Origin of the sequence: Simiaoa sp. (genome assembly GCF_051972595.1) — a bacterium.
Taxonomy (GTDB): Bacteria; Bacillota; Clostridia; order Lachnospirales; family Lachnospiraceae; genus Acetatifactor; species Acetatifactor hominis.
Map to the genome: position 1 here is coordinate 1 of NZ_JBOKRY010000010.1, position 57,671 is coordinate 57,671.

Annotated in this window: 52 protein-coding genes, 4 tRNA genes, 1 pseudogene, 1 riboswitch and 1 other annotated feature; of the genes and pseudogenes, 9 read left to right on the forward strand and 48 right to left on the reverse strand. The window is 46.2% G+C overall.

Features of this window, described 5'->3' with window-relative positions; genetic code table 11:
- Positions 1-173 precede the first annotated feature (173 nt).
- Positions 174-1,115 carry a hypothetical protein gene (locus ACTRDR_RS05580; RefSeq protein ID WP_440526455.1) on the reverse strand — a complete coding sequence of 314 codons (942 nt, stop codon included), beginning with the start codon at positions 1,113-1,115 and terminating at the stop codon, positions 174-176.
- Positions 1,116-1,142: 27 nt separating this feature from the next.
- Positions 1,143-1,754 carry an RNA polymerase sigma factor gene (locus ACTRDR_RS05585; RefSeq protein ID WP_440526456.1) on the reverse strand — a complete coding sequence of 204 codons (612 nt, stop codon included), beginning with the start codon at positions 1,752-1,754 and terminating at the stop codon, positions 1,143-1,145.
- Positions 1,755-2,016: 262 nt separating this feature from the next.
- Between ACTRDR_RS05585 and ACTRDR_RS05590 the strand changes: the two genes are divergently transcribed.
- A tRNA-Thr gene (locus tag ACTRDR_RS05590) sits at positions 2,017-2,089 on the forward strand.
- A 58-nt stretch (positions 2,090-2,147) separates the two neighbouring features.
- Here ACTRDR_RS05590 and ACTRDR_RS05595 read toward each other — a convergent pair.
- The 4 genes from ACTRDR_RS05595 to ACTRDR_RS05610 all read right to left on the reverse strand — a co-directional run bounded on the left by ACTRDR_RS05595 (position 2,148) and on the right by ACTRDR_RS05610 (position 5,993).
- On the reverse strand, positions 2,148-2,381 hold the full coding sequence (locus tag ACTRDR_RS05595; RefSeq protein WP_440287107.1) for a helix-turn-helix domain-containing protein: 234 nt from the start codon (positions 2,379-2,381) through the stop codon (positions 2,148-2,150).
- 160 nt (positions 2,382-2,541) lie between these two features.
- Positions 2,542-4,248, reverse strand: a complete 1,707-nt coding sequence (locus ACTRDR_RS05600) for a methyl-accepting chemotaxis protein (protein WP_440526457.1) — start codon at positions 4,246-4,248, stop codon at positions 2,542-2,544.
- 254 nt (positions 4,249-4,502) lie between these two features.
- Positions 4,503-5,312: an Rpn family recombination-promoting nuclease/putative transposase gene (locus ACTRDR_RS05605; RefSeq protein ID WP_440526458.1), complete on the reverse strand. Its 810-nt coding sequence runs from the start codon at positions 5,310-5,312 to the stop codon at positions 4,503-4,505.
- Between the two features lie 378 nt (positions 5,313-5,690).
- On the reverse strand, positions 5,691-5,993 hold the full coding sequence (locus tag ACTRDR_RS05610) for an SIS domain-containing protein (RefSeq protein ID WP_440526459.1): 303 nt from the start codon (positions 5,991-5,993) through the stop codon (positions 5,691-5,693).
- A gap of 115 nt (positions 5,994-6,108) precedes the next feature.
- On the opposite strand from ACTRDR_RS05610, the gene ACTRDR_RS05615 reads away from it, so the two are divergent.
- Positions 6,109-6,378, forward strand: a complete 270-nt coding sequence (locus ACTRDR_RS05615; protein WP_440526460.1) for a helix-turn-helix domain-containing protein — start codon at positions 6,109-6,111, stop codon at positions 6,376-6,378.
- An 8-nt stretch (positions 6,379-6,386) separates the two neighbouring features.
- Here the strand turns inward: ACTRDR_RS05615 and ACTRDR_RS05620 are convergent, their stop codons facing one another.
- From ACTRDR_RS05620 to ACTRDR_RS05640, 5 genes are all read right to left on the reverse strand, one after another.
- Complete coding sequence (locus ACTRDR_RS05620) at positions 6,387-7,415, reverse strand: glycosyltransferase family 2 protein (protein WP_440526461.1); 1,029 nt, start codon at positions 7,413-7,415, stop codon at positions 6,387-6,389.
- A 118-nt stretch (positions 7,416-7,533) separates the two neighbouring features.
- Positions 7,534-8,685 (reverse strand): A/G-specific adenine glycosylase, encoded by a 1,152-nt coding sequence (mutY, locus tag ACTRDR_RS05625; RefSeq protein WP_440526462.1) that lies wholly within the window; start codon positions 8,683-8,685, stop codon positions 7,534-7,536.
- Positions 8,667-9,311 (reverse strand): DUF1653 domain-containing protein, encoded by a 645-nt coding sequence (locus ACTRDR_RS05630; RefSeq protein ID WP_440526463.1) that lies wholly within the window; start codon positions 9,309-9,311, stop codon positions 8,667-8,669. Before ACTRDR_RS05630 ends, mutY begins: the two co-directional genes overlap by 19 nt.
- Before the next feature lie 81 nt (positions 9,312-9,392).
- Entirely contained in the window at positions 9,393-9,776 is a 384-nt protein-coding gene (locus ACTRDR_RS05635; RefSeq protein ID WP_176864247.1) for a hypothetical protein, read from the reverse strand.
- A gap of 104 nt (positions 9,777-9,880) precedes the next feature.
- Complete coding sequence (locus tag ACTRDR_RS05640) at positions 9,881-12,559, reverse strand: NYN domain-containing protein (RefSeq protein WP_440526464.1); 2,679 nt, start codon at positions 12,557-12,559, stop codon at positions 9,881-9,883.
- A 548-nt stretch (positions 12,560-13,107) separates the two neighbouring features.
- Between ACTRDR_RS05640 and ACTRDR_RS05645 the strand changes: the two genes are divergently transcribed.
- Both ACTRDR_RS05645 and ACTRDR_RS05650 read left to right on the forward strand, forming a co-directional pair.
- Entirely contained in the window at positions 13,108-13,902 is a 795-nt protein-coding gene (locus tag ACTRDR_RS05645) for a Cof-type HAD-IIB family hydrolase (RefSeq protein ID WP_440526465.1), read from the forward strand.
- A gap of 46 nt (positions 13,903-13,948) precedes the next feature.
- Positions 13,949-14,066, forward strand: a riboswitch (TPP riboswitch).
- 130 nt (positions 14,067-14,196) lie between these two features.
- Positions 14,197-14,907: an energy-coupled thiamine transporter ThiT gene (locus tag ACTRDR_RS05650; RefSeq protein ID WP_440526466.1), complete on the forward strand. Its 711-nt coding sequence runs from the start codon at positions 14,197-14,199 to the stop codon at positions 14,905-14,907.
- Positions 14,908-15,915: 1,008 nt separating this feature from the next.
- Here ACTRDR_RS05650 and pgsA read toward each other — a convergent pair.
- The 7 genes from pgsA to ACTRDR_RS05685 all read right to left on the reverse strand — a co-directional run bounded on the left by pgsA (position 15,916) and on the right by ACTRDR_RS05685 (position 21,185).
- Positions 15,916-16,470: a CDP-diacylglycerol--glycerol-3-phosphate 3-phosphatidyltransferase gene (gene pgsA, locus ACTRDR_RS05655; RefSeq protein ID WP_440526492.1), complete on the reverse strand. Its 555-nt coding sequence runs from the start codon at positions 16,468-16,470 to the stop codon at positions 15,916-15,918.
- A gap of 1 nt (position 16,471) precedes the next feature.
- Positions 16,472-17,800: a 30S ribosomal protein S12 methylthiotransferase RimO gene (gene rimO / locus ACTRDR_RS05660; RefSeq protein WP_440526467.1), complete on the reverse strand. Its 1,329-nt coding sequence runs from the start codon at positions 17,798-17,800 to the stop codon at positions 16,472-16,474.
- A 5-nt stretch (positions 17,801-17,805) separates the two neighbouring features.
- Complete coding sequence (rpoZ, locus tag ACTRDR_RS05665; protein ID WP_022153806.1) at positions 17,806-18,045, reverse strand: DNA-directed RNA polymerase subunit omega; 240 nt, start codon at positions 18,043-18,045, stop codon at positions 17,806-17,808.
- A gap of 1 nt (position 18,046) precedes the next feature.
- Entirely contained in the window at positions 18,047-18,682 is a 636-nt protein-coding gene (gene gmk / locus ACTRDR_RS05670) for a guanylate kinase (RefSeq protein ID WP_022153807.1), read from the reverse strand.
- Positions 18,672-18,953, reverse strand: coding sequence for a DUF370 domain-containing protein (locus tag ACTRDR_RS05675; RefSeq protein ID WP_118545608.1), 282 nt, complete (start codon positions 18,951-18,953; stop codon positions 18,672-18,674). The genes gmk and ACTRDR_RS05675 overlap by 11 nt, the downstream gene beginning before the upstream one ends.
- A gap of 77 nt (positions 18,954-19,030) precedes the next feature.
- On the reverse strand, positions 19,031-19,909 hold the full coding sequence (locus tag ACTRDR_RS05680) for a YicC/YloC family endoribonuclease (RefSeq protein WP_440526468.1): 879 nt from the start codon (positions 19,907-19,909) through the stop codon (positions 19,031-19,033).
- A 97-nt stretch (positions 19,910-20,006) separates the two neighbouring features.
- Entirely contained in the window at positions 20,007-21,185 is a 1,179-nt protein-coding gene (locus ACTRDR_RS05685) for an ATP-binding protein (protein ID WP_176863058.1), read from the reverse strand.
- A gap of 133 nt (positions 21,186-21,318) precedes the next feature.
- Here ACTRDR_RS05685 and ACTRDR_RS05690 point away from each other — a divergent pair, with 133 nt between their 5' ends.
- Positions 21,319-21,651 carry a cupin domain-containing protein gene (locus tag ACTRDR_RS05690; RefSeq protein WP_440526469.1) on the forward strand — a complete coding sequence of 111 codons (333 nt, stop codon included), beginning with the start codon at positions 21,319-21,321 and terminating at the stop codon, positions 21,649-21,651.
- Between the two features lie 3 nt (positions 21,652-21,654).
- Here the strand turns inward: ACTRDR_RS05690 and ACTRDR_RS05695 are convergent, their stop codons facing one another.
- The 24 genes from ACTRDR_RS05695 to ACTRDR_RS05810 all read right to left on the reverse strand — a co-directional run bounded on the left by ACTRDR_RS05695 (position 21,655) and on the right by ACTRDR_RS05810 (position 50,184).
- Complete coding sequence (locus tag ACTRDR_RS05695; protein WP_440526470.1) at positions 21,655-22,341, reverse strand: HAD family hydrolase; 687 nt, start codon at positions 22,339-22,341, stop codon at positions 21,655-21,657.
- 55 nt (positions 22,342-22,396) lie between these two features.
- Positions 22,397-25,486 (reverse strand): AAA family ATPase, encoded by a 3,090-nt coding sequence (locus tag ACTRDR_RS05700; protein ID WP_440526471.1) that lies wholly within the window; start codon positions 25,484-25,486, stop codon positions 22,397-22,399.
- Between the two features lie 84 nt (positions 25,487-25,570).
- Positions 25,571-26,440, reverse strand: coding sequence for a hypothetical protein (locus ACTRDR_RS05705; RefSeq protein ID WP_118550615.1), 870 nt, complete (start codon positions 26,438-26,440; stop codon positions 25,571-25,573).
- Positions 26,441-26,511: 71 nt separating this feature from the next.
- Positions 26,512-27,759, reverse strand: coding sequence for a hypothetical protein (locus ACTRDR_RS05710; protein ID WP_440526472.1), 1,248 nt, complete (start codon positions 27,757-27,759; stop codon positions 26,512-26,514).
- A 26-nt stretch (positions 27,760-27,785) separates the two neighbouring features.
- Complete coding sequence (locus ACTRDR_RS05715; protein WP_412223934.1) at positions 27,786-27,986, reverse strand: winged helix-turn-helix transcriptional regulator; 201 nt, start codon at positions 27,984-27,986, stop codon at positions 27,786-27,788.
- Positions 27,911-29,047 carry an ATP-binding protein gene (locus tag ACTRDR_RS05720; RefSeq protein WP_227062045.1) on the reverse strand — a complete coding sequence of 379 codons (1,137 nt, stop codon included), beginning with the start codon at positions 29,045-29,047 and terminating at the stop codon, positions 27,911-27,913. Before ACTRDR_RS05720 ends, ACTRDR_RS05715 begins: the two co-directional genes overlap by 76 nt.
- 329 nt (positions 29,048-29,376) lie before the next feature.
- On the reverse strand, positions 29,377-30,102 hold the full coding sequence (locus ACTRDR_RS05725) for a hypothetical protein (protein ID WP_227061992.1): 726 nt from the start codon (positions 30,100-30,102) through the stop codon (positions 29,377-29,379).
- 15 nt (positions 30,103-30,117) lie between these two features.
- On the reverse strand, positions 30,118-31,026 hold the full coding sequence (locus ACTRDR_RS05730; protein WP_440526473.1) for a hypothetical protein: 909 nt from the start codon (positions 31,024-31,026) through the stop codon (positions 30,118-30,120).
- Between the two features lie 57 nt (positions 31,027-31,083).
- On the reverse strand, positions 31,084-32,292 hold the full coding sequence (locus ACTRDR_RS05735; protein WP_227061988.1) for a hypothetical protein: 1,209 nt from the start codon (positions 32,290-32,292) through the stop codon (positions 31,084-31,086).
- A gap of 165 nt (positions 32,293-32,457) precedes the next feature.
- Positions 32,458-32,820 (reverse strand): hypothetical protein, encoded by a 363-nt coding sequence (locus ACTRDR_RS05740; protein ID WP_227061985.1) that lies wholly within the window; start codon positions 32,818-32,820, stop codon positions 32,458-32,460.
- A 240-nt stretch (positions 32,821-33,060) separates the two neighbouring features.
- Positions 33,061-33,133, reverse strand: a tRNA-Thr gene (locus ACTRDR_RS05745).
- A 104-nt stretch (positions 33,134-33,237) separates the two neighbouring features.
- Complete coding sequence (locus tag ACTRDR_RS05750) at positions 33,238-37,461, reverse strand: efflux RND transporter permease subunit (protein WP_440526474.1); 4,224 nt, start codon at positions 37,459-37,461, stop codon at positions 33,238-33,240.
- An 81-nt stretch (positions 37,462-37,542) separates the two neighbouring features.
- On the reverse strand, positions 37,543-38,184 hold the full coding sequence (sigH, locus tag ACTRDR_RS05755; protein WP_118550617.1) for an RNA polymerase sporulation sigma factor SigH: 642 nt from the start codon (positions 38,182-38,184) through the stop codon (positions 37,543-37,545).
- 41 nt (positions 38,185-38,225) lie between these two features.
- Positions 38,226-38,969: a 23S rRNA (guanosine(2251)-2'-O)-methyltransferase RlmB gene (gene rlmB / locus ACTRDR_RS05760; RefSeq protein ID WP_148446177.1), complete on the reverse strand. Its 744-nt coding sequence runs from the start codon at positions 38,967-38,969 to the stop codon at positions 38,226-38,228.
- Positions 38,970-39,094: 125 nt separating this feature from the next.
- A complete protein-coding gene (locus tag ACTRDR_RS05765; RefSeq protein ID WP_118545592.1) occupies positions 39,095-39,535 on the reverse strand; it encodes a Mini-ribonuclease 3 in 441 nt (146 codons plus the stop codon).
- On the reverse strand, positions 39,520-40,929 hold the full coding sequence (gene cysS, locus ACTRDR_RS05770) for a cysteine--tRNA ligase (RefSeq protein WP_440526493.1): 1,410 nt from the start codon (positions 40,927-40,929) through the stop codon (positions 39,520-39,522). The genes ACTRDR_RS05765 and cysS overlap by 16 nt, the downstream gene beginning before the upstream one ends.
- Before the next feature lie 56 nt (positions 40,930-40,985).
- A complete protein-coding gene (gene cysE, locus ACTRDR_RS05775) occupies positions 40,986-41,711 on the reverse strand; it encodes a serine O-acetyltransferase (protein ID WP_440526475.1) in 726 nt (241 codons plus the stop codon).
- Between the two features lie 39 nt (positions 41,712-41,750).
- Positions 41,751-41,982, reverse strand: a binding site (T-box leader).
- A 67-nt stretch (positions 41,983-42,049) separates the two neighbouring features.
- Entirely contained in the window at positions 42,050-42,382 is a 333-nt protein-coding gene (locus tag ACTRDR_RS05780) for a toxin-antitoxin system HicB family antitoxin (protein WP_176864147.1), read from the reverse strand.
- Positions 42,379-42,633 (reverse strand): type II toxin-antitoxin system HicA family toxin, encoded by a 255-nt coding sequence (locus ACTRDR_RS05785; RefSeq protein WP_176864149.1) that lies wholly within the window; start codon positions 42,631-42,633, stop codon positions 42,379-42,381. Before ACTRDR_RS05785 ends, ACTRDR_RS05780 begins: the two co-directional genes overlap by 4 nt.
- 213 nt (positions 42,634-42,846) lie before the next feature.
- Complete coding sequence (locus ACTRDR_RS05790) at positions 42,847-45,561, reverse strand: M56 family metallopeptidase (protein ID WP_440526476.1); 2,715 nt, start codon at positions 45,559-45,561, stop codon at positions 42,847-42,849.
- A gap of 13 nt (positions 45,562-45,574) precedes the next feature.
- Entirely contained in the window at positions 45,575-45,928 is a 354-nt protein-coding gene (locus ACTRDR_RS05795; RefSeq protein WP_022153965.1) for a BlaI/MecI/CopY family transcriptional regulator, read from the reverse strand.
- Positions 45,929-46,095: 167 nt separating this feature from the next.
- On the reverse strand, positions 46,096-46,632 hold the full coding sequence (ispF, locus tag ACTRDR_RS05800; RefSeq protein ID WP_440526477.1) for a 2-C-methyl-D-erythritol 2,4-cyclodiphosphate synthase: 537 nt from the start codon (positions 46,630-46,632) through the stop codon (positions 46,096-46,098).
- 110 nt (positions 46,633-46,742) lie between these two features.
- Positions 46,743-48,347 (reverse strand): hypothetical protein, encoded by a 1,605-nt coding sequence (locus tag ACTRDR_RS05805; protein ID WP_440526478.1) that lies wholly within the window; start codon positions 48,345-48,347, stop codon positions 46,743-46,745.
- 109 nt (positions 48,348-48,456) lie between these two features.
- Positions 48,457-50,184 carry a DEAD/DEAH box helicase gene (locus ACTRDR_RS05810; RefSeq protein ID WP_440526479.1) on the reverse strand — a complete coding sequence of 576 codons (1,728 nt, stop codon included), beginning with the start codon at positions 50,182-50,184 and terminating at the stop codon, positions 48,457-48,459.
- 282 nt (positions 50,185-50,466) lie between these two features.
- On the opposite strand from ACTRDR_RS05810, the gene ACTRDR_RS05815 reads away from it, so the two are divergent.
- The 3 genes from ACTRDR_RS05815 (at position 50,467) to ACTRDR_RS05825 (ending at position 51,876) form a co-directional block, all read left to right on the forward strand.
- Entirely contained in the window at positions 50,467-51,582 is a 1,116-nt protein-coding gene (locus ACTRDR_RS05815) for a DUF362 domain-containing protein (RefSeq protein ID WP_440526480.1), read from the forward strand.
- Between the two features lie 125 nt (positions 51,583-51,707).
- Positions 51,708-51,780, forward strand: a tRNA-Val gene (locus ACTRDR_RS05820).
- Positions 51,781-51,802: 22 nt separating this feature from the next.
- Positions 51,803-51,876: transfer RNA gene (locus ACTRDR_RS05825), tRNA-Met, on the forward strand.
- 411 nt (positions 51,877-52,287) lie between these two features.
- On the opposite strand, the gene ACTRDR_RS05830 is transcribed toward ACTRDR_RS05825, so the two are convergent.
- The 6 genes from ACTRDR_RS05830 to ACTRDR_RS05855 form a co-directional block, all read right to left on the reverse strand.
- A complete protein-coding gene (locus ACTRDR_RS05830; RefSeq protein ID WP_117466709.1) occupies positions 52,288-52,944 on the reverse strand; it encodes a hypothetical protein in 657 nt (218 codons plus the stop codon).
- Between the two features lie 30 nt (positions 52,945-52,974).
- Entirely contained in the window at positions 52,975-54,207 is a 1,233-nt protein-coding gene (locus ACTRDR_RS05835; RefSeq protein WP_440526481.1) for a carboxypeptidase regulatory-like domain-containing protein, read from the reverse strand.
- A gap of 331 nt (positions 54,208-54,538) precedes the next feature.
- Complete coding sequence (locus tag ACTRDR_RS05840; protein WP_117466705.1) at positions 54,539-55,519, reverse strand: CHAP domain-containing protein; 981 nt, start codon at positions 55,517-55,519, stop codon at positions 54,539-54,541.
- Positions 55,520-55,606: 87 nt separating this feature from the next.
- Positions 55,607-56,221, reverse strand: a complete 615-nt coding sequence (locus ACTRDR_RS05845; RefSeq protein WP_117466703.1) for a hypothetical protein — start codon at positions 56,219-56,221, stop codon at positions 55,607-55,609.
- A gap of 282 nt (positions 56,222-56,503) precedes the next feature.
- A complete protein-coding gene (locus ACTRDR_RS05850) occupies positions 56,504-57,112 on the reverse strand; it encodes an accessory gene regulator B family protein (protein WP_117466701.1) in 609 nt (202 codons plus the stop codon).
- Positions 57,113-57,265, reverse strand: a complete 153-nt coding sequence (locus tag ACTRDR_RS05855) for a cyclic lactone autoinducer peptide (RefSeq protein ID WP_117466699.1) — start codon at positions 57,263-57,265, stop codon at positions 57,113-57,115. It lies immediately after the preceding gene.
- Between the two features lie 133 nt (positions 57,266-57,398).
- On the opposite strand from ACTRDR_RS05855, the pseudogene ACTRDR_RS05860 reads away from it, so the two are divergent.
- Positions 57,399-57,575 (forward strand): annotated as a pseudogene (locus tag ACTRDR_RS05860) (IS1634 family transposase); the annotation flags it as partial.
- Between the last annotated feature and the right edge of the window lie 96 nt (positions 57,576-57,671).

Sequence of the window (57,671 nt, forward strand, 5' to 3'; positions counted from 1 at the left end):
CTTCATGGGTGTCGAACCATGAAGTTTAGGCCTTGTTGTATTATTGATGTGATTTTAGAATTTGATTTAACTTTCATTTTAGAGACTTCTAGGAAATATTATTTTGTGAAAAGAAATTGGCTTAAATACGCAAAAAGAAGCTGAGATTTTAGTCTCAACTTCTCTTTGTATACTTATTTAGAATAGTTATTAACTACGGCTTGCTGATATTCAACCGCTATCTCTTTTAATTTTTCCTTACTATCTACGCCAGCAACAGAATATTTTTCATTCCCATAATAGAAATATACCACATATCTTTGTTCTCCATTCTCTTCCTCTTTTTCGAAAACTTCTAAGGTTATACCATCATTTTCAAATTCTTCCCGAAACAGATACCCCGGATAAATTTCTCTCACTCTCAAAATTTCTTGCGGATATACCTTTACTTCAAAACATAATATCTCCTCGTCTTTCTTAAAATAATCATTTACTGTATCTGCTCTATTTGATTTTGTCACTTCAATATGGCTTAAACTATAATCATCTTTATCCAAACTGCTAATTTCAAATGGTATCATTGCATATTGAACATATGCATCTGGAACATCTTCTAAGCTATAATAATTCTCTTCAATACTTTTTCCTATTTCTTCTATAGGAAGTTCCGGTGCCGTTATTTTCGTAGTCCCTTCCTCATTCTTATCCATCCACCAGAAGAAGCCACCGTGTTTCTCTGCATTTACTGCCATCTGCCAGGAACCACCCAGCATTATAACAATCAGTGCCACTGCTGTCACCACAGCAATTCTGTGTTTATGAAAATACCAAAGAAATTGGTGCATCCGCCCTTCCTTTTTCTCAGGCTTCGTTTTGCGGTTCTCCTCACTTTCCTTTCCATCTGCCGCCAGAATTCTTTCCTCTTCCTGACGTTTCTCACAATACTTCCAGAAGCTGTCCAGTGCTTCCTCCACCGGCAATTCTTCCTCTTTCTCTTCACCTTTCAGGCTATCCAACAGCTTCAATAACGTCTGAACTTCATCCGCATCAAATTCCTCGTCGGAAGCCTCCATTGTATACCAGTCTAACCGCTTCGTAACTTCCCTGATCAGACTTTCTTTATCCTGTTTCTTCATTACTGTTCCGTTCCCTTCTCTATCGCATCATCCGGCGTTGCTGCCAAATGACTGTCCCTCTCTATATGTTTTTGTCTCTTTTTTGTCGTTTCTTACAGACTTTTTTTGTTTTTTGTCGAATATTTTTCCATCGTATAGGCATTGAGCTATTTTGCCGCGCAATCTGCTGAGCCGGACACACATGTTGTTCTCGGAAATATTCTCCAGTTTTGCAATTTCCGATATTTTATATCCTGCTACAAAATATCTCGAGAAACGCGTTTTCTCTTCTTCGTCCAGTTCCGTTTCCAGGACCATGTCTAATTCTGCTTTTCCGTATTCGTCTTTCGCAGCAACGTATTCATGGTCATCGTGATCATCCAGTGAGGTTTCACATTCCAGCTTCTTTATTTTCCTGTTGAACTCCTGTATCTTATACCTCGCGGTCTCCAACAGCCATCCCGTCTGATTCGGATGATCTTTCAGAATATCCCATTTCTTGTACGCCAGGTAGAATGTTTCTTGCAGGACATCCTGTGCCAGTGACTTATCAAGTATCCGATATCTGATAAAATTATACACTATGGCTTCATTTCTGCGAAACATTTCATTGAATTCTAGATGATCTACTGCTGTCTCTTCTGTCTTGTTTTTATGCATCTGTCATTCCCCCATATAAATGGTTTCATCCTTCTTAAAAATATTTATTTTATAATTTAACATTTATCCCTGTATTAAATATAGATGGTTTTACGATGTGAGAAAAATTTGTTTTTCATATCTTTATATTTTACTTTTCGTAGATTTTCTGTCAATTTCTTCCTATCGACAAATATCGAAAAATTTTGCTTTTTTTGTTGTTGACAAACGGTATCTCTTTTGTTAGAATGAATCACGGTGATTGCGTTAGTAGTCACGTGATGCTGCTGTGGCTCAGTCGGTAGAGCGTCGCATTGGTAGTGCGGAGGTCACGGGTCCGATTCCCGTCAGCAGCTCTTCTTTAAAAAGTATGATCTTAAAAGTGTTAAACTTTTAAGATCATTTTTTATTTCTCTATTTGATAGCTTCCAACAACTGATGTACGGATACTTCCAGTACTTCCGCTATATCCAATATTACCTCCAGAGAAAACGGCTGGTCACAATTGGGAGCCTCTATTTTGGTAAGGTAACTGATACTGATGCATGCTCTATCTGCCAGTTGTTCCTGCGTAAGACCTCTGAGTTTTCGGTATTTGCAGATTGTCTGACCTATGTTCTTATACTCCTGCGAATGCTTTTGACTCATTTTTCCATCTCCTATATCTACCATTACAATTCTAATAGATAATACGGAAAGGGAAATTTCAGTTATAGTGAAAGTTTTGCATAATAAAAAATACCGGTCTTATTTGTCCGCTATTTACGGATTATTAAGACCGGTATTTGTATCATTCTTTCATTAGCAATTAATCCCGTCGTAGTGTAAACTTTCCTACCAAATCGTTTAATGCATATGCCTGTGCGGATAATTCCTCACTGGTAGCAGACGATTCCTCTGCTGACGCAGAGTTCGACTGCACTACTTCCGATATCTGATTCACACCAAGTTCTGCCTGTTGCATCGCCTGTGCCTGCGTAGCAGACTCTTCACTCAATCGTTTTGCATCTGTCGCAATCTCCTTGACTCCCGTAACGATCTGCTCCAGAGATTCCGCTGCTGCCGCCGCTGCCTGGTTGCCATTCTTGATCTCCTGCAGCGATCCCTCGATCAGGCTTCTGGTATCTACTGCCGACTGTGCACTCTGTTCGGCCAGTTTACGGATCTGTTCTGCCACCACTGCAAATCCCCGTCCGGCTTCTCCTGCTCTGGCAGCCTCAATCGCCGCGTTCAGAGACAACAGGTTCGTCTGACTCGCAATATCTTCAATGTCAGCAATAATATTCTGTATCTTTTTAGATGTTTCATTGATTCGGTCCATTTCCTCCATCAATGACCTCATCTGCATATGCCCTGCATCCGCCTGCTGTGCATAATTCTCAGCCTTTTCCGTCGTCTTCTGCAGTTCACCGGCTGTACGGGACACGGCATCTGTGATATTCGTAATGGTTGCCGTCAGTTCTTCCACAGATCCTGCCTGATCTGTTGCTCCTTCTGCCAACGCCTGGGCAGATTGTGCAAGATTCTCCGATCCTGCTGATACCTGCTTTGCAGCCTCTTCGACCTGCTGTAAGGTGCTGTTCATCTGTCGGTTCATCTTACGCATGGCATCTTTCAGTGCCACAAACTGTCCTACATATTTCTCTTCGATCTTAGTACCGATGGCATAATTACCCTCCGCCATCTGTCCCAACAATTCTCCTGCGTCCGTAATGATCAGATTCAGGTCAGCAGCCATGCCTTTTGCGACCCGTATCATATAGGATATCTCATCTTCCGTGTTTCTGTCAGGGAATGCACTATTCAGATCTCCCTGTGCAAAAGTCTGAAGTCGATCCGCAAGCGCTATCATCGGTTCTTCGATATTTCCTGCCATTTTCTCGCCTAATACTACAGAACTCCAGAAAGAGATCACTACGATAACCAGAATCGCGATCAGCATAAAAAACTCCATATGACGCAGATCTGCCTCCGCCTGATCTCCTTTTTCGACGCACAGGTTCATCAAGTCTACAAATTCCGCGTATATCCGTTCGTACTGTGCGGTCAGATCTCCGGTATCCAGATCCTGCGCCTTCAGATATCCGTCCTCGTCATCGGAAGTAGCCAGTTCCAATACCTGTGCATCCAGTTCCCAGTACCCGTCCAGTTCCTGCAATACTTTATTATAGGCATCCCTGCCTTCGGTGAATTTGATTGAGCGGTTCAATTCATCTATGTAAGTCTCAAACGATGCCTTTTTCTGGTCATGCAGTTCGATCTGCTTTTCTATTACTGCTTCGTCATCATAGCCTACTACTGCACGTAATGCGCTCCGGCTCTCCGAAAATGCCGCGACCGCTTTACCGACATCTCCCTGTGTAAATCCGTATCGGCTCAACGCCTTTTCATACTGCGTTGCTGCGATCAGTAGTGCTATGATTCCAATAATTGCCGCAATCGCACCGATTATTGCTACTTTCACAAATCCCTTCGTCAGTTGCTTTTTAATACCTTGTTGCTTTTGTGTTGCCATATAAAGCTCCCCCCTAGTCTTATCAGTTAAATAAGCTGCCGTGATCTGCATCTATATAACCAATAGTAGCACATCCCCTTTAATTGTTCAATCGTACAAAAGAATTAGAAATCAAATTTGATTACTACTCTAGACCATACTTCTTCCGCATTGCCAGCAACACTTTCGGCTCATTCTTCAGGTACAGTTCTCTGTCTTCCTTACACAGATTCTGGAACGAATACTTCACATATCCCCTGCCAAATGGATCAGAATTAATTTATCCCATATTTCTTTTTCATTGTCTTTAAGATTTCCGGTTCTCCAAACAAGGCAATCTTATCTCCATCACCGCCAGCAATCATACTATTTATCAGCTTTACCAGTTGGCTTTCACCTTCTGCTCTGCCTTCTGCTCTGCCTTCTTCTCTGACGTCGTCATCATGTAACAGTTCTTTCATGTACTCCGACCTCCATTCCTCATTCTTACGTGCCATACGCACTGCTTCATCAATTCTCCGGCTCAGGTCTCCTTCGACCTTCCCGGTTCTGATATAATCATATAACTCCCGCAGATTCTCCGGCACTTTCTCGGGTTCTGCAGCACAGTTATAAAAAATCTTCTCCGTTCCATCCTTCAGGTACAGCTCTCTGTCTTCCTTGCACAAGTTTTGGAACGAATACTTCGCATATCCCCTGCCAAATGGATCAAATGTGCAGAGAAACAGCACTCTTCCCTCCGGCAGTTCCCGATAGGATTTTCCCTTACTCAGATGATCCGTATCCATCGTAGACTGGTAAAATCTGCTCCGTTTCGGCAGTTCCAGCTTCTCCACCGGCTGATGGTTCAGATTCTGCATCTCTGCATCGTACATACGCTTTTTATCCCGCGTATACATATCCAGCCGGACCGGCTTGCCACCCGAAGTATATCGGAATTCCCGCTGTGGCTGGACATCCTCCAGTTCCCCTACCTTTTCTTCTAACAGCCGTTCCAGCACATCCCGGCAGAGCACCTTATCTCCCATCGCCTTGCCAAACATAAAATCATCCGAAATCGTCAGTTCCTCATATCGTTTTACCATTCGTATTCTCCTCTCACACGTATGCAGGAGAATAAACAACGGCAATACGTAGAACAAACGCTCTGTCCTTCATTATCTCCTGCTCTATTGTATTTAATGGGGTAAATAAGCAGGAATTCCTCTGAAGTCACAGATATCAACTTGCGTTGATTTAGAAATTTGAAATAGAAAAAAACTGCTTACAAGCAAAGAATAGCAGACACCTTTATAATTGTCAATGTAGCAAAATAGCCAAATCTGCACTTTGTTAAATTTAGACAATATGGCAGCTATTATAGGTATAAGAACTCTCCCCGGAAGTTGACGTTTATTTTGTGTAGGTAAAGCATGTCAAATGACATAGTCATGCTTTGTGTATAGCCGATACCTGTTTAAAAACTATGCAAAAAATTTATCTTCCAGCATCAAACACAGACAATGATAAATAGGTAGGTGCAGTTTCTGAATCATATAAGTCTCCGTCTGAGGAGCTTTGATACATACATCGCTCATATCCATTAACCTGCTATCTTTTGCTCCAGTCAATCCAATGACCTTCATTCCCTTAGCGAGCGCAGTTGTTGCTGCAAACAACATATTTTTGCTGTTGCCACTGGTGGAAATGCCCAGAAATACATCCACCGGCTTTCCGTAGTCATTAATCTGCTGTGCAAAGCAGAGCAACGGCTCACAGTCATTCATTAAAAACATTAATAAAGTAAATAGGATGAGGTTGCTTTAGCACGGACCAAATTGGGAGACACGGTAGTCCGTAGAATTTCATGAGGTTATACTGTTCGGGTTCACGCAGGATGAAATGGCTGAAAAAATAGACCGTGCCGCTAAATATTATGCAGATATCGAACGCGGCAGCTGCGGTATGAGTGTAGAAACTCTGATGGCGCTTTCCGAAGCTTTAGATATGTCACTGGATTATATTATTTACGGAAAAGAAATCAACGAAAACGGATACCCCGGACAAACAGCCGAAGTATCCGCTATTTTAACTATGCTGGATAATTCCGAACAAAGAGACCGAGATTATGCGCTCAGACTCTTGAAGCTTTTTCTGGCTTATCAAAAATAAAGTCCTGACTAGTTAAATCCGAACAGCTTCTGACAGATCTTGTATCCTTCCACAGAAAGCTTACGGCCGCCTCTTCCGGGCAGGTTCATGGTTCCGCCCATGATGCCGTTACGCATCCATAGGTAGAGTCTCTTGTCTTTTTCTTTCAGGTACTCCCACAGTTCTTTCTTTTTCTCCAGATGCTCAGGAGTGCCGGAACGGATCAGTAGCACAGAGGATACGGTCATGATGATCTCTAAATAATTGCGCATATACTGATACAGGCGTCTGTTTTTGACCAGTTCTGCTTTTCTGCCTACCAGATAATCGATCATCAGCCTGGTCACACGGATCTGCTGGTCGATCCTGGAGATCATGACCGTCTCGTTCACGGACTGATCCTGTCTTCCTATATAATATCTGTAGAAATTCACATCCAGATAATACATATTCTTCACATAGGGAAGCGGCTCGAATACATACAGATTATCTACATAGAAGGTATGCTCGGGAAGCTTCAGTCCGCATTCCTGGAGCAGCCTGGTACGGAAGATCACGGAATGCATCAATATGTAATGTCCCTTGATAAAATGATGGCAGTCTGCCCAGGTAAACATCTTCTCCACCGGCAGAATATGGCGATACTGGATCACCTTTTTACGGCGCTCGCCTTCTTTTTCATAAACATAATTGCTGATGAGCATGTCCAGTGCCTGACCGCCTCCTGCCAGCTCCCGCAGAGTGTCCAGAATCTTAAAATATGCATCCTGCTTCACCCAGTCATCGCTGTCCACTACTTTAAAATACAGTCCCTTGGCATTGGCGATTCCGGTATTCACTGCGGAGCCATGTCCTCCGTTCTCCTTATGGATAGCACGGACAATGGTAGGGAACTGTGCCTCATATTCATCTGCGATCTCTGCGGTACGATCCTTGGTGGATCCGTCATCAATGATCAGGATCTCTACATCCTCACCGCCGACGAGCAGAGAATCAATACATTTTCTCATATACTTTTCAGAATTGTAGCAGGGAATTGCTATGGAAAGTAATTTCATATCGCTGTCCTTTCTTATATACAATGATACCAGTGTCAAAAGGTCTAAGCCCACATGAGCTTGCTCATAAGTCGATGAAAGACCTTGTGTAGGATCGTTCCGTGCTGCCGCCCGGCTGTCAGCCTTCCTCTCTTGGGATTCCAAGCTGCATGCGTAGACCCTTCGCATAGACTGCAAATGCCGAAGGAATGGGATATCTGTCTTTCGTCTCCCGGGGTTCAATATAGATCCAGTCTGCAGAATCCGGTCCCGCCTTCTTCGGTGCGAGCTCATCCACCCGGATGAGGTATCCCTTCATATGCCATTCCCTGTGGGAGAAAATATGCTTTGCATCCTCTAACGGCTGGATCCTGAGTACCTGCAGTCCGTTCTCTGTCAGATATTCCTTCACTTCTTCCGCCGTACAGAATCCCTTCATTGACGGAAACTCATACATTCCGGCGAGCAGCCCCTTAGCCGGCCGCTTGTGCAGCACCGCAAGCTCCGCATCCCGGATAATGAGGATCGTCTTCTCCTCTATGGTCCGTTCCTTTGCCTTTGCCTTATTCGGGTACTGTTGCTGCGTTCCATCTTCGTATGCCAGACAGATCTGCCTGAGCGGACACTCCTCACAATGAGGGGCACCGTTTGGAATACACACGCAGGCTCCGATCTCCATCATTGCCTGGTTAAAATCCCCGGGTCTGTCCTTCGGTATAACCTCCCACAGATCCTTCTCCACGGACTTTTTCACCTTGTCCTCGGAGATGCACCGCTCATCCTTACGTATTCTGGAGATCACTCTGAGCACATTGCCATCCACCGCCGGATTCGGTCTTCCGTAAGCAATAGAAGATACAGCTCCCGCCGTATAGCTTCCGATTCCTTTTAATTTCAGCAATTCTTCATAAGAATCCGGCATTCTGCCGCCGTAGTCTTCCACGATCTGAATTGCCGCTTTCTGAAGGTTCCGCACCCTGTTATAATAGCCCAGACCTTCCCACAGCTTTAACAGAGTCTCCTCCGGCGCTTCCGCTAATGCTGCGATATCCGGCAGGGTATCCATGAATCTCTGAAAATAGGGCTTCACCGCTTCCACTCTGGTCTGTTGTAGCATGATCTCAGAGACCCATACGCGATAGGGTGTGGGCTGTTCTCTCCAGGGAAGGATCCTGCGATTATTATCATACCATTTTAAAAGTGGTTTGGGAATCGCAAGAAGGTCACCTTTCCTAAAGATTTCCTTAAAATCTGTTAAATTTTCACTAATGTCTATCTCAGACGATTGCATTCAAACTTCTCCATGGTGAGCAGGCAGTTTTTCAGTTCTTCATAACGCTCCTCCGTCTCACCGTCATTTACTTCGATATCGCAGGCGATCGCCATGGTCGTGATCATCTCATCGGTGATCCGGTGATGTAATCCTGCGAGAATATTTAACTTCTGCTCATAAGAATCCGCATCCAGGAATTCCAGTACCAAAGGATCCAGTTCGGGCTCCTCCGGCTGTGTCTCTACAGATGCCGGCTGTGCTGTTGCCTGTGCTGCCACAGTCGCCGCGTCCTGCACCGTTGCTGCCTGCGCTGTCCAAATCGCCGCGTCCTGCGCTGTTGCTGTCGGCACTGCCTGTGTTGTCGTCTGCCCACCGTTCACTTCATCGTTCTCACGTGTCTGTCTGTCTGCATCCGCACCCTGTAATTCAAAACGGAATCTCTGCTGTACCTCAGGGTATTTGACCTTATCCACTTCGCTCGTAAACATCGCAAGCGGTCTCGCATAGGTCTTGAAATCTCCATACATTGCCTGATAGATCACCAGCTGCTCTCCGGTCTCCGAATGCTGTGCTATCGTGACGATCTGGTACAGATTCCCTTTAAAATGCTTATATATCTCATGTGGTTTGGGAATAAATGTCATCTGTCCTTCTCCTTTCCCATCGCCTCTGCTGCGGCATATGGTAACAGTATAACCCCTATTTTGAAAAATGTCATGTCTCCCTTAAAAATCTGTCAAAAGATATTCGTAAGAGATGCTGTAACTGCCGGAAGCATTGCATGCCTGCATAAGCTCTGCACTGAAAGCTTCCCGTTCCTCTTCGCTCATGTCATTGATCCTCTTATGATGGATCGTGAAAGTATACTCCGGATCGCCGTCTGCATCTGTCACATACGTCAGAGTCACGCCGCTGTTCGTATACCCGTTATTCTTCAGATATTGTCTTACATCCGTAAGCAGCTGCTGTTCCTGCACTCTGTTCTCCACCCGCTGTGCCTCATCCCGGCTTTCGCTTCTGGCTGTTCCTCCCACGCATAATACAATGATCAGGATCAATACAACAGTGACAACATAAAATGCAACATTGGAAACAGCCTGTCTTCTCATAATCTATACCTCTTTCTATTCATACATGATACTTTTTCCATCGGGTCATCCCCGATCTGACAGGTATAGACTACTCTTTTTTTAGTCCGTTAAAACTCTCTTATTTATTCAAAATATTCCGCCCCGGCCGCCTCCACCGCGGCCTTCAGCCCGAGTGCCGACATCCTCGTGGCACCGTTGCCCCAGATGATCATCTGCTCCAGGGCATCTGAGGTGGCTACCGTCACGCGGTATTTCTGCGGTTTTGCTCCCAACTCATGCGTGGTGCGCTCAATATACTGGTCTGCGGTCTCCGCTTCCTTCGTATAGACCACTTCTATATTATGATATTTCATGGTGGATCCGGGATTCCCCTTCACCTTATAAGCATCGTAGACCAGGATCAGCCGGCACCCCTGATAGCCCTGATAATTGCACAGGATATCCATCAGCTTATCCCTGGCGCTGTCCAGGTTGATCTTCGACAGCTCCCGCAGCTCCGGCCATGCAAAAATAATATTATAGCCGTCCACCAGCAGATATTCTTCCGGTTTTTCCTGAGGGCCTGCTTTGGTCTTCGGTGTCCGCACGCTGTCCGTCTGGCTGCTCGTATAGTTGCTGCGACTGCCGGAAGAAGTATGATATCTTCGGAATCTGTGGGAATCCTCTTCCCTTTTCCCATAGGTCCGGCGGAAGATCTCTTCGATCTCCTCCTGGGATATGACACGCTCTGTGCCGCCGCCCGTCTGACGTACAGCTCCCTGCCGTCTGTTCACTGCCGGCATTCCCTGTAAGGCGTCATCACCAGACTCTGCATCCTCCTCCGGATCCGGCACCCAGCCGCTCTCCACATGGGCATATTCCGGCACCTGATCCCAGGGCACCTGGAACCCGGCCCCGTGAGCGCAGAATACGGAACCGGTAGGATTGGCAGTATCCGCCTCCGGATCGTAATCCGTCTGTGTCATCACCTCTTCCGTATTATGGCAGGGCTCGTACCCCTGCAGGCTGCAGGACAGTCTGCCGTGTCCTTTGGTATAGGAAGCTACTTCTCTGGCGTAATCCCGCATGGTTGCCACCGGAACACTGCCCGTCAGTACGCTGTTGTTTCCTTCGGTCACAGGCGGATCGAAGCGTCCGTTCATCCTGGTGATATCTGACATTGCCCTGCCGAGATTCTCTGTCGGTACTTCCAGCCGATAGGAAAACCACGGCTCAAGCAGAATACTTTTTCCACTGCGCAGTCCCTGGCGGATGGCGCGATAAGTTGCCTGCCGGAAATCCCCGCCTTCCGTATGCTTAGTATGTGCTTTCCCGGCGATCAACAGTATCCGAAGATCTGTGATCTCCGATCCGGTGAGCACTCCCACATGCCTTTTTTCCTCCAAATGAGTCAGGATCAGTCTCTGCCAGTTCCGATCCAGCATATCCTCACTGCATGCAGATGCGAACTGCAGTCCGCTGCCCCGTTCACCGGGTTCTAGCAGCAGGTGCACTTCCGCATAATGTCGCAGGGGTTCAAAATGGCCGATGCCTTCCACCGGCTCCGCCAGCGTCTCCTTATAGACAATGCTTCCCGCATCGAATTCCGCTTCCAGTCCGAAGCGCTCCCACAGGATATTTTTCAGGATCTCCATCTGCACCTGCCCCATGACCTGCATATGGATCTCCCGCTTTTCCTCCTGCCATAATACATGTAACTGCGGCTCCTCTTCTTCCAGCTGTCTGAGCTTTCCGAGCGCTGTCACCGGATCCACATCCGGGGGAAAACTCAGTCTGTATGTCAATACCGGTTCCAGCACCGGTGCCAGATTCTCGCTCTCATAGCCCAGTCCCTGTCCTGCAAATGTCTTCGTAAGTCCCGTGACCGCGCAGACTTCTCCCGCCGGCACGCTGTCTGCGGTCTCATAGCTTCCTCCATTGTACAGGCGCAGCTGGTCTGCCTTTTCCTCCCAGGTCTCTTCCCCGGCACTGCTTTTCTGATTACCGATCATCATTTTGACCCGAAGCGTCCCTCCGGTGACTTTCAGATACGTCAGACGGTTCCCCGCCGTATCTCTGCCGATTTTATAGACTCTGGCTCCAAACTCCTGTGAATATTCCGGTTCCGGCAGATAGAAATTCAGCCCGTCCAACAGCTTTTCTATGCCTTCCTGCCTTAATGCCGATCCAAAAAAGCAGGGAAACAGCCTCCGCTGCGCCACAGTGAGTGCCATGCTCTCCGGCTGCAGGGCTCCGGTCTCCAGATATTCCTCCATCAGTGCTTCGCTGCACATAGCGGCATGTTCCAGTTCCTGCTCACGGTTTTCCCCGTATTTCTCCTGCGCCATGATATTTTCAACGGTTACAATATTGCCATCCAGCTTACTTTGCAGTTCGGTCAGTATTTTGTCCCGCTCGGTGCCCGGCTGATCCATTTTATTTACGAATAAAAATACCGGAACCTCATACCTTTTCAACAATCTCCACAGTGTGTATACATCCCCCTGCACACCGTCGCTGCCGTCGATCACAAGGATTGCTGCGTCCAGTACCTGCAGTGTCCTCTCCATTTCAGCGGAAAAATCCACATGCCCCGGGGTATCTAACAGAGTGATATCCACATCTTTCCACCGGATTCTCGCCTGCTTGGAGAAGATTGTGATGCCTCTCTTCCTCTCCATGTCCCCATTGTCCAGAAATGCATCTCCATGATCCACTCTTCCTGCCTTGCGGATCGTTCCGCAGGTATATAAAAGGCCTTCCGCCAGTGTCGTCTTGCCGGCATCCACATGTGCCAGAATTCCTATAATTAATTTCTTCATTCTTATCGTTAACCCTTCTATGCCAGGTTCCTGTTGCTTCAGGATTCTTACTGTTTGCTTAGATTTCTACTGTTTCCTTAGGTTTCTACTGTTTTCTTAGGTTTCTACTGTTTCCTTAGGTTTCTACTGTTTGCTTAGATTTCTACTGCTTGCTTAGATTTCTACTGCTTGCTTAGATTTCTACTGTTTGCTTAGGTTTCTACTGTTTGTTTAGATTTCTACTGTTTGCTTGGGTTTCTACTGTTTGCTTAGGTTTCTACTGTTTCCTTAGGTTTCTACTGTTTCCTTAGGTTTCTACTGTTTCCTTAGATTTCTTATCGCTTTATTATTGATTTCTTATCACCTTATTATCTGTTTCTTGTCTATCCCTTATCTGTTTCTTCCCGCCTTTTTACCGCTTCTTTATCTTTACAATCTACGATACTATATTTTTTCCGTTTTTCCAACTGTTTTATCTATCTTGAGGATGTCAATCTTGCGGATGTCATTGCAAATCCGCTTACAGATAGGCTATAATCATAGCATACTTTCCATTAACAGGAGGAGCTATGATCAAATTGATTGCAACCGACATTGACGGTACGCTTCTAAAAGACGGTACGCTGATGCTGGATCCCGAATATATGACTGTGATTGATAAACTCACCGAAAAAGGAATCATTTTCGTTGCCTGTTCCGGCAGACAATTTATCAGTGAACGGAAGCTTTTTGCTCCTATACGGGATAAGCTTCTCTATATCACGGACGGCGGCACGGTAGTCCGTACCCCGCACAAAATTTTAAAAGTCCACACTCTGCCCGAAGATGTCTGGCATGGGATGTGCGAAACAGTCCGAAACAACCTGCCGGACTGTGATTGTTTTATTGCCACCCCGGACTATTGTCTGGCGGAAGATGCCGGAAGCCGCATGTTCCGATGGCTCACAGATTCCTACGGATATGATATCCGCGAAGTTCCGGATCTGTTAAAAACACCTGTGGACAACGTGATCAAATTCACTGTATATCACCCTTCGGCATGTGAAGAAATGTGCGCCCCTCTTTTCACTCCCACCTGGCAGACCAAGGCTAAAATCGCTTCCTCCGGCAAAGAATGGATGGACTGTAACCCGTTAGGTGTCAACAAAGGAACCGCTATTCGGTTTTTGCAGAAATATCTCGGCATTGCCCCGGAGGAGACCTGCACGTTCGGTGATAATCTGAATGACATCGAAATGCTTGAGAGCGCCGGAACCAGCTATGCGGTATCCAACGCCAGAGAGGAAGTAATTGCTGCCGCAAAGGGAACCTGCGCACCATACTGGGAGAACGGTGTGCTGCAAGTATTAAAAACTTTTCTCTAAGCTTGACACTGTCACGATAAAGCAATATAGTAAGGAAGTAAATATTATATTCCGCTAGGGGAGCGCATCGCTGAGATTGAAGTGCTGTAAAACTATGCCATCACTTCTAACCCTCACTACTTGAACCGGATAATACCGGCGTAAGGAAGCATAGATTTCATGCAGTTATCGTCTACATATGCACTGCTGATAACAGTGTATGAGAACCGTACATTATAAGAGTGCCGTTCAAGACTGTAATTTTGCATGGATACGATGTTGTCCCTCCTCGCGCATACGAAGGAGGATTTTTTTATGTTGTACAATGTTGTTGTGAATGACTGGGGCGAGACTACTTATGTCCCCACCGCTCTGGGCAATGTCCTGTTAGTGGTTGTCCTGATCGCTCTGCTGGCTGTGGCCGTTATATTTGCCCGTAAGCAGAGAAATAAGACCGGGGCTGACGACGGTGACCGGAAAATGGCTCACGGTAAGCTGACCGTAAAGCAGCTGGCTTTTTGCGCTATGGCAATCGCTCTTGGAACCGTGCTGTCTAACATCAAGCTGTTCCATTTTCCTACCGGCGGCTCCATTACACTACTGTCCATGCTGGTGATCTGCCTGCCCGGTTACTGGTTCGGTCTGGGTGCAGGTATTGCCACCGGCGTAGCTTACGGTGTGTTACAGCTTCTCATCGATCCTTATGTATTGTATCCCATGCAGTTGATCGTTGATTACATTTTGGCTTTCGGCGCTCTGGGATTGTCCGGTCTCTTCTCCAATGCGAAGTTCGGACTGCTGAAAGGATATATCACCGCTGTGCTGGGCAGATATGTATTCGCCGTGATCTCAGGATGGATCTTCTTTGGCGCGTATGCCTGGGAGGGCTGGGATCCCCTGCCCTATTCCCTCGCCTACAATGCGATCTATATCTTCGCTGAAGCGGCAGTAACATTACTGATCCTGTCCGTGAAACCGGTACAGAATCTGTTCTCGAAGTTAAAACAGATGGCTTTAAATGATTAGGTAGATTGAGAGTTACGAGCCATGCAAAAATAGAACGGAATACCTCGGTGGGAGCTTGCTCACACAAGAGGTTGTTTCGTTCTATTTTTATACTGTGCGTCCAACGGACACACTCGACAGCCGTCAATGAAATAAATGTGGAGCGCCCTTTGCGACACATTTATGAATTGGGTGCATGGCTCGTAACGTAAGGTTGCCGTAGACCGGACAAATTCCGCCTGTACCCATTCTTTTGCCTCAGTGTGGGCACAGGAGATAGGATCAAGCTTCTCTGTACCCTTCTTCCGCCTCAACGTGGGCACTGGAGATAGGATCAAGCTTCTCTCTACCCTTCTTCCGCTAAACTACTACCGGGGCTTAATTAATTAGATTTGTTGATTACGCCCCGCGTAACAAATAAGACCGGGGCTTAATTGACTAAATTTGTTGATTACGCCCCGCGCAACATAGACTACCGGGGCTTAATTGACTAGATTTGTTGATTACGCCCCGCGCAACATAGACTGCCGGGGCTTAATTAATTAGATTTGTTGATTACGCCCCGCGTAACGTAAACTACCGGGGCTTAATTAATTAAATTTGTTGATTACGCCCCGCGCAACATAGACTACCGGGGCTTAATTAATTAGATTTGTTGATTACGCCCCGCGTAACGTAAACTGCCGGGGCTTAATTGACTGAATTTGTTAATTAAGCCCCGCGTAACAAATAAGACTGGGATTGGTGCGCAAGTGCCCACACCCGGTCTTTCTTGTTCTCTAGCGTGGCTATGCTTTCGTAGCTCTCCAGTTTGGTGTAAAAACCCTAAAAACAATGAATTCCGTACAAAAAAGTTCCTAAATTAGGAATTTTTGTACGGAATTTCTTCATTTTGCACGCTCAGCGAAAATAACAGCTTTTTACATGGCAAAATCTCATGTTTTTGTATTTTTTTAGCAAAAAATGGCGTTTTTAATACAAACAGAACTCCCCGAGCGGCCGACGGCTATGCTTTCGTAAACTCTCAATTTATTTCGTGTTCTTCATAACATCCTTATTCTTCACGAGGTAATCGATCAAAGACACCACAGTGAGGATCAGTGCGATCCACATAATGATATCCGTAAGGATCTGTAACTGCGGGAAGTTGGCAATCATCAGGCAGATCATGACCATCTGGAAGGTGGTCTTGAACTTGCCCCAGTAGCTTGCGGCAATGACTACACCATTGTCGGAGGCGATCAGGCGGAAGCCGCTGATGATGAACTCTCTGGCGATGATAATGATGACCACCCAGGAAGGGATACGGTTCATCTCGATCAGTGCGATCATGGCGGAACATACTAACAGCTTATCAGCCAGGGGATCCATGAACTTACCGAAGTCGGTGATCAGATTATATTTTCTTGCAATCTTACCGTCGATCAGATCAGTGAGGCTGGCAATGATAAAGATGACCAGTGCGATCATATCCGTCACGAAAGTGTTCTCGCCGAACCATCCGGCATGGCCTCCCAGTAACAGGATAATAAACGGTACAATCAGGATCACGCGAAAAATAGTCAGCTTGTTGGGCAGATTCATTTTACTCATGGTATATTTCTCCTATCAGATCATATTCATTGGAACCGGTGACCAGAACCTTGACAAAATCTCCGGTCATCAGATTCGCTGAAGTATTCACGAACAGATAGCCGTCCACATTGGGGGCATCTCTGTATGTTCTTGCAACATAAGTCTCTTCGTCCGCAACCTTGCCCTCGATCATTACAGTCAGGATGTGTCCTACCATATCCTCTGCCTTGTCAAAAGCGATTGCCTGCTGTAATTCCATCAGTTCATCTCTCCGGAATTCCTTGACTTCCTGCGGCACCTGGTCTTCCATGGTGGCAGCGGGAGTATCTTCCTCCTGAGAATACGGGAATACACCCAGACGGTCGAATTCCATCTCATTGACAAAACGATACAGCTCCTCGAAATCCTCCTGGGTCTCTCCGGGAAATCCGCTGATCAATGTGGTACGTAAGCAGATATCGGGGATCTTCTCCCGAAGCTTCCCAATGATGGCACGAAGCTCTGCCTGGTCAGTACGTCTGCCCATTCGCTTCAATACATTGTCGGAAGCATGCTGGATGGGAATATCCAGATAGTTACAGACCTTGGGTTCTGCTGCAATAGCATCGATCAACTCATCTGTGATCTCCTCCGGATAACAGTATAAAATACGGATCCAGTAGATACCGGGGATCTGTGCCAGCTCATGTAAGAGTCCGGGCAGTTCCTTTTTCCCATACAGATCCACACCGTACAGCGTGGTCTCCTGTGCTACCAGGATCAGCTCCCGTACGCCCTTATCCGCAAGTTCTCTGGCTTCTTTTAACAGACTCTCCTTGGGAACGCTGCGGTAATTGCCCCTGACCTTCGGAATAATACAGTAGGTGCAGTGTTTGTCACAGCCTTCTGCAATTTTCAGATACGCAAAATGTCCGCCTGTAGTGACAACACGGTTGGTCTCTGTCACAGGGGCGGCATTGATATCTTCATAATGGTTCTGTTTCTGTCCTGCCAGGATCTCCTCCAGGGCAGCTACGATCTCATCAATAGCAGTGGTTCCGATAATGGCGTCCACCTGCGGGATCTCCTTCTGGATCTCCTCGCGGTAGCGCTGGGCAAGACACCCGGCAGCGATCAGTGCTTTGACCTGTCCGCTGTCCTTCAGTTCTCCCATCTGTAATAATGTATTAATACTTTCTTCCTTGGCATCGCCGATAAAGCAGCAGGTGTTTACCACTACAACATCTGCCTCTGCTTCATCATCCGTGAAAGTATAACCTTTTTCCTGGAGCATGCCAAGCATCTTCTCAGAATCGACAAGGTTCTTGTCACAGCCCAGGGATACAAACAATATCTTCATGCGTCTTATGCTTCCTCATCATCACCAAGGATCTTGATCTTACCCTGATTCAGCTCTTCTACTGCGATAGACAGGGGCTTATCCACCTTGGCGGTTACCAGAGGCTCGTCGCCTGCGATGATCTGTCTTGCTCTCTTGGCAGTTGCCATAACGATAGAATAACGGCTGTTGACTACGGGTGCTTCACCGGGTTCTACCTCGCTGTTTACTACTTTCATTAAGTCGGTATAAGAGGGATGTAACATTTTATTTTGCTCCTTTCGCGAAACCTTTCAGTTCCTCTCTGATCTCTGTGATAAATTCTACACGACGGGACGGTACATTTTTCGCTGCTTCCACATACTTCTGTACCGCTGCAGCGCACTCGTCCAGATCGTCGTTCACTACTATATAATCATAGGCGTCCATGCCTTCTGATTCTTCATAAGCCCGCGCCAGTCTCTGTGCGATCACATCGGCTGTCTCGGTTCCTCTGCCCACCAGTCTCTTCTGCAGCTCTTTGGCACTGGGAGGGGTAACGAACAGTAACAGGCTCTCCGGGAACTGTTCCTTGATCTTCATGGCTCCCTGAATCTCGATCTCTAAGATCACATCCTTGCCTGCCTGCATCTGCTCTTCCACATATGCTTTCGGCGTTCCGTAATAATTGCCGCAATACTGAGCATACTCGATAAATCCGTTTTTTGCAATATTTTCTTCAAATTGTTCTCTGGTGCGGAAGAAATATTCTCTTCCGTCCTGTTCTCCTTCACGCGGTCCTCTGGTAGTCATGGAGATAGACAATGCATAATTGTCATATTCCGATAACAGCTTTTTCACCAGTGTTCCTTTGCCGGCTCCGGAGAATCCGGAGATCACCATCAATATTCCCTTATTCTGCATCTTCTTCACTGTCCTCTTTTTCTTCGTCCGGCCACAGCGCCTGTGCTCTTCCCGCAATCGTCTCGGGTAAAAGTGCAGACAGCACGATCTGACTGTTCTCCATGACCAGGACGGATTTCGTCCTGCGTCCCTGTGTGGCATCGATTGCAGTCCCGGATTCTTTTGCCTTCTGAACCAGACGTTTGATAGGTGCGGATTCCGGACTTACTATAGCGATGATCTTATCTGTATTCACAATATTTCCAAATCCCACATGGATCAGTCGGTTCATTGTATCGCCTTTCGTGGCCATGCAGTTCCCATTCGCATAACCGCACGATATCGTGCTTCCCGCTGCTTTGCAGCACATTATTCAATATTCTGTATCTGCTCTCTGACTTTTTCGATCTCGGTCTTTAACTCAATGGCACAGTTGGAGATCTCCAGATCATTAGACTTGGACAGAATCGTATTGGCTTCGCGATTCATCTCCTGCGCCAGAAAGTCTAATTTTCTTCCGATGCTGCCACCGGCTGCCAGTGTATTCTTCGTGGTCTCAATGTGGCTGCGCAGTCTCACCAGTTCTTCATCCACGCACACCTTATCCGCGAAGATCGTCACTTCCGTGAGAAGTCTTCCCTCGTCCACCGCGGTATCACAAAGCAGTTCCTTCACCCGGTCTTCGAGTCTCTGACGGTACTCCATGATGATCTGGGGAGAACGCTCTGTAATGAAATCTACCAGCTTCAGCATGCCGTCCAGTTTCGCGATCAGATCATCCCGAAGATGTTCCCCTTCGGTGATCCGGGTCTGCACAAACATCTCGCAGGCACCCTTTAAGGCTCTCTGTAGTTCCTTCCACAGCTCTTCCTCGTCGATATCCTGCTCTTCCATCACGAAGACATCCGGATACTTCGACAGGGTGGACACCCTGATATCACAATCCAGATCAAAATCGCTGGCCATCTGCTTCAGATATCCCAGATACTCCGCTGCCAGTTCCTTGTTGTAACGGACGTTGGACGTATTCTCGGAAAAATCTTCATAAGTAATGAACAGATCCACTTTACCTCTGGAAATGTAATTCTTCAGTTCACTGCGGATCGCAGACTCGAAGAAATTCAGCTTCTTCGGCATTTTGATGTTCACGTCAAGGTAGCGATGATTCACAGACTTCATCTCTACGGTAAACTTTCTGTTATTCTCGGCAGTCTCACATCTGCCAAATCCCGTCATACTCTTGATCATAGCTTCTCCTGTTGTAAGGGCGCGTAAAGCCTTCCACATTTTACGGTTTGCATTCTATTATAGAATAAAAAAGCTCTTTCCGTCAAGTACAGCTGCCCTATTTCCACTCGTCATAATGCTCCAGAAAATGATGTTTCACGCCATCCTCTTTATAGGCGATGATCGTGCGCAGGTTGACATTCTCCACGCTCTTGAAAATATTCCCTTCGATAAAGGGATTGGTCTGCTTCAGGGAAGCGATCAGGTTCTTGATCTCCATACGTTTGGAGGGACTGCTGCCATCGGTACGGCAGGTGGTACAGGTATCGGTAAATCGGCATGCACACTGGATAAAATGCAGATCATTGTAATCTCTCCAGTGTTTGATGTCGTCCTCGCGGATCAGATACATGGGACGGATCAGCTCCATACCCTCGAAATTCGTGCTGTGGAGCTTCGGCATCATGGTCTGCACCTGTCCGCCGTACAGCATCCCCATGAGGATCGTCTCGATGACGTCATCATAATGGTGTCCCAGGGCGATCTTATTGCACCCCAGCTCCTTTGCATGACTATACAGATAGCCCCTGCGCATTCGCGCACACAGATAGCAGGGGCTATCCTCGATATCATACACCGCATCAAATATCTGGGATTCAAAAATCGTGATGGGAATGTCCATCAGCTTCGCATTGTTCTCGATGATCTTGCGGTTCGCCTCGCTGTAACCGGGATCCATCACTAAAAATACCAGTTCAAAGGGGAACTTGTTGTGACGCTTCAGCTCCTGGAACAGCTTTGCCATCAGCATGGAATCCTTACCGCCGGAGATGCATACGGCGATCTTGTCATTCTCCTGTATCATGTCGTACTCATTGATAGCTTTGGCAAATCGGGAAAACAGGACTTTATGGAATTTTTTGCGGATGCTTTTTTCAATCTCCCGTGCCCGCTCGTTTTCTTTTTCTCCGGGCTGTTCCTTCTGCATCAGGTTCAGAAGCCACCCGGTATAGCCGCCCTGTAAGCTGTATACATCCATTCCCTGTTCCCGGAAATATTCTGCTGACACTTTACTGTTCTGTCCACGGCTGCAATACAGGATCACCTTTTTATCCCCTGCTGCCGCAGCCAGCTTGTCCACCAGTTCACATTCGGGGATTGCAATGGCTCCGGGAATTATTCCATAGTTTACTGCTTCATCCCCTCTGGTATCCACCAGGATGTATCGGTCAAGGTCCCGGGACTGTAATTCTTCCCATGTGATCTCAATGGGGTGTATTGTCTCTTTTTCTTCCATTTTTATATTCCTTTACTCTGCCCGAACAGGCAGTCTATTGTTTTTCCTCTCTCAGTCTGCTACACTGTTGTTAAAAATATGGTAACTGAACCGTTACATTGCAGTTACATTACATTCATAGAAAGGCATACAAATGATTCCTTATACTACTTTAGATTCCATTATAGCCCAAATGCCCGAACGCACCGGGCACACTCTGTTAGATGAAAACCAGGGGTGTGTAAACGGTTGTCGCATGGGCGTATCTCTCTATCGCAGCACAGAATATCACATGCCGCAAAAGCATGACGATCAGGAAGGCTTCTTCGTATTGGACGGAAAAGGATATGCTCTCGTCGGTGGCAAAGAAATCCCTCTGCTGCCCGGTACCGCCTTTATGGTACCTGCTCACACGGATCATGTGATCAGACGGGATCCCTCCTGTGACTGCTGTAAGGTACTGTGGTTCCATGCCGCAGTAGAATGATCCTCAGTCCCCACATACCACCAGAAGCTCCGGCAGCTGTGCCTGAAGCTCTGTCAGACTGTCACACTTTTTATCTACCAACGCAAGAATCTCTTCTGTGGGCGGCAGTTGGTCCGGCACCATCACCGTATATAAGCCTGCCGCATAGGCGGATCGGATACCGTTGAAGGAATCCTCCACTGCCAGTGCCTGTCCGGGTGCAACGCCCAGCTCCTCGCAGGCCTTCAGATAAATATCCGGTGCAGGCTTGCCGTGTTCCACCATGTCGCCGCAGATAATTTTCTGAAAATAAGATGTGATACCTGCTCTGTCCAGATGCTCCATGACTGCCGCTTTTCGTGTGGAAGAAGCCAGTGCTACGGGAATCCCCTGCTTTTTTAAATACTCCAGGATCTCATGCACCCCCGGCTTCTCCGGAAGGCCATCCCGTTCTTCCTTTTCCTTAAATCTACGGCTGCAGTCCTCATGCAATTCTTCAAAGGAGATATCAATGCCCTGCTCTGCCTTTGCTGCCTCGAATACTTCCTTCGTGCCCTGTAAGGTTCTGCCGATGCAGGCTTTGGAGATTTCATCCACATTTTTAAGTCCCGTAGGCTCTGCCGCTTCTCTCCAGCACTCCATGTAGATTCTCTCAGTGTCAAATAACACACCATCCATGTCAAATATCACTGCGGTTATTGTTGTCTTCATAATTCTCCTCACATCCAGAGCACCATCGGATTGTTACCCATACCGATGATCCCCATCATTTTGCGCGTAAATAGTAATCGATGATATCTGTCTCTTCCATGGAAATATAAGTTCCGTACATGGCTATGTTGCAGCACAATACCCTGCTTCCCGCAGGGAAGATCATCTCATATCCTTTGGACGAAGCCAGCCCCGGATATCTGTCATCCGCTCTTCCATAGGAAAAATAAGCAGCGGAATTACCTATCTTCAAAGGTTTCGGTGCCCCAATCCCTCCGGCGATCAGAGCCTCGTCCTTTTTCCATTCAAAAAAGCTCCAGTTCTTTTTCTCTCCGAGTTGCCTTGGTTCTCTGCTTCGTTCCGTCAGCAGAATCTTACCCTGTGTATTTAAAAATGTCAATGCTCCCGTCTTTTTATCCACACGGATCTGGGCATATCCCGCTGTAATTTCCACCAGGGAAGGATTCTCCCGCACCGTGCATCTGAGGTCTCCTGCTGCCGTCACCGCCGCTTTCGTGAATTCACGACACTGCCCTTTGGCAAAACAAATCCGGAACAGATCCACCGCAAGGGGTGTGATCCGCAAGGTTCCGTAACTACTCAAAAGATCCACATAGCCCTTGCCCTTCATGACCATGCGCACAGCGCAGTCGATCCTGGAATGTCCGGCGGGCATCAGTGTTTTGGCATCCGGCATATCGCCGTACTCGCCGTTATTTTCTACCATCCGCGGCTCCTGTCTGCCGGTTGCTCTGCCAGCATTGCCGTTTCCTGCCCCGTATACTTTCGCAGGTGACGGCTGTCCCGTCCGCCTCGATTCAGGTCCCCCTGACTTTCCTGCTTTCTTCGGTGTAGCGCCGTCCGTTGTCCCCTGACTGTTTCTTGTCACGATGATCTTCTTTGGGCCGTAACGCTCTCTGGCCACACGTTCCTTTTCTGCTTCCTGTGCCCTCTGTCTGTAGATCTCTTCTTTTGTCTTCTCCGACTCTGCCTGTTTTACCACCGTTTTCATCGGCTTCTTCTGGGCATCTGCGGCAAGGCGCATTCTCTGCTTCTGCTCTGGGGATACCGGATCTACGATCAGTCCGGTGAGTTTCCCCCGGTACAGCACCGTCAGTTCATGCAGGGCTCGGGTGGCTGCCACGTACAGCCGCTTCACATACCCGTCTTCCACCGGGTAATCTTCCTCCGAGGCATTGAAGATCAGTACTGCATCGAATTCCAGACCTTTGGTGTATTTTAACGGAAGTACCATGACGCCCTCGCCGATCTCCCATTTTCCCGCATCTCCGGTATTCAGTTCCACGCTGCCCTGTAAGGCTGCTGTTACTTTTTCCGCCTCCGCTTCGTCAATGCAGACTACGGCAATGGTATCCAGCCCCTTGCTCTGCCATGCTTTGATGATCTGCTCCGCCTGTGTCACCTGCTCTGTAAAATCCACACATTTTTTCACCGTGACTGGTTCCCCATGACGTATGATGGGCTCCACCGGATAGACCGGAAAACTTCCGTGATACAGAATGTCCGTGGCAAACTCCGAGATTTCCACCGTGTTACGGTAGCTTTTCTGCAAAATGCCGAAATAATCAAACTCTCCAGGCAGCATCAATTTCCGCAGTTCCGTCCAGTCGTTGAGACCGTAGCGGTCGGAAATATTCTGGGCCACATCTCCCATGATCGTATAGGTACATTTGCTCAGACAATATTTTAAAGACGCATAGGCCATCATGCCGAAATCCTGGGCTTCATCAATCACCACATGCCCCGCCTCCCGGATCACCGTGTCCTCCTTGAGGCGCTTGTAGAGGTAGGCCATGGCCGCCAGATCATAGACATCGTAGCCACCTTCCGGCACCTCGACCGTGAAATCTTTCTCCTGCTCTTCCTTCAGGAACTGTTCGTAGAGTTCCGCCACAGAGCCCTTCCATTCCCTTTTTCCGAAATAGGTCTCATAATAATGCTTGAGCTTCTGCTTTTCCGACTGGGTATAGGAATAATATTTTCCGCTCAGCTCATTTTCCAGCCGTGCCATCAGATAATCCGTCAGTCTGCTGATTTTGTCCGCCCGGGACAGATCCTTTGTCTCTTTCAATAAGCGTGCAATGGTGGCCCGGTCCAGCAGCACTTTGCCAGTCTTTTCGATCACCACGTCCTCTCTGGGTATCGCGCGGTATTCATAACGCAGGCAGAAATTCTCCAGCTCCTTAAACCAGACAAGAGTTCCCTTCACCGCCGGGGTCACACCTTTTACCACCGGCTTGATCTGCCAGGACTTGTCCCAGTCCTCGTACAAAAGCCTTACGAACAACTGCTCCATGGTCATCTGGGAGACACCGTAAACATTCAGTTCCGGCAGCACTCCCGTTATATAGTTTAAGAGCACCTGATTGCTTCCCACAATATAAAAATCTTCCGGTGCAAACTCCTGCTCGTAGTTGTACAGGATGTAGGAAATACGGTGCATGGCCACTGTGGTCTTGCCGGAGCCCGCCGCTCCCTGTACAATCATGTTGTGCTGGGGCTTTTTGCGGATGACTTCGTTCTGCTCCTGCTGGATTGTGGCAATGATCTCGCCCAGCACCGCCTTTTTGTTCCGCGCCAGATATTTTGTCAGCAGTTCATCGTTGGCCACCACATCCGAATCGTAGAAGTCCTTCAGCTCATCATTTTCGATCTCATAGGTGCGCTTCCGCGACAGGGTGATGTCGTTTTTTCCCTCCCCCTTTACGGAATAAGAGACATCCCCCAGAGCGGCATCGTAATATACGCTGGCAATGGGTGCTCTCCAGTCGATGACCTCCGGTTCTGCCGGGTTATCCGCAATGACACTTCTGCCGATATAGTAGACCTCGTCTTTTTTCAGTTTTTTGTCCCGGAAATCGATTCTGCCAAAGTAGGGCTTTTTCCTCGCCTGTTCCGCCCGGCGCAGATCCTGATTCACGAACTTGAAGCGGGCATCCGCATTGTGCCACAGGGTCTGGACTTCCTTGTCGTTCTCGTCGAATTCCTCCTGCATGGCATGCAGTTCTTCCGCCAGAGCCTGTACACTCTGCCTGTTGGCATCCACCTTGCGCTGTGCGATCTCTAACGTATGCTGTAATCTTTTTTCCTCATCCTGCCTCGTAATGCCGGGTAAACTGCTCATATTCTCTCCTGTTCAAAACCATAAAAAAGAAAAAGCAAAGGAAGCCTGTCGAAGACTTCCTTTGTATGTATTCTAAATCACATTTTACCAGTCAGAGCCCCAGTCATCGTATCCTGAGTCCCAACTGTCATTGGAATCCCATCCGGAATCCCAGCTGTCATCATCCCAGCTATCGTTATTATCATCGCTGTACTCATAAGGAGTGTAATAGGACGAATCCTCAAAATCCTCATATTCCGCATCGCTGTCATAGCTGTAGGAATCATAGTAACTCTCGTAATCGCTTTCCATCCAGGATTCATCCGGTGCATAGCGCCAGGAATCATTCTCCCATTCGTACCAGTTCCCATGATAATAGTAATAGTTCTGATCCTCATAGGTGTAATAGCCGTTATCCGGTCTGTTGTCAATCTGCCAGATAGAATAGGCGCCTGTAAAAATCGCCACCAGAGACAATGCTGCCATGATCAGGCAGAAAATTGTCAGAACCGTTTTTTCTATCTTTTTGCTCCGGGCTCTTTTCTTATTATAGGCGGTGTAATCTTTGGTTGGGCGGCTGGCAGGTGCCGCAGCTTTCGGCTGCTGGTGTGCTTTCTGCACTACCACTCTTTCCTTCATCTTCTGGTAAAGTTCGTTGACCGCATAGGCTTCATCGGTTCCCTTGTAACGTACTGCCCGGGTACCGTCCTCTTTATTCTTATAGACTACGAAGGTGCCATCGGTCTCATCCTTGTAAATACCGAAGGCTTTCGCGCCCTTGTAATCCTCTCCGATAAAGGTCCGCATGTCCTCCAGCGGAAGGTTCATCTCCTTTGCCCAGGCTTTCAGTTCCTCGATTGTCTGTGGTACACCGTTGGCATGGCGGTTGTAATTGTTGTTGACACCGCCACAGTTCGGGCAGACCTGATCAAAATCGTTGATCCAGCTGCCGCACCAGTCGCATTTTATCTTCACGTTCCCCTCCTGAAAATACACGTTGCAATAGTTTCTGTTTTATTGTACCACGTTCTGCACCTGCTGCCAACCTAGGATATTGCCAAAAGAATGCGGCTCTCCCTGAGGGTCTTGCTCTGGTCGTAATCATACTCTATGGTCTGGATACTGACATCCGGAAAACGGGCATGCAGCCGCTGCAAAATTCCCCGCTCGCAGACATGGCTGACCAGACATCCGAAGGGATGCAGGATCAGCACACTGCCACAGCCTTTTTCCACATATTGTATCACCTCTGCGGCAATCAGCCAGCCGTCTCCGGTATTGCAGCCCTCCGCCAGAATCCCCTGCACTTTCTCCTTCAGTTCCGGGAACGGCAGATCCGTCTGGAACCGGTCTGTCTCCCCGATCACCGTAAGCAGATGTTTTTGTGCCTCACACAACCGGTGGAGCACAAAGGCACAGGCTTTCGCCATGATGGGATTGCGCTGGTACTTTTCTGCCTTATACCGCTCTGTATCCACCAAATACAGACAGTAGTTGACGAAACCACCACTGTAAGGCTCCATTCCCTGCCGGAGCAGAAAACTTTCGATATCATCATTTCCCAGTTTCGAATATTTCATATAGATCTCACCGGTGATGCCAACTCTCTTTTTCTTCCCGGGTTTCACCGGTACCTTCGAAAATACTTCGCAGGCATACCAGTAATTCTTCTCTCTGGTGTGCCGTCCGTTCCTGTGTCTCCGAATGCTCTCGCACAGTTTCTTTTCCAACTGACTGCGGATGCGGTCCGTCTCTCCCGGATTCTGTTCGTAGGGCTTCACCTGCTGGTACAGGCACATGATCAGATCGCCATAGCATCCGGCAGCGATCCCACCGGACAACAGTGACGGAGTAATGCGAAAGCCTGTATGTTTTTCTTCTCCCATGAGGTTCAGGGAGATTACGGGAATCTGGGCATACTCCAGCTGTCCCTGCTCTACCATGCGGTACAGCACTCTCTGGAGCAGATTGTAGATATTTCCGGCCCTGCAGGCACCGCCCGCCTGGGGCTCCATGAAGGTGATCTCCTCCGGATCCCGTTCCCCGCTTTCCAGATATTCCAGGAACTGTGCAAGGATCAATACCGTCGGATAGCAATAGTCGCTACTGATATAGCGAAGTGCCAGAGTGCGGTCCTTCACCGGGTTCTTTAAAGTCTCGAAGGAATACCCCTCCGCCCGGAATGCCGCCTCCAAAAATACATTCGTGTACTCCAGCATCTCGCACAGCAAGATCGTACGGGTCTTCTTGTCATGACGTGTGAAATTTTTACATACTCTGTGCAGTTCCCCCATACGTTTTCCTCATCTGACCGGGTATCTCATCTGACAGGCCTTGTTCCATGATCATCATCAGCTTTTTTTAGTTTGTATTTTCTATTGGTATTCGTTCCTATTCTCTCAATATTTTCCATTTCAGAAATGATTGCCCTTGTTCTTGCCGGACTTAGCCCAATATAATCGGCAATTTCATTTGTCTTAGCTTCTCCATGTTGTGCGAGATACTCATATATTTTTGCAATATTACCGCTTGTTTTCTTTGCTTGTTTTCTTTGCTTGTTTTCTTCGCTTGTTTTCTTCGCTTGCTTTCTTCGCTTGCTTTTCTCACTTGTTTTTCAACAAATTCAAGTGTCAATATCGTCCGATCCGGATCAAACCGTTCTTCAATTACAGGTTCCTTCCATCCTTCATCTTCCCATGTATTAAATATATTAGGAACACCACTGCCGGAACGTTCACCGATATTAATAAGGTTAAACATCTTCATAAGAGATTTATTTCTCGGATCTGATTCTCCACCCTTACACATTTGTATTTTACCTGTCCTTATATATCCGGGATTCTCCAATACAAGTTTCTTAGGTTTTTTCACATCCATAATTATTTTATTATATACCCTGAAATAGAAATCACAAATATTTCCGGACCATTCCCCTGAACTGGATTGCAGACGATCTGTCCATCGAATAGCAGGATCAAGCATTTCACGATAATCCAGAAAGTATTCCGGAAAATGTCTTACAATGTTATATTCCTCTCCAAACATCAGCATCCCAGCCGCCGTAGGATGAAGTTGTCTGTCCTCTCTTGATATAGCTGCCGCGCCAATACTTCTCAAGTATTCACTATCGTTTAATCTTTCAAAAGGATGCCCCGGTTTCAATGTTCTGTGACGGTTTCTATATCCCTGTATCGTCTCATAGTTCAAATCCTCCATCGGGACCTCGTCCAGTACCTCCATATCCATAGTATTTTCAGCCTGATCACGAAGCATTGTTTTTACCTGTAGACGTGTACAACGATAATCGCCTTCATGATTTCTTCTAAATGTAGCGCCAAACAGATCATTATCAACATATACCGGCTTTTCTTCCCGTTTCGCCATTGGGACATGAATAACAATAATTAAATCCCCGTTTACATCATATATTTCTACATCATCGTCTTTTAAAATATTAGCACTTACTTTTTTGCGATTATTAATTGTATCCCAGAATTGCTTTATAAGTTTCTCTTTATCCGCCGCTTTAAGTCCTGTAGTATGCCAGGAACCATCCTTATTTTCTACAACACCAAGAATGATTACTCCACCATAGCAATTGGCAAATGCAGAATACTAGTCCCATAAGGACACTGGTAACCCTCCATTTGCCTTCTTAACTTCCCGACGATTATCTTCTTTGTATGAGTCAAATTTTGATATATCAAACAGATCCTTCAAACAATATATCCCCCTTTATTCATTTCCCATCTTCTTTTCCTATATATAGCCACACAAATATTAACTGGTCATTTTTATTGTACTCATATCTTTGCCACAACGCAATGGTTCCCCAAAAATCTATTTTTATATTCCATTGTATTTCTTTAACTGCAACGCTTCCGTTGATTCTATGGTTGTATGCTTGCTACTTATATATCTACAAAAATATCCGTCAGTTCTTCACGGGATATCGCCGGTTCAAAATAATAGAGCTGTGTGTAAATTCCCGTATAAATAGTACTATCCTCAGGATCTGTGCCAAATGACATTCCACCGGTATCTACGATCCATTTCACTTTGTCATTTTCCCATACAAAATATAGGTTTCTGTCTCCACTGGTTAAATAATGCTCCCAGTAAAGAATATGTCCATCCAGATCATAATACTGAATTCCACCATCCGTATAATAATCTACATTATCTCTATAACTTATCTTTATGTAATCCTCATAGGATTCCCTTTGAAAAATATAATCCTCGGAGTCTCTTGCAGGGAAATTTCCAATAAAATCCAATTGCAGTCCATCATATTTTTCCAGACCATCCATGTTTATTAAAATACATGTATTTTTTATATCCGTGCTGTCTGGGACCGGTTCTTGAAATACAAAAACAGTATTTTCAGCAGAGGTCTTATAGGAGAACATTTTTATCCCTGCTATGTCTAATAATTCCTCTTTTGTTTCCATGTCCGCATTATATGTTTCCAGAAAATTCCTTACAAAGCCATTTTCACTCTGTCTGTCTGTTTTCATTTTGGATGTTAATACATCGTTTCCTTCATTGTCCCAGTAATATACCTGAACATCCTGCTTTCCGCAGCCGGAAAACATTAACATGAATCCTATTAACAATATGCTGATTTTTTCTTTCATTTTTCTCCTGACTTTCTATTTTTCCAGCATAAACCAGCCTTCTTCAATACGCATGATCATCTGGTTCTTATTCACCGGCACACAGACAATGTCCTCTCCATCCTGACATTTTATATTGCACACAAGAATCTCATCATCATAAATGCTCAGGCCATCGTGGATATCCATTTCCTGTTCAAAATCTTCCCGCCCCGTCTTTCTGACTTCTATTCCAACTGTCTGGCGGGCGGTCTCCAATATTCTGACTTCATCTTCCGAGACGATAACACTTTTTCCCAGCCAGTCTTCCGCCTTAAAATTCGTGCCCTGCAATATTCTTCCCGGCGCCTCCTTTTCTATTTCCTCAAAACCGCCTTCGTATGAGTTTTCATAGCTGTCCAGATATGCAATTTTCCATGTTCCGTTCAAATCTTTTTCACTCACCTTAGGGTCACAGTATTGAAACGGTTCTAGCAAATAATCCCCGCCGCAAAACCCATAGACTATATGTGTTTTATCTAAAATAACAATGTAATCCACGCAGTAGTCAGATTCATCATACATTTCATCAATATATCTAAGGAACCGGACCTGTTCTATATCCGCATAATCTTCTATCATCCAGAGAGAATCGATATCTAGCCATTCATCCTGAGTAGAATAAGAAACTATATCCGAATCATCAAATTGTATTTTTTCCCATTCCAGGTAATCCGGCCATGCCACAATGCTCTTTTCTACGGAATTTTCGCCAAGAATAACTGTCCTTCCCAAATAGTGCTGTCGAAAAAAATAACTGTATGCTCTATAGTACGTCGTGAGATGACGTGTAACCTTCCATTTTCCATTGTATGCCGCAGCAGTATTTTGGCCTTTGAAAACAACCACGCCTGCAAATACCAACAGCAACATGACTATTATTCTTCGAAATATTTTTCTTTTCACCCCTAAGTGCACCTCATTCTATGTATATATTTTTAACTGGTATATTAAGTTCTCTGATTATATTTTCTCCAAAAGGTAAAAAACACAATCCATCGTAAGAATAACAAACTGCTTATCACTGGAAATCATTATGTTCACTGCCGGAGATTTTCCCTTTATTCCATCTCTTGTGCCTCTTATTTCCAAATCCTGAAATTCATCATAATTTAGAATCCAGTCATATAATTCCGGATCTTCTTTTACGGCTTCACTTATATTATAGATCCAATTACGATCTATTATAGGAGATACCTCATAAGAAGGTTCTAAAACCTCACATTGATAACGTTCATATTTTTCAAGTCCTTCACTGGAAAATACATCTTCATTTATCACAATATGATTGCCTATGATGTCATGTCCCTCCGGATAATTCGTATAATCGTTCTGTATTTTTGTAAAGCCAAGCAATTTCGTAACTTCCCACTCGCCAAAAAACAATTCTTCAATTTCATCCATGGAAAATTCCTCTATCTTGTCATCTGCTTTTTCCGAATTTTGCTCTATCATTTCTTCCTCATTAACATTCTCCGTCTCATATAACGGTGCTAATAATCTTTCATATTTATCACCACTAAAAAAATCCGGAATCATCTTAATATCCTCTATATACCAGCCATCTTCACAATAAGATGCTTCTGTGCATTTTACTGTATTTTGACTTTTATCATTATCCTGGAATGAAATAAAACGAACCATTACCTTTCCATCTTTTTCAAACAATGTAGCACCGAGATAGACTTCATCATCAAATGTATCCGGCTGTTCTAAATCAATATCAGGATTATGAATAAAATTGTATGAATACTCCATCCAGCCTGTATTCTCCAAATGCAGAATAGAGATATTAACAGTACCGGAATCGGTTCCTCGTGTTGCTCTTTTCAACAGTACATCTGCTTTCCCATTTCCTGTTAAGTCACCGGTAGTAACTGTCGATTCACAATATCCTCTATAATCTTTTATTGCCACATCTATGCCATTTACATTTGCTATGATTGTTGTCAATCCAACATCACGTCTGTCAATCACACGCACCCTGTCTTCTTTTCCGTCTCCGTTTAAATCTGTTCTCGATTCAACTCCAAAATCGATGGGAATAGCGCTCTTCTGATAAATTGCTCCACTTTCATCAGTATCATGTGCACACCCCACTAAAAAAATTCCAATCATCATTAACAATACTATTTTTCTGACTACAAATTTTGTAACTGATAATGTTTTCATGCACCTTCCCTGCCTCATCCTATGTATTTATTTTCAGCTGATATCCTGAGTTTCATTATTAAAATAACATGCCGTTACATCATAGTTGCATCATTTTCCTGATAAAATAAAAAAGAACCGGCGGGCATTTTATTGCCTGTCGATTCTTTCTATGATTTTCATTTTCTAATTTTCCCTATTTTCTACCAGTGTTCCATACCCTTCATTTTTGCCAAGCTTATTAACCCATTCATCAATGCATAACTTATTTTCTTCCAGATAATCAGGACAGCCCGCCAAATTTTCAGCTTTAATTTTATCTAAATTTTTCCACCATTTGGGTAATCGATACAAAGTATGCGCAAAATGGCGGCATGAGCTGCACCACGCCCACATACCTCCTTTTTCATCTCCCTCTACATTTTTGCAGAAATACAGATGTCCCTCTTTTCCTCCACAAATAGGGCAAACTACGGGAAAGTCCTGCCTGTTTAAAGTCTCTATGTTCTCTAAAATGTCCATGATTTTATCATCATTGTCTTTCCACATTTATTTTTCCTCATTAATGTAGCAGCCCTGCCATATGCGTAGGAATACATACAATCCATCTTTAAATACGCATATTTTATTTTGATTATGCGCAAGTTTAAGAACACTCTATTTCATTATTATACGCATTATACGCATATTTAGCCATTTTTCAAAAGCATTATAAGCTGTCTACAAACTTTTAGACACACAAAAAAAGTGGAAACCTTGTATTTTCAAGGTTTCCACACTTTTCAAAAGAGCTGCTGACGGGAATCGGACCCGTGACCTCCGCACTACCAATGCGACGCTCTACCGACTGAGCCACAGCAGCATCACGTGACTGCTAACGCAATCACCGTGATTCATTGTAACAAAGCAATCTATATTTGTCAACACAATTTTTTTCTTTTTTTGCTTTTTTTGCTACACTTATAACTATTTAGGATTTTTCTCGTCTTTCTGTGTCGCTTCCTGCTGCTCCAGTTCCTTCTGCTCCTTCCGCTTCAGGTAATCCGCCGCATCATCCGGTACGTCATCCAGATTCTCACTGCCGATATCCACCTGGAGAGGCTTTCTCTTGAAGAGGATATCATACATGACAGGGATGATGAACAGTGTCATCAGTGTGGCATAAGCAAGTCCTCCCGCCACTACGATCGCCATGCCTTTGGACATCTGGCTGGAGAGGTCATCTCCGAACAGGAGGCTTGCCATTGCCAGGATCGTGGTCAGCGCCGTCATCAGGATCGGGCGCATTCGGGTCTTACCGGTAGCGATCAGTGCCTCTCTGCGTTCCAGTCCTCCCACACGGAGCTGGTTCGCATAATCCACGAACACAATACCGTTGTTGACAACCGTACCCAGCAGCACCACGAAGCCCATCATACCCATAACAGACAGCGGCTCGTTCATAAGCAGTAATCCTATCAGGCCACCCGTGAACGCAAGAGGTACCGTGAACAATACAATAAACGGACTGAGCAGGCTCTGGAACTGTGCCACCATGACCAGGTAGATCAGAGCAAGACCCAGGAGCAATACCTTACTCATCTGGATCACCATCTGATTGACCATATCGGATTCTCCGGCAGTGTCAATAGTATAACCGTCCGGCAATTCATACGCATCGATCAATGGCTGCAATTCTCTGGACAGAAGGGTGGCATTGCTTCCCTCTGCCACAGTGGCTGTCACCGTCATGTAGCGGCTCTGGTTCTCACGGTTGATGCTCTGCACACCCTCCTCCAGCTTTAGTGTGGCGAACTCAGACAGCGGATGATCCTCTGTGACAGTGTTGCCATTATCATCCGTAGTCTGGATCTCAAAATTATAGTCCAGGAGATTCTCACGGGTCAGCGGTTTTCTTCCATCCTTTACGACGATCTTCATATCCTCACCGTCTATGGTCACAGTGGCGGCATCGGTACTCTCCGTCAGCTTCCCGTTCAGCTCTGAAAAAATCTGGGCAACCGTCAGACCTTTGCGCATGGCGGCATCTTTATCCAGCACCAGACGGATGACCTGATCCGGCTCTTCCTGCCCGTTGGAAATATTTTCATAGCCCGGGATCGTAGCAGCCAGATCACAGATGTCCTGCGTGATCTTCGTCAGGGTATCCAGATCATCGCCATATACCTTAACAGATAATCCTGAGCCCATCATCGTGCTCATCTCCGACATTCCCGTTGATATCGTCAGTTCACAGTCAATATCCGCTGTGCGTTCTTCAATCTCCCTGCAGATTCTGTTTACTTCTTCTTTTCCGGCATTTTCATTCTCTGTCAGCACCAAAAAGGTAAACTGATCGTAGGTGCTGTCTGACATACCGGAAGAAGAAGCCACCAGTGTGGTATCTCCACCTGCCATGGCACCTACATCTCCGATGCCATCTATGGTCGTCATGGCATCCAGCACCTGGTCAGCCCTCTTGTAGCATTCTTCCTTATCCGTATCCTCCGGCATCTGCACAGATATCTCAATCTGGTTGGATGTCATATCCGGGATCATGACGATACCCATCCGCATGACCGCCCAGATACTGTATACCAGCAGACCGATGGCAATGGCAAGGGGCACGACCTTCACTTTCAGGCAGAATGCCAGCATTTTTCCATAGATATCCTGCACCTTGTCAAAGAACGGATGCTTCTTCTCTTTGGAATTACGAAGCAGGGTCGAACCTGCTGCCGGCACTACGGTCATAGCGATCAGCAGCGATGCCGCCAGGGTAAATATGATCGTCAGGCTGATGGGCATCATCAGTTCACGGACAGTTCCTGCGGTAAATACCATCGGCAGGAATACGCAGACTGTTGTCAGGGTGGAAGCAATAATCGCACCTGCCACCTGTTTTGTACCCTGTACCGCTGCTCTCGCCGCACCGACTCCCTTAGACCGCAGACGATAGATATTCTCGATCACGACGATGGAGTTATCCACCAGCATGCCGATTCCGAGTGCCAGACCCGACAACGACATCATGTTCAGTGAAATACCTGTAAAATACATTAATATCAATGCCGTCAGAACAGACAGGGGAATGCTGACAGCTACAACGATGGTGGGTTTTACATCCTTTAAGAACAGCGCCAGGATCAGGATCGCCAGTGCCGCACCTACGATCATGCTCTGCAATACGCCATTTATGATCATAGTTATGTAATCACCCTGATCCATCAGTGTCAGTACCGACAGTCCGGGATACTGCTCTTCCAGCTCTGAAATTGCAGCAACGATATTTTTACTCACCTCATTCGTTCCCGCTGTGGAACTCTTGAACACAGACAGTACCACCGCACTCTGACCATTCAGTCTGGCATAGCTGTCATCGGCGTTATCGATCACCGTGATGTCAGCCACATCGCACAGCCGTACATCCCCGATATCTTCAATATTGGTAAGTACGATATTGGACAGTTCGTCCACACTTTCATAATTGCTTCCGACCTTAAGCAGCCAGGAATTGTCCTCCGCATCATCCAGATATCCTGCCGGCATGGCAAAATTCTGTGCATAGATGAGCTGTGACAGAGTCTGCATATTCACCAGCTGGTCTGCATTGGCATTACGAAGTGCCTCCGCCTTCTGTACCTCAAAATTCTCCAGAGAGGTATTATACTGATCCCAGCCGTCTGCCAGCTGCTTTTTCGCATCCGCAATGGAATCCCAGCCCTCTGTGATCTGGTCCTGGGCAGAATCCAGGCTCTCCTTGTTGCTGTCGATGGTTGTCTGGGCGGAATTCAGCGCACTCTGTCCGGAAGAGATCTGTGCAGAAGCCGCACCAAAGCCTGCTGCCGCCTCGATTTTCGCCTTTTCAATATCCGTATAGGAAACACCGCTCTTCTTCAGCTCCGTTTCTGCTGCGGATACCGCTGCCTGTACACCGGCTTTCTCGACCTGAAGGCTGTTCAGGGAAGATACGTAGTCCTTATACCCTGATAACAAAGCCTTCTGGGTCTGATATCCGGCTGCTGTTTTCTGCAAAAGCTCTTTTCGTCCTTCGGGCGTCAGGGCATCCCATGTTGCTTCATCTATCCCAAGACTCTGAAGGCGCATACCGGAACCGGATGCAGCAAGCGCTGAATTTACGTCTGTACTGTCCAGTACTGTCATGTTTTCCATCTGAGAAGAAGTCAGAAATGTGCTCATCTTCTCCAATCCGTCTACCACATCCGGGATGTTGTTCGTAGTCTTGCCCTGTTCTTCCAGGGATTTTTCTATCTGTGTGATCGTCGCCTTCAGCGATTCCTCCTGCGCCTGCAAAGTCAGCAGGTCTGTCTGCAATGCGTTCAGCTGATCCAATGCCTGGCTGGCGGTTGCTAGCTTATTCTCGGTATCCTTCTTCTGATCCTCCAGAGAGTCCTTGGCATCTTCCAGCTTTTCCTTCTGCTCGTCCAGTTCCTTCTGGGCATCGTCTAACTTCGTCCTGCCGTCATCGATATCCTTCTGTCCGTCGACCAGCTCCTGCGTGCTGTCTGCCAGCTTCTGCTCTGATTCTAACAGCTGCTTCTTCGCATCATTCAGCTGATCCACCGCATCCGCAAAAGCATCGTTGGTCTTCGCCAGGATTTTCTCATTCAATGCATCGATCTTGTCCTGATTCAGATCCACGGAGATGGAATTCTCCACAATTCCGATGTCAGAGATACTGGTCACACCCTCCTGTCGTTCCAGATAGGGGATCAGCGTGTCCTCCACGAACCGTGAGGTCTCCTGAATGTCCTTGCCCTCATAGGATGCCGCCAGATATACGGAAGCCATCATATCCATGCTGATCTCCATGATATTCGGCGAACCGCATTCCTCCGGCAATGCTGATTTCACACTGTCCAGAGCACTCGATACCTTTACCATGGCAGAATCCATATCCGTTCCGTCTGCGAATTCCAACTCTACGATCCCATAGTTTTCATAGGACATACTGTATACATTCTTTACACCCGAAATGGAGCCCAATGCGCTTTCCACAGGTTCGCTCACACTGGACTCCACTTTCTCCGGACTCGCTCCCGGATAAGTCGTGATCACCAGTAAATACGGCAGACTCATCTTAGGCAGAAGATCCGTTGTCATTCCCGATAAGCTTACAAATCCCAGAATAATGATAGCAACTACCATCACCAGAATTGTAAACGGTTTTTTTACACTGAATTTTTCCATATATTCCCGCGCCTTTCCGACGTAAGCATCTGTATAGTAGTATGTTACCACTAACGGATTGCGAAAATCCATTAAATAAATCTAAAATTTCGATTCTTTGCTTAAAAAGCCGCGGATTTTCTGCTTTGCACGGGTCAACGCATTTTCTGTTGCTTTTTCACTCCTCCTGAGCACCTTCGCAATCTGTGTGTAGCTCATTCCCGTAATATAGAGATCCAACACCTGACGCTCCAGCTCACTCAGCTCCGTAGCGATCCTTTTCTCCAGATAGGCCACTCTCTCCTTATCCAGGAAAAGTTCCTCCGGATTCCTGCCGGTCTTATCCGTCAGAAGCTCCGCCAGCGTCTGTGTCTCCGGATCCCTATCCTCTTCCGTTCTTCCATGACTGTCCAGGGAGACATAGGTATTCAACGGTGTGTGCTTCAGCCGCTGCGATGCCTGCACTGCCGTATACATCTGTCTGCTGATACACAGATCCGCAAATGTGTAAAAGCTGGCGTCTCTGCCACAGTCGTAATCCCGCACTGCCTTAAACAGCCCGATCATCCCCTCCTGGATCAGATCCTCGCTGTCTCCGCCCAGGATATACATGGATTTCGCCTTGCTGCGCACCAGATTTTTATACTTATCACAGATGTAGTCCATCACCTGCCTGTCGCCTTCCCGAAGCTGGTCGATGAGCTCCTCATCTGTCATATCTTCATACTTGAAATGCTCTGTCATTCTTTCCCCTTTGCTATCCTGTTCCCGGATGCAGCGTCCTGTTATGCCTGCAGTCTCTGACGTACGATCTCGTAAGCCAGTACGCCTGCTGCAACGGAAGCATTTAAGGAATCGATATCTCCCTTCATGGGAATCGACGCCACCATGTCGCATTTTTCCTTCACCAGACGGCCTACGCCCTCGCCCTCGTTGCCGATGACCAGACCGATGGGACCCTTCAGATCCAGATCGTACATGGTAGTACCGCCCATATCAGCGCACACGAACCACAGACCTTCCTTTTTCAGGTCTTCGATGGTCTTCGCCAGATTCGTCACCTTTGCCACCGGCGTATAGTTCAGTGCTCCGGCGGAGGTTCTCGCTACCGTAGCGGTCAGTCCCGCTGCACGGTTCTTCGGAATGATGACGCCATGGGCACCTGCCAGATTGGCAGTACGGATGATAGCTCCCAGATTATGGGGATCCTCGATATTATCCAGCAGGAAAATAAAGGGCGGTTCACCTTTTTTCTTCGCTGCTTCCAGGATATCATCTACCTCTGCGTACTCATAAGCCGCCGCATAAGCGATGACGCCCTGATGTTTTCCGGTCTCGGATAACTGATCCAGGCGCTCCTTGGTCACGTATTTTACTAATGTGTCATGTTTTTTGGCTTCTCTTTTAATAGTCATCATCGGACCGTCCTGACAGCCGTCCAAAATGAACAGCTTGTCAATGGGTTTGCCCGAACGATACGCCTCGATCACGGCATTTCTGCCCTCTATGGTAAATTCCTGATATCCCATGCTTGTCCTTTCTTATTACGTATTACTTTCTCATTACGCATTACTTTCTCATTATGCATTATTTTCTCATTACGCATTACTTTCTCATTATGCATTACTTTTCTGTCACATGTGTTACATTACACTCAGATTTCCAACCCTGCCAGGCGGATACCGTCTTTGATCAGCTCAAGCATCCGGTCTGTCTGTCCCGTCAGGTACAGATACCCCATCAGTGCTTCAAATCCGGTAGCTCTGCGGTAGTCTGCCACAGAAGCATTTTTCGCCGTGGTGTAGGATTTGGCGTTGCGTCCTCTGCGGTACACCGCTTCCTCGTCCTCCGTCAGCTCCGGAAGCAGTGCCTCGATCATGGCGGACTGCGCCGGTGCTTTTACATAGCGTGTTGTCTTTTTATGCAGGTCATTGGCGGAGCGGTTGGCACGTTCCACCACAATGCTTCGGATCACCAGTTCATAGATCCCGTCTCCGATGTAAGCTAATGTCAGCGGAGAATATGCCCGGACGTCCTGCCCCTCGCAGTCGAAAGTCTGCTTGATCTTAGTAAGAAGGGTTATGCTCTCTTCCATTTTACACCCTCTCTGGTATCTTCCAGTACAATGCCCTTAGCTAACAGTTCATCACGGATCTCGTCAGCTCTAGCGAAGTTCTTCGCCTTTCTGGCTGCCTGACGCTCCTCGATCAGTGCCTCAATGTCGCTGTCTAACATCTCTGCTTTTTTGTCCACGATCAGTCCACAGATATCGGACAGGGTCACGATCTCCTGCTTTAATGCTTCCAGGAATGCCTTGCTGCTGTCTGCCTTAGCATTGGAATTCACGAATTTTACCAGCTCGAAAATAGCTGCCAGTGCATCTGCGGTGTTAAAATCATCATCCATGGCTTCATCAAATTTGGTCTCAAAGCCCTGTGCCTCGGTGAGTAATTCCTTCTCTTCCCCGGTCATTTCGGTATCTGCTGCCTTGTCCAGTAAGAATTTCAGATTATCCACGCTGGTGACGATTCTCTCATAGCCGTTCTTCGCAGCTTCCATTAAGTCAGCGCTGAAATTCAGCGGGCTTCTGTAATGTGCGGACAGCATGAAGAAACGCAGTACCTGGAGATCGTATTTTTCGGAGATCTCACGTACAGTGAAAAAATTGCCCAGGGATTTGGACATCTTGCGGTTATCGATGTTCAGGAAAGCATTGTGCATCCAGTATTTTGCAAAAGGCTTGTCATTGGCCGCCTCGGACTGTGCGATCTCATTTTCATGATGAGGGAAGATCAGATCCTCTCCGCCGGCATGAATATCAATCTCTTCGCCGAGATAACGTTTGCTCATGACGGAGCACTCGATGTGCCAGCCGGGACGTCCCTGACACCAGCAGGAATCCCAGTAAGGCTCGCCTTCTTTTTTCGGCTTCCACAGTACGAAATCTAAGGGATCTTCCTTCTGGTCCTCACCGGAGACTAACAGAGAACGGTTACCGCCCTGTAAGTCGTCCAGATTCTTATGAGACAGCTTGCCGTAGTCCTTGAAGCTTCTGGTACGGAAATATACGGTACCGTCTGCAGCAACATAAGCATGTCCCTTATCGATCAGGGTCTGGATCATGTCCAGCATGCCGCCGATCTCCTCGGTAGCCTTGGGGTTCCTGGTAGCGGGCTCGATGTTCATGCCCTCCATGTCCTTTTTGCACTCTGCAATGTAACGCTCGGAGATCACGCCGGGCTCAACGCCCTCTTCGTTAGCTTTTTTGATGATCTTATCGTCCACATCCGTGAAGTTGGATACATAGTTCACTTCATATCCCTTGTATTCCATGTAACGGCGCACGGTATCAAATACGATCATAGGACGGGCATTTCCGATATGGATCAGGTTGTATACGGTAGGTCCGCAGACATACATTTTTACCTTGCCGGGCTCTAAGGGCTTGAATTCTTCTTTTCTCTTGCTTAAGGTGTTGTAGATTTGAATGCTCATTGTTTATCCTTTCCTAATTGCGATTTTTGCAATGATATATCTTTATTTTATCACACTGTCTTGTCATTTTCTGCAGATTTGGGCTGTTCCCCGGTCTCCGCACTCATTACCACCAGCCTGCGCAGCTGCTTTAATTCATCTTCCATTTCCAGTACCCGGTTGGTCAGTTCGGAATTCTCACGCTGCAATACCGTGATATCCTCACGCACCGGATCGGGGAGATCCGTCTGGTTCATGGTCTCCTGGGGGAGACTTGCGTTGTTACGCTTTACAACGCGTCCCGGCACACCTACCACCGTGGATCCGGGTGGCACTTCACTTAAGACTACGCTTCCGGCACCGATCTTCGAATTATCTCCGATGGTGAAGGATCCCAGGACTTTCGCTCCCGCACTGATCATGACATTGTTGCCGATGGTGGGGTGACGCTTGCCGTGCTCCTTGCCGGTACCGCCCAGGGTCACGCCCTGATACATTGTCACATTGTCGCCGATAATGGTGGTCTCACCGATGATGACACCGTTACCGTGATCGATGAAAAATCCTTTGCCGATCTGTGCACCGGGATGAATCTCGATGCCGGTCTTGCGCACGCCCCGCTGGGAGATATACCGCGCCCAGAAATAATGTCCGCTCAGGTACAGCTTATGCGCTAGTCTGTAATGGAGCATGACCTTGAAGCTGGGATACAAAAGAACCTCCATGGAGGAATGGATTGCCGGATCACGCTCCTTGATAATACGGACTTCTTCTTTTAAATTTTTGATGATGCCCATGTTCTCACCTCGAAAAAAAATACCGCGAATAAACTTCATCTTAGAGACGAATTTATCCGCGGTTCCACTCTACTTAAGGGACAAGGCCCTTCACTCTGGCGTAAAACGCCATGCACATAACGGGTGCTTACCGGATCCGGATACTTATGTCTGTTCCCCGGATCAGCTCACAGGCGCACTTCCTTTTCCTCAGACGAAAGCCGCTCCCAGCTTCTAACAGCTTCTCTCTGGCGTCCCACCGAAAAGTACTTTTCCTGCTCCATGCCTTTACTGCATATATGATCATTCCTACTAAATAAGATATGCAAAAATACGGGTTTTGTCAACCCTGGAGTTTCCTACATTACAGCTTTTTCCAAGGTTTCCCTCACGTATTCATTCAGTGACATCTGGCATGCAGTCGCATGAATCACTAACTTTTTATGTGTTTCCGGTGCAATTCTGATATTAAAACTACCTTTATATGCCTTCTCCGGAATTTTCCCATTTTCTTCACATAGTAACAGATAATCATCTACCGCCCCATGAAAATCTTCTACCAGACTCTTGGCATCGGTTCCTTCATAAGAGATCAGGGAACGGATCCCCATTACCTTTCCGAAAAAAATTCCATTCTCCTCGGAAAATTCTACGCTGCCGACATACCCGTTATATTCCATCGTATTTTTCAAATCAATCCCTCCTGTTCCAACAGATCACATAATTGTCTGACCTGGTATGCTTTCAATTCCTTTTGCGGATGCGGCTTATGCAGTAATATGCTCCCGTGCTCCTCACTGGTAAACATCACTCTCGAACCACTGGTTTTCCCCTTATTGCATTTCGTAAATTCCAGATAATCCAATAAAACTTCCGCATCATGAAAGGTAAATGTCTTAGGTCTGCTTTTTAACTGTTCAATTAGTTTTTCCTTTTGTCCCATTTGTACCCCTTGTTAGTTATATTATATTTTTTCTGCTTGCTTTTTGCAACTGTTTTTAGTTGCAAATATAAAGTTAAAAGCATATTTTCTACTTAATTTCAATGGATTGGAAAATTTCTCCGACATTGGGCTCTAATAGAAAATAGATCTGATAATAGAAAAGGTCCTATGCCATTTATATTAGCATAGAACCTCTGTAATCACAATAGTATTTTATTCTTCCAGAAGTATCCACTGTCCCTCCGGTGCCGCATCCAGGATCCAGTACTGGCACCGTCGGATGTCCGCCTCCAGACTTCCGGTCTCCTGTAATTTTTCCCCATCGTAGGTGAAGAATACGGTTCTCGCTTTTGCATTATCTCCGGTCTCATACAGTGCGATCACGATCTGCTCCCCATCCGGACTGTAAGCGAGAATGCTGTTGTCCAACAGTCTTGCATGGCGGTCTACATTGTTACCTTCCACTCCGAAGGTGTAATTCACCGGGCTGTTTCCTTCCACGTTCTTCCAGGCGTCTGTTTGTAGTGTGATCCGCTCCGATGTCGCATCTCCATCCAGATCGATCAGTGCATAGGTCTCAGAAAAAGTTCTCTGGGACACATCGCATACCATACCGGGATGAGATAAAATATCCTCCCGCCATTCCACAGCATACCGGTCCCTTGACACCTGATCCAGCCTGTCAGCTCCGGCGTCCAGACCACTGATGGAATACTGCTGATAGAGTTCTCCGTTGCCGTTATAGACCGTCACGAAACCATTCTGTACTTTCATGGAAAACGGAAGCACAGGTTCTGCCGTTTCTTCCCCGGTCAATTCCCATCCGGTATCACCTGCCAGGCTGCAGTTCTTCACCGTATACAGTGTAGGTTTCCCGTCCTCCTGTAAATGCTCCGCTGCTTCTGTCATATAGAATACCCTGCTGCCCATCCAGCCGATACTGCTGTCCTCCTGCACCTTCTCGTTATAAGCGTTGGAAGTATTGTAGTAGGTCCGGTCACAGATCGCAGCCGATGCCATATTTTCCGGGATGCCATCCGCAGACACACACCGGAAGGTATGATTATACATCACGTAGATTCCACAGCTGGATACCTGAATATGAATACCGGAACCGGAATAGCTTCCGATCTTCGTCTCCAGATACTCTGTATACTGTCCTGCCGGCATATTTCCCGGGGAATACGCTTCATATTCCACATAGACTTTCCGTACAGACTGCTCTCCCGGGAGCGGTCCGATCTTCTGCTTTGCTGCCGCACTCACATCTCCGGTAGACAACAGCCAGATCTTCTGTTCCTCCTCCGCCAGCACCATAGGAATCTCGATCACAGAACCATCCTTCTCAAAAGTATACTCCACATTGACCACCGATCCTTCTCCCATACGGTCATCGCCATAGAGCTGGTACTGTCTTGCCGCCTCGTAGAGGACTTCCGTCACCTCACCGGCACCCTTCCCCAGTGACAGAAGCTGCTTTGCCGCCGTCACAGGGTCCTTATAATCCTCGTAGAATCTGTGATCACCGGTGCCGTACTGCTCCTCGAAACGGCTGTTTTCGAACATCTCCCAGTTCGCAGGATACCCGGCATACCTTCTGTGATTAACATACCATCCCTTCTCCTGTGCAAAGGAATGGGTACTCTCGATCCTCTCGGGGGAATAAAATTCCGCGAAATCGGAGCGCGTCTCAAACGTTACATACGACAGCTTTTCCGCATAAATATTCCATTCTTCCTGTGTCCAGACAGCCTCATCGGAATACTCCGTATCACTGATATCTACCGGCTCGTTCTGTGCAGACGGTGCAGTTTCCGTAGGAAGTTTTTCCTCACTGCGGTTTCCTCCCGGATTACTGCACAGGCAGATGATGAGTGCTGCGATCACCGCCACCGCACCGATGAGGATCCAGAACGGAGGCTTACGATAATCCAGCACATGGCGGATCCGGTTCTTCACATGATCCTCTCCGAAGGATAACAGCGCGCAGATCGTACCACCGCGGTATTTTCTCCACCTGCCGTCGCTGGCTTCCTCCAGCAGTGTATAAGAATAGACCTTCTTGCTTTCCTCTCCCAAAAGCTTTACCACTTTTTCGTCACAGGACATCTCACAGTCCATATTCATCAGATAAAATGCCAGCCACACCAGGGGATTGAACCAATGCACACAGCAGATAGAAAGCGCTGCCGGCTTGATCAGATAGTCTCTTCTCTGCAAATGCACCCTCTCATGGCACAACACTACCTCTCTGCTCTCCCCGGCAAGCTCCGATGACAGATAAATGGTCGGATGCAGGATCCCCATGACAAAAGAAAGGTGTCCCCCCTTAATCTCACAAATTCCTTCTTCTACTTTATGAACGCCATTTTCCGACTGACGCAGACGGTAATACATCCGCAGATAGGAAAACAGATGATAACCGGCAAACCCAACAAACCCGATCAGCCACAAGTACGGTAACACGATTCCCGCCAGTGTTTTCAGCATCTGTGTGCTGTGCGTTGCAAATATTTCCGTGGTTGGATCGCTCGTTACAGACATTCCTGTCTGTCCGGTTACCATAGAGGGCTCCTGCGAAAGTGTCTCCGGCTGACTGCCATCATCACTATCGGTCTGCTCCGTCATGCCTGAAATCTGTATTGCTTCCGCGGTCGGATTTTCCAAGGTTGCTTTTTCTCCGGATGCTGTCAGCGCGGTGCTCACCGTCTGTTCCGTTACCAGCCGCTGTGGGATCAGGCTGATCTGTGTCTGCGGAAATGCCGGGCAGCACAGGCGCAGAAACACGATCCCCCACAACAGATAAGAACACCATCTGGGAGCCCTGCGAAGCACCAGTCTCGCCACCAGCACCAGCAAAATGCAATAGCTTCCCACCAGGCTCAAGTTGCAAACGATCCCAAATACCTTCTCTAAAATCTCCCTCATCCAATCTCCTCCGTCAGCCCTTATAATCCTCGATCATAGCTTCGATCTCAGCGATCTGCGCTGCGCTGAGCTTCTTGCTCTGGATAAATGCTGCGATCATCTTCGGCAGCGAACCGCCGTAAGCCTTCTCCACGAAAGCCTCCCCCTGGGCTCTGTGGTATTCCTCCTTATTCAATACGGAAGATACGATGGCATTCTCATTTTTGAAAATACCGTTCTCACAAAGCTTTTTAATAAACGTATAGGTAGTGGATTTCTTCCAGCCGAACTTCTCCGCGCACTGTTTTACCAGTTCTCCGGAACCGATGGGTTCCTCCTCCCAGATCAGCTCAGCAAATTTGTATTCTGTCTCCGTCATCTGATACATTCCCATTCCTCCTTGTATCTTTCTTAATCCAGCACTTGCCAATTATGCAATCCTATTGGCTTTTTTGCACTCATCACATTATAAAAGGTCGATAGTATACAGACCTTGTTCTAATTAAAGTCTATATCCTATCGACCCATTTGTCAAGTTCTTATTTCCCGAAATTATCAGTTTTTCGGGCATCCACTGCAGCTTCCGCAGCCGCCCTGCACCGCCTGTGCCGTAAGATCATAAGGCGTAGTCACCAGACAGATTGCCTGAGAAGAGATTCCCTCTCCGCTGCCGGTGAATCCCAGTCCTTCCTCCGTGGTAGCCTTCACATTGACCTGTCCCACATCGATCAGCAGAGCTTTCGCGATATTTTCCCGCATGGTATCGATATGCGGGCGCATCTTCGGTGCCTGTGCAATGATCGTCGCATCAATATTTTCGATAAACACATGATTTTCTTCCAGCAGCTCACCCACTTTTTCCAGCAATTTTATGGAAGAAATACCCTTGTATGCTGGATCTGTATCCGGGAAATGTTTCCCGATGTCCCCCAGCGCCGCTGCTCCCAACAGCGCATCCATGATCGCATGGAGCAGGACATCCGCATCCGAATGTCCCAGAAGTCCTTTTTCATAAGGTATTTTCACACCGCCGATGATGAGGTCTCTTCCCTCCACCAGACGGTGTACGTCATATCCCATTCCGATTCTCATACTTACAACCTTTCCGCAGACGTTATCCTTTTTCAAAAAGTACCGACTGTCCCGTTGCGGCCAGTGCCGAGTGCCAATATCGTCCGCAATATGCGAAATCTCTGTCATTATTATCTCGCCACAGCACAGTTCATCAGATTCTCCGTGCTGTCGAATACATAGACGGTATAACTGCCGTCCTCATATATCTTTTCGCCCTGCTTCAATGCCGGAGCCTCTGCATATTCCGCACACTCCTCCGCAGTCAACAGCAGGAATGTCTCCCCGGTATGATACCCATCCTCATAATATTTCATGGGCGAAGACCACTTAAAATACTCAAGGTGCTCGGGATCTCCGATGTTGCCGATCTCCACTTCACCATTCGTAAGCTCCGTGATGATATTGGCATTATTATAAGTAGCGAAGCCGAAATCATACCCGTTCTCCGCAAGGAACTGTGCCACAGGACGCTTCGTCTCGTTCTTGTCCACCGTCAGGAAAGACATCACCGTTTTCCCCGTTCCGAGGATCAGGCAGATAGTAAGCAGTGCCGTCACCGCAAATCTGTCAAAGGGCATTTTTTCCTCTTCCAGATAAAAACACAATACCGGCAGGGCGAAAATGAAGATCGTGATATAATACCGCGGCACCATGGTACTGGTGGTAAATATGAAAACAAATAAATTCAGTACAAAGCTGACCTTTAAAAACAGTGTGATCAGACTTCGAAATCCCGTGACACGCTGCATTTTCCCGCTTTTGACCGTAACGTATCCGCAGATGCCAAGCATCACGAAGGCTGCCATCGTCACAACACCCCGCAGGGATAAAAAGCCCTTATCCGGAATATAGCCAAAAAGCATCAACAGGCACCCCACCGCATTCTGGATCCGGTCAAATAACACACCGTGATACAATGCGATGAAATTCGTGGCACCATAGGTCTGGAATACGTATTTGTGACTGATGAACACTACATTGATGCCATAGCCCGCTACCGCGAAAAATGCCCCCGCCAGACTATACAGAAAATATCGCATCCTGTCCGTAGAAAGTAAAGAGCGGAAATGCTCCTTTGTCATCTCTCCGCGGAAGCTCTGAAATTCCTCACCACCCAGCAGGTAGAAAAAGGAAGTCAGTACCAGAGGGCACTGTAATGCCAGCAGGTAACGCACGCCGGACATTCCACAAACAATAGCAAGCAACACATAGAATATCCACAGGCTGACCTTACGTTTTGCACTATATTCTCCGCTGCACAACCGCAGATACATACCGAAGAACCACAGCACCAGGATCACATGGGACATGTAGGTATTGCCCATCTGCATATGCGTCATCATGGTCTCGGAAAAAGGCAGCAGCAGCAGGCAGGAGCTTAACACGGTAAGTCCGCGGGATACTTTTAACGGCTTCATAAAATAATAATAGGAAGCCAGCATCAACCCGTAAAATACCAGGTTCGTGATCGTACGGATCACATGCCAGTTGCTGCAGATGCGAAACAGCGACCCCATGATCAGCTGTGTATACAACACGCGGAATTCCGTGGAATAATACCAGTTTGTCGTGGAAAAAATGTGGTGCTCTTCGGATAGGATCCGGGAAAAGATCATCTCCGCCGCCATATCGGAATCCAGCCAGTGATCCTGACTGATGATATTTAGGCTAAGCAGGAGCAGAAGCGTCGCTCCCAGCAAAATATATGGTATCTGTTTTTTCAGTGTTTTCATACCGCAGACCTTTCTGTTAGTGCCTATGCATTCTTCCCTAACTATACACGATTTGCCGCAAAAGCACAACTGCGGCTTTTGCGGCAAATCTACAAGTTTTATCATTTAATTAAGATCGTTTCCTTTTAGGGAAGCTGTTACCGATGCCCGGCTCTTCCCGTTTCTTTCGCTTTTTTGCTTCTCTCTCTGCTCTCTCTGCGGAGGGCTTACGATCTGCGTTTTTTCTGTCATGGTCGTTCCATTTTCTTCCGTCTTCACGGCTGTCACTTCTGCGGTGTCTTCTACCCTCACCGGAGCCGGTGCTTCCATCCTCTCTGCGGTCTCTGTCACCGCGGACGAATCTTCTGCGCTCCCCGTCTTCACGGCCGAATCTCCGTCTTCCGTCTCCTCTACTGAAGCTGCGACCTTCACCATCGCCTCTGCCGGACCGGCCTCTGTCCCCGAAGCGATTGCCACGCTTTGTATATTCATCTGCGGCGATCTCCTCGCCCTTGTCACCGACCTGTAATTTCAGCATGGCAGCTGCCAGCTCCAGTGCATCACAGCCCTCCTCTTCCATCTTCCGCTGTAAAAAACTCTTCATCAGCTCGATGTCTTCATGCTCATGCAGTTCCCATGCCCTGTTCAGATATTTGTCTGCTTTCGCTTTCAGCACCTTCGCAGCTCCGGGAAGCTTTTTCTCCGTGATGGTGGTATGGCAGACTCTCTCGATCTCGCGGATCTTGTAGATCTCCCTGCTGTTGGCAAAAGTGAAGGATCTGCCCTTTCTGCCGGCACGGCCGGTTCTGCCGATACGGTGCACATAATACTCGATATCCTGCGGAATATCGTAATTGATGACAGCTTCCACATCATCCACATCAATACCTCTGGCTGCCACATCCGTAGCGATCAGGATACTGGTGCCACCATTACGGAAACGCTTCATGACCGCATCACGCTGCGCCTGGGACAGGTCTCCATGCAGTCCTTCTGCCTGGAAGCCCTGCTCCTTTAATAAATCCGACAGCTCGTCCACCTTTTTCTTCGTATTACAGAAGATCAGGGTCAGCTTCGGCTGATAATACTCTAACAGTCTTACGCAGGCGGCATCCTTGTCCTGGTTTTTCACGCGGTAGAATTTCTGGGATACCAGGGGAATGGTCAGCTCCTGCGCTGCCACCTTTACTAATTTTGCATCGTTCTGGAAACGGTCTGTGATCTCCAGGATCGGCTTCGGCATGGTTGCGGAGAACAGCGCGGTCTGGTGCTCGCCGGGGATCTGTCCAAGGATCAGCTCCATATCCTCTCGGAAGCCCATGTTGAGCATCTCATCCGCTTCATCCAGTACCACCATGTTCACCAGATCCAGCTTAATGGTGCGTCTACGCATATGGTCCATGACACGTCCCGGGGTTCCCACGATGATCTGCACGCCCCGCAGTCCCGCGATCTGACGGCTGATATCCTGTCCGCCGTAGACCGGCAGCACCTTGATGCCATGCATGTATTTTGCGATCTTCCGCAGTTCTTCCGCTGCCTGGATCGCCAGTTCTCTGGTGGGGCATAAGATAATGGTCTGTAACTTCTTCACATCCGGATTGATGTGCTGGATCGCCGGAATGCCGAATGCAGCCGTCTTGCCCGTACCGGTCTGGGCCTGTCCGATGATGTCCTCCCCCTGTAATAAATAAGGAATTGCCTGCTCCTGGATCGGAGACAGTTTCTCAAACCCCATCTCCCGGATTGCACGGACAATACGGTTATCTAACAACGGTTCGATCGATGCGATACCGTCCTGCTCCTTTACTTCTTCAACTTCTTCGTTCACTTCTTCATTTTCCAAAAAATAACTCACAAAATACTCCTTTAAATTAACTTCAACAATCCAAACTGCATTCGCAAGATCGTATCTTTGCGAAAATCACCCTGGTTCTGAATTGTTGCACAAAAAAAGAAATCATTGCGATGCGCTTCTGATTTCTTCCATCAAATCTCAACAACATTTCGTAGTATAGCACGGAAGCATTGAAAAAACAAGCGATTTCGTTTACCATATAATAAAAGTAATGCTTCCGAAGCAGAATAAACTAAATTTCGCATTACTATTTATGCCGTCCGGCGGCAGAATGGAGATTTTATGATACAGACATTACATATCGTACCGGAATATAACGAAGAACTGATCTATCCCGCCATCTGCAAAAGCATGGAGGCGCTGCACATCGCCGCAGATTTACGCCCGGAGATGAAGATCGTCATCAAGCCTAACCTCGTCATGGCAAAATCCCCGGATTTTCCCGCCACCACGCATCCGCTGGTGGTAAAAGCAGTGATCCGGTGGCTCCGGGAGCAGGGCATTCAGCACATCACCATTGCGGAAAGCTCCGGTGGTCTCTACAATGCCGAATCCATGAAGCATGTGTATCACGTATGCGGCATGGATACTCTGGGCGAAAGTGCAGAACTGAACATGGACTTTTCCGCACAGACCGTAAACTGTCCGGCAGGATTTAAAAATCACAGTTTCCACCTGATCACTCCCATCGTGGAAGCTGACTATATCATTAATATCTGTAAGCTGAAGACCCATGCCATGACCGGTTATTCCGGCGGCATCAAGAATCTCTTCGGCACCATCCCCGGTCTGGAAAAGCCCCAGATGCACTACCGCTGGCCGGAGATCGAAGATTTCTCCAACATGCTCTTAGAACTGGCTCAGACCGTAGCTCCCAATCTCACCGTCATTGACGCCATTGATGCCATGGAGGGTAACGGTCCCACCGGCGGCACTTCGCATCCTTTGCATATGCTGCTGGCGGCAAAAGATTTCTATACCCAGGACTGCTTCGCCGCAAAACTTATGGGATTAGAACCTACAGAGATCGTCATGCTGCGTCAGGCACTGGAAAAAGGTCTGGCTCGCCCTAAGGAGTTGGCGCTTGTGGGAGATCCGGTTCCGGAAGGCTTATCTCCTTTTCAGAAGCCGGATACCATAAAATTAGATTTTACCAACGGTGTGCCGAAATTTTTACGCAAGCCTTTCATGTTCGTGGCTTCCCGACTGTTGAAATCCTATCCGCAGCTGACCCCGGAGAAATGCGTGGGATGCGGAAAATGTGCGGAAAGCTGTCCGGCACATGTCATCAGAATCGAAAATCGCAAGGCGAAATTCAAGAGAAAAGGCTGCATCTCCTGCTTCTGTTGTCAGGAAATGTGCCCCATGAAGGCTATCAGTGTAAAGAAAGCCCTGTAATTTCCTGCTTTTTGCTATTATTGTTCTAATTGCATACAAAATTTTTACAAAAATATCAAAAAACGTGTTGACAAAGTGGGACACGCATTGTATACTGAACAGGTCGGTTGCGAGAGCAACGAAATGGAATCTTAGCTCAGCTGGGAGAGCATCTGCCTTACAAGCAGAGGGTCATAGGTTCGAGCCCTATAGGTTCCATTCCAACTTCGGTTGGTCATATGGCGAGATAGCTCAGTTGGCTAGAGCATGCGGTTCATACCCGCAGTGTCGAGGGTTCGAATCCCCCTCTCGCTATTAGGTTAAAAGGGTCGGAAATGCTGATAAATACAGCGTTTCCGATTTTTTTGATTTCTCAAAGTATCAAATAATATGTTTACTTTTGTTTACTTCTGGATTTCTGACGGTGATAATGGTTAAACCAGAGTTTAAAATGCGCCGGTTTTCTCCTCTTAAAACCAGGGTTAAGAAGCCTAAAACAAAAGGTACGAAAGCTGACTCCGTGGAAAAAGTTACGGTTGCCGAACTTCTTCCCTCTTTGGAAAATACGGTTTTAAATAAAAATTAAACTTTAGCATCACCGCTTTCAGCATTCTGATAGACAAAGGAATTAGTGGTCATGGTGATTTCATCTAATATAGCCAGATTTCCGCTTTTCTTTATGCACATTGTTATTTAATAATTTGGACTTGCACACCGCCAAACCCGTTACTGTTCCAAAACAAACTGCTCTGTCTCAGGGTTCCACTTTAATACTGCTACGATTTCTTCAGAACTTATCAATTTATCCTCAGATGCCACAATAATCAAATCATCTACTATATCCATATAATAAAAAGATTCATCTCCAATGATCTTTAGCGCATCTATCGGAATTTCTACCCATTGACTGCCTTCGACAGCTAAAAGCTGAATTTCCTGTGTTGATATTCCTTGATATGTTGTGGTTTTTGATACCAATATTCTGCTTTGTCCGTCACTCGCTTGAATACAGTTTATAACTACTTTATCAGCCGCAAACTCCTTATATGCTACCATTTCTAATGAATCAGCATCTAAAAGGATACCCACCGTTTTATCCAATCCTGCAACATGAGGGGTATTCAAAATCTTGCATAACACGAATATTTCACTGGCATTATCTTGCGAGAAAGAACCAAAATCAATCCGAACTATAACAATATCTAATGCACTGATGTTACCTTCTTCGTAATTCTCTGCTACCTTTTCTATAATCCTGTTATTAAGCTCTGAGACCATATCAGCACTATCCCTGGATTTCGATATTCCACACGCATTGATGCACATCAGCATAAACAACACAAGAACAGAGACCGGCAAAACCTTATTTTTCATCTTACCCATACTCGTCTTAATCTCTTTCTGGCACATTTTCTATTTTAATGTGCAGGATATGATCCTGCAATCAGTGTAATAATACAACAAAATATTCGATGCGGAATCACCATTTTTTGCACGCAATGCGGCACCCATTTGACATAGCCCGTAACGATGTCCTCCCGCACCAGTTGCAATATCTGTGCAACTTACAGCTTTCAAAGCAGGATGCGTAGAATGATCTTTTGTTCCATTACCACTACAGCTTGAGAAAAAGGCACCCCAAATATAATCATAAGTTGTAGATGATGGTTTATACATTACAATATCCGTTTTAGATTTACCTCCAGAAGTATAAAAAATATTTGCCGTTGCATCTATTGCCTCCTCGGTAACCTTAGTAGGATCATATACCTGACAACAAGAAGATGAGCAAACCTTATAATCTTTACCCGAATGATTCGAATAAACACTCAGCGCATACTCTAAGAAGGTGTTTGCCGCCACTGCCTGTGCTTCATACAATTCACTAACCTGTGTTGAAGTTAGTCCTTTACCAGTGTAATAACTTTTTCCGTAAAGTTCCGAAGATAATACAGTATAGATATATGTCTCTCTATCAACAGTTTTTGTTTGATTATTATAGTAAACCGCAATAGAATTGCTTACATCCGGAACAGAACTCATTGCTCTGGCAACAGATGATGTTGCAAAATTTCCTCTATCTATAATAGAAGGCAGTACAGTTTGTCCTCCTATATCATGCATTATTTCTTCTCTATCCTGCGAAACAGAAAAGCCATCATTTATATAGAATGTAAAAATTGTAGTTCCATCCGCACTGTCAACATCATAATTACTATAATTTGCCGCAAAATACCCTGCTGCATTTATTTCCCAATCGTATGTTCCTGAAGGGAGATTTTTTATTTGAAAACGTCCATCTTCACCCGTAATGACCGCAACTTCCCCATCTACAGAAATTGTAGCATTTGGAATAAAGGCTTCTGTATCATAATCTCTTACAACACCGACAACATTTGCCAAATTATTGTTGGAAAAAGTGTGCATACTTACTGCCAAGTCTACTGTTGCTGCAGAAAGGGCATAATTTTGGAATCCTTCGTCATAATCTTTTTGTGTTATTACCTCTGTCTCATAAAGTAAAGTTCCCTTGCTCACAGTATCCGTTTCTCCACATGCTTCTTCTGCATATGTAGTAATAGCAGAAGTATAAATAGAGCATCCGAACATAACAGCAATTGCCAAAGATATTATTCTTTTCTTCATATTTCACCCTCCCATTTTTTATAGGTAGTGTCAACTTTATACGCTCAAAATCACCCCAACTCCAGTAAAATCAAGTGTTCCAAGGCTGTGCCTTTACCTCCCCTTTCTTTGGCTTGGGTGACCAAAAATTTTGCATCGGAAGATCAGTCAAGACCGGACTGAAAGCCGTTAAATTCAACCTTGACGGGGCTTTCGTAAGCAAAATATAATCGTTCACCCCAATGGAAAGGAATACGATTTTTTCATAATTCGGTTTACATTACCTTTTATAATCTGCTCAATATAACCAAGTTCTTTCTCCTTGTGCTACTTTAATGTCAAATATTTATGTTTAATAAATCGGGCTTGCAAATCCTATAAGACTGCTATCTGTTAAATTGTACGTATGTCTCGAAACCTTATCACTCCAGTTTCCATCCACAACAGTAATCTGTGTGCTTGACACCTCAACTACAATGCCAGTGTGGCTACTAGATGTTGTACTCGTGCCCGTAAAGAAAATATCGCCGACCTCAGGTGTATAGCTTCCGTTATAAGCAGAACTGTAATAAAAACAATCCATGTCTTTGAAATTCTTCATTCCTGTCGAGCAGGAAGAATACTTAGGAATAACGGATGTTGATACGCCCGCTTCACTTGCGCACCAACTAACAAATATTGCACACCATGCTGCGGGGTTAAGCCCATACCATTGACCATATTTGGTGTAGTTTGCAGAACCGGCGTTCGCTGTGAAACTATCCAAGTCTGAATTGGAAGCCTTTTCTTTATACCCAACCTGGGATTCTGCAACTCTGACAATTTCAGCACAATAATCAGTATTTATGGAATTCAAGCTGTATAACGCTTCACTAACAGCTTGAATTTCTTCAGAAACATAAGAACAGGATTGGAATCCTGACACAGTCTCCCTATAACTGTCAGACACTACTTTGGCTACATCATATGCCTCATCGTACATGATAGTCAGGTTGTGTTCAATGTCTGCAGTCTTCACAACACCGTCATCTACATATTCCATGCTCTCATATAATGTCACAAAAGTTATTGTATCCTCTATGTCAATCCCAGAAATTTGAAAAGACATATCAGAAACGCTGACGTTATTTTCGGACAATGTAATTCTGTGAGCATTTTCATCGTTCACGATGCCGTTGACAGCCACTGTTCTCAAGCTTTCCGTGTCCCCGGTCATGACTGCTGTTTCCCGACTATCCATGTAGCTTTCTACCAACTCAAGTATCTCCACCCTTTCTGTATCTTCCAGGCCAGCCGCCTCTGCGGGCAAAATCGGAACCATAACAAAGATCATACAAATAGCTTAAAAACTCGCAATATACTTTTTCATTGCTTCCTCTTTTCTCTTCATAAAATACCTCTCTTTCTCGTCTGAACTTGTTTAATCTGCCTTCTGGTTAGAAATAAACAAATAACCATCATCCGTCTTTTGTAAAATGACCACCCATTGCCCCCCCTCATACTCTTTTTCGTATTTCAGTATGAGTTTGTTATTTGACTCCCAAGTTCCGGAAGTAACCATACACCAATCAAAATTCGAGTCTCCCATAATCAGATAGTAACTGTCATATTGCTCCAAATAATAGAAACTGTCCAAGCCTGTCTTTTTTGTCTCCGCCAGACTTATTCCCATTTTTTCCTGCAAAAAAGCATCCATTTCATTTGCTGTGATTTTTATGATATCCAAATACGGGGCATCACTACATAACTCTGTCAGCATTGACAGTTCATCCTCCGATACTTCGCCAAACGCTCCTCCAACGCCATTATAAAATAACTCAAACAAGTTAATTTCATCTGGTTGACTATACTCGCTGGATAACAGCATATTGTTCATGTTCGTTATGTCACCATTGAAAAATTCTGTGTTAAACACAGTAATTTCCTTTTCGGAAAGAGTACCGGAAGCCATCTGGCATCCTGAAAACATCAAAATCATAAAAGACAAGATAACCGATAATGCAAGTAAATCCATAACTTTTGTCAATATTTTCATTCAAAATCTCCTCCGTTTCACTTCTCAAATTTCTCGCCATTATAGACTCTTCATGGGCACCACTCCCATCCATAGTTGCAAAGCAGATTTCCCCACCTGCAATACACATTACATTTTTCTACAAACTGATAATTCTTTTCTGCCGATGTTGCCGTTTTAATTTCTCCATTAACACTACACGTCATTGTAACTCGATATGTACCTCTGGAAACCAGATATATTTCCAAGCCAGATGCTGTTATGGTATTGCTCGAATCTTCCCATGATTCCACATTGACCCAGCTACCAGAGACCTTTTCCTGGAACATAGCTTTTACATACATTTTTCAAATGATTTCTGCATTTCCCTATCAGCATTGTGATTACAACTATTAAAAATATTATATTTAGCTCCAAGAAGTAGCTATCCTTTTCAAATATAGTGCAAACTATTCCGATAAAAAAATCCAAGCATAAATATTTCATCAGCTTTATTTTAAAACACTTGTTCTCTTCTTCGTTTATCTCCCTGTTTCTGTTCTCAACTGGATATAACACATACACAAATACTTCCAGGGCGAATAATACAATAAGTGAAACAAATTCATGTAAACAGAGATTCTTAACTACAAGCAGAGTAGTAATATATGTTAAGCATGACAAAACAAAGCATATCCAGAATTTTTCCAAATGCAAACCACCTGCATAGGAACGCAATGGTGAGAAAATCACAAAGAAAAATATCCCTTCTAAGACCATATCGAGTTTCAGTGCGATGAACAAGCTTGCAACCAAAAATAACCCAACTTCCAAGGTTATGACAAATCCATATTCATAGACTTCCCGATCTGCTTCATCAACCATGCTCTTTTTGATAACATAATCTGTCAACAACTTTGCTACTTTTCTCATTTATTTGTTTTTCCTGAATTTCCTCACTTCTTCCGGCTGTTTAGGCTGATGGTATATGAGTGCACATCTGCTGTTTGCAGCTTTTGATAACATTCCATCAGCAACGGATGTTAATGCTTTTGCTAATACAGTTTTCTTTTCATTTTTCTTCATTATGTATACCCCCTTAATGAACTATTTTTGTAATCATATCATATTCCCCGCAAGATAATCACTAATATGTCAAAAATACGGCAATAGCTGTCAATTTTCCAGTAGATTCATGACAACGGTCATCCGTCTTTAGGATATCTTTAATTTTATCCATGAGTTCCGAGTTGTAAAATATCAGACCGAAAGTATATCAACCTTGCACGGGGTTCTAAATTTATAAAAGAATTTTCAGCACTTATCGGCCTGCCGTTAAGTTCCTACTTTTTAAACGACGGAGACATCAGAAAAAATGCTAAGCCACAGGTTTTAATCCGTGGCTTAGCACCATATTTTAAGATTCAACTCCCAAAGTCAGGTATCATATTCCCCTCAAAATAATCCCTAATATGTCAAAAATACGGCAATA

Coding starts and splice junctions, on each gene's coding strand:
- ACTRDR_RS05580 (WP_440526455.1), bottom strand. CDS start 1,115: ATGAAGAAACAGGATAAAGAAAGTCTGATCAGGGAAGTTACGAAGCGG.
- ACTRDR_RS05585 (WP_440526456.1), bottom strand. CDS start 1,754: ATGCATAAAAACAAGACAGAAGAGACAGCAGTAGATCATCTAGAATTC.
- ACTRDR_RS05595 (WP_440287107.1), bottom strand. CDS start 2,381: ATGAGTCAAAAGCATTCGCAGGAGTATAAGAACATAGGTCAGACAATC.
- ACTRDR_RS05600 (WP_440526457.1), bottom strand. CDS start 4,248: ATGGCAACACAAAAGCAACAAGGTATTAAAAAGCAACTGACGAAGGGA.
- ACTRDR_RS05605 (WP_440526458.1), bottom strand. CDS start 5,312: ATGGTAAAACGATATGAGGAACTGACGATTTCGGATGATTTTATGTTT.
- ACTRDR_RS05610 (WP_440526459.1), bottom strand. CDS start 5,993: ATGAATGACTGTGAGCCGTTGCTCTGCTTTGCACAGCAGATTAATGAC.
- ACTRDR_RS05615 (WP_440526460.1), top strand. CDS start 6,109: ATGGCTGAAAAAATAGACCGTGCCGCTAAATATTATGCAGATATCGAA.
- ACTRDR_RS05620 (WP_440526461.1), bottom strand. CDS start 7,415: ATGAAATTACTTTCCATAGCAATTCCCTGCTACAATTCTGAAAAGTAT.
- mutY (WP_440526462.1), bottom strand. CDS start 8,685: ATGCAATCGTCTGAGATAGACATTAGTGAAAATTTAACAGATTTTAAG.
- ACTRDR_RS05630 (WP_440526463.1), bottom strand. CDS start 9,311: ATGACATTTATTCCCAAACCACATGAGATATATAAGCATTTTAAAGGG.
- ACTRDR_RS05635 (WP_176864247.1), bottom strand. CDS start 9,776: ATGAGAAGACAGGCTGTTTCCAATGTTGCATTTTATGTTGTCACTGTT.
- ACTRDR_RS05640 (WP_440526464.1), bottom strand. CDS start 12,559: ATGAAGAAATTAATTATAGGAATTCTGGCACATGTGGATGCCGGCAAG.
- ACTRDR_RS05645 (WP_440526465.1), top strand. CDS start 13,108: ATGATCAAATTGATTGCAACCGACATTGACGGTACGCTTCTAAAAGAC.
- ACTRDR_RS05650 (WP_440526466.1), top strand. CDS start 14,197: ATGTTGTACAATGTTGTTGTGAATGACTGGGGCGAGACTACTTATGTC.
- pgsA (WP_440526492.1), bottom strand. CDS start 16,470: ATGAATCTGCCCAACAAGCTGACTATTTTTCGCGTGATCCTGATTGTA.
- rimO (WP_440526467.1), bottom strand. CDS start 17,800: ATGAAGATATTGTTTGTATCCCTGGGCTGTGACAAGAACCTTGTCGAT.
- rpoZ (WP_022153806.1), bottom strand. CDS start 18,045: ATGTTACATCCCTCTTATACCGACTTAATGAAAGTAGTAAACAGCGAG.
- gmk (WP_022153807.1), bottom strand. CDS start 18,682: ATGCAGAATAAGGGAATATTGATGGTGATCTCCGGATTCTCCGGAGCC.
- ACTRDR_RS05675 (WP_118545608.1), bottom strand. CDS start 18,953: ATGAACCGACTGATCCATGTGGGATTTGGAAATATTGTGAATACAGAT.
- ACTRDR_RS05680 (WP_440526468.1), bottom strand. CDS start 19,909: ATGATCAAGAGTATGACGGGATTTGGCAGATGTGAGACTGCCGAGAAT.
- ACTRDR_RS05685 (WP_176863058.1), bottom strand. CDS start 21,185: ATGGAAGAAAAAGAGACAATACACCCCATTGAGATCACATGGGAAGAA.
- ACTRDR_RS05690 (WP_440526469.1), top strand. CDS start 21,319: ATGATTCCTTATACTACTTTAGATTCCATTATAGCCCAAATGCCCGAA.
- ACTRDR_RS05695 (WP_440526470.1), bottom strand. CDS start 22,341: ATGAAGACAACAATAACCGCAGTGATATTTGACATGGATGGTGTGTTA.
- ACTRDR_RS05700 (WP_440526471.1), bottom strand. CDS start 25,486: ATGAGCAGTTTACCCGGCATTACGAGGCAGGATGAGGAAAAAAGATTA.
- ACTRDR_RS05710 (WP_440526472.1), bottom strand. CDS start 27,759: ATGGGGGAACTGCACAGAGTATGTAAAAATTTCACACGTCATGACAAG.
- ACTRDR_RS05725 (WP_227061992.1), bottom strand. CDS start 30,102: ATGAAAGAAAAAATCAGCATATTGTTAATAGGATTCATGTTAATGTTT.
- ACTRDR_RS05735 (WP_227061988.1), bottom strand. CDS start 32,292: ATGAAAACATTATCAGTTACAAAATTTGTAGTCAGAAAAATAGTATTG.
- ACTRDR_RS05740 (WP_227061985.1), bottom strand. CDS start 32,820: ATGTGGAAAGACAATGATGATAAAATCATGGACATTTTAGAGAACATA.
- ACTRDR_RS05750 (WP_440526474.1), bottom strand. CDS start 37,461: ATGGAAAAATTCAGTGTAAAAAAACCGTTTACAATTCTGGTGATGGTA.
- sigH (WP_118550617.1), bottom strand. CDS start 38,184: ATGACAGAGCATTTCAAGTATGAAGATATGACAGATGAGGAGCTCATC.
- rlmB (WP_148446177.1), bottom strand. CDS start 38,969: ATGGGATATCAGGAATTTACCATAGAGGGCAGAAATGCCGTGATCGAG.
- ACTRDR_RS05765 (WP_118545592.1), bottom strand. CDS start 39,535: ATGGAAGAGAGCATAACCCTTCTTACTAAGATCAAGCAGACTTTCGAC.
- cysE (WP_440526475.1), bottom strand. CDS start 41,711: ATGGGCATCATCAAAAATTTAAAAGAAGAAGTCCGTATTATCAAGGAG.
- ACTRDR_RS05785 (WP_176864149.1), bottom strand. CDS start 42,633: ATGGGACAAAAGGAAAAACTAATTGAACAGTTAAAAAGCAGACCTAAG.
- ACTRDR_RS05790 (WP_440526476.1), bottom strand. CDS start 45,561: ATGAGGGAGATTTTAGAGAAGGTATTTGGGATCGTTTGCAACTTGAGC.
- ACTRDR_RS05795 (WP_022153965.1), bottom strand. CDS start 45,928: ATGTATCAGATGACGGAGACAGAATACAAATTTGCTGAGCTGATCTGG.
- ispF (WP_440526477.1), bottom strand. CDS start 46,632: ATGAGAATCGGAATGGGATATGACGTACACCGTCTGGTGGAGGGAAGA.
- ACTRDR_RS05805 (WP_440526478.1), bottom strand. CDS start 48,347: ATGAAAACACTGAAAAAACAGATACCATATATTTTGCTGGGAGCGACG.
- ACTRDR_RS05815 (WP_440526480.1), top strand. CDS start 50,467: ATGATACAGACATTACATATCGTACCGGAATATAACGAAGAACTGATC.
- ACTRDR_RS05830 (WP_117466709.1), bottom strand. CDS start 52,944: ATGGGTAAGATGAAAAATAAGGTTTTGCCGGTCTCTGTTCTTGTGTTG.
- ACTRDR_RS05835 (WP_440526481.1), bottom strand. CDS start 54,207: ATGAAGAAAAGAATAATATCTTTGGCAATTGCTGTTATGTTCGGATGC.
- ACTRDR_RS05840 (WP_117466705.1), bottom strand. CDS start 55,519: ATGATCTTTGTTATGGTTCCGATTTTGCCCGCAGAGGCGGCTGGCCTG.
- ACTRDR_RS05845 (WP_117466703.1), bottom strand. CDS start 56,221: ATGAAAATATTGACAAAAGTTATGGATTTACTTGCATTATCGGTTATC.
- ACTRDR_RS05850 (WP_117466701.1), bottom strand. CDS start 57,112: ATGAGAAAAGTAGCAAAGTTGTTGACAGATTATGTTATCAAAAAGAGC.
- ACTRDR_RS05855 (WP_117466699.1), bottom strand. CDS start 57,265: ATGAAGAAAAATGAAAAGAAAACTGTATTAGCAAAAGCATTAACATCC.